The following is a 43,678-nucleotide window of genomic DNA, read 5'->3' on the forward strand; positions in this document are numbered from 1 at the left end:
GCCGTAAAATCATCAATTTTGAAATAGCCAGTACGATAAAGGTAATCACAAACAGGATCAGGCCCAGTTCCATCAGAGCCGCGACGTGCACACCTGACTCCGCTTCTGCGAACTCATTAGCCAGCGCTGACGTGATACTGTTGCCCGGCATATAAAGGGATACGCTGTCGAGCTGGTAGGTATTACCGATGATAAAGGTTACCGCCATGGTTTCCCCCAGTGCACGTCCCAGCCCCAGCATAATCCCGCCAATCACCCCGTTTTTGGTAAACGGCAGCACGATACGCCAGATCACTTCCCAGGTTGTACACCCAATGCCGTAAGCTGACTCTTTCATCAAAACCGGCGTCTGCTCAAATACATCACGCATTACTGAAGCGATATAAGGAATGATCATGATGGCAAGGATCACGCCAGCGGCCAGAATACCGATGCCAAAGGCTGGCCCTTCGAACAGCGCGCCAACAAACGGAATGGTGGAGAGGACATTACCAACTGGCGTCTGGAAGTATTCAGCAAACAGCGGCGCGAATACAAACAATCCCCACATGCCGTAAACGATACTGGGGATTGCAGCCAGCAGTTCAATGGCCACGCCCAGCGGACGACGCAGCCAGCCGGGCGCCAGCTCGGTCAAAAACAGCGCAATACCGAAACTCACCGGCACCGCGATCAGCAGCGCAATCAGCGAGGTGACAACCGTGCCATAAATCGGCACCAGTGCGCCAAAATTCTCTGCAGGGGCATCCCACTCTTTATTCCACAGGAAAGAGAAACCAAATTTCTCAATGCTGGGCCAGGAAGAGATAATCAGGGAGATAATGATGCCGCCCAATAACAAAAGCACAACCAGCGCTGCCAGCTTTACCAGCGCGCCGAACAGAATGTCGCCTTGTTTTCCTGGGGCCTTGAATGACGGCCTGGATTCAGCCATAGATTTCTCGACAGATAAAATTCACAGGGGCGGCATTCAGCCGCCCGGATACTGCAGGTCGGCTTTCAGCCGACCCCTGCGACAGTGCAGAGCACTGTTGGAACATGTTACTGGTACAGCGCTTTGCCAGAACTATCTTTGATTTCTGCTTTCCAGGCGGCGCGGATCTGCTCGACCACCGAGTCAGGCAGCGTTGCGTAATCCAGGCTGTTTGCTGTTTTATCGCCGTCTTTATAAGCCCAGTCGAAGAATTTCAGCACTTCAGCGCCTTTTTCTGCATTAGCCTGATTTTTATACATCAGAATGAATGTTGTGGAAGTAATAGGCCAGGCGTCTTTACCTTTCTGGAAAGTCAGATCCTGAGCGAAGGTTTTACTCCAGTCTGCCCCTTTAGCGGCATTACTGAAACTCTCTTCGGTCGGGCTAACGGGCTGACCATCGGCATCTACCAGCTTAGTGTAGGCCAGCTTGTTCTGTTTGGCATAGGCGTACTCAACGTAGCCAATAGAGCCAGGCAGACGCTGAACAAATGCCGCGATGCCATCGTTGCCCTTACCGCCAAGACCTGTTGGCCAGTTAACGGTGTTGCCTTTACCTACCTTCTCACTCCACTCCTGATTTACTTTAGCGAGGTAGCTGGTGAATACGAAGGTTGTACCGGAGCCGTCAGCGCGACGTACCACGGCGATATTGGTTTCAGGCAGTTTCACGCCCGGGTTCAGCTTAGCGATAGCCGGGTCGTTCCATTTTTTGATTTTGCCGAGGTAAATATCACCCACGGTCTGACCATCCAGCGTCAGCTGACCAGACTGGATACCCGGCAGGTTTACCGCCAGTACCACGCCGCCAATCACGGTAGGAAACTGGAACAGGCCATGTTTTTGCAGATCTTCATCTTTCATTGGCGCATCGGACGCACCAAAATCAACTGTTTTCGCGATTATCTGTTTAACGCCGCCAGAGGAGCCAATGCCCTGGTAGTTAATTTTACTGCCGGTCGCTTGTTGATAATCCGCTGCCCACTTGGCATAAACCGGAGCCGGGAAGGTACCGCCTGCGCCAGTAAGATCGGTCGCTGCAAAAGCAGAAACCGCGCTCAGCGAGAGGGTGGCGGCAACAAGTTTGGCTACGGTGCTACGCATCAGTGTCATATTCCCTCCAGGGGAGTAAAGGTCAGGGTGTATGCCGTTGTAGTAAGGATTAGTATTGCTGCAGGAGGGAAAATAGGACAGTTTAGTGACAGCGAGATGTACGTAATATGACAGTTTTGTGACGAAGGCAAAACGTACAGCGTGGATTTGTTCACAACTTTGCTCAGGGCTGCGAAAGAAAACAGGCAGGCAAGCAAAATAACGAAGCGGATGCCGATCGGATGGATGAAAGTCGCTCAGATAAAAAAGCGAGCTTTAACAATCACTGAAAAATGTACGGCAGGAAATAGTTGCTATTCATTTATCAATCACTGGAAACAAAAAAACCCGCTCAGGGCGGGTTTTTATCACTAACGCTTAACTGCTCAGGCTGTTGCCGTCATCGCTATCGTAAGGGTTAGCGAGGTCATCAACGCTTACAGCGCGACAACGTTGGTCGCTGAAGGGCCTTTAGCGCCGTTCTCGATAGAGAACTCTACTTTCTGGCCTTCATCTAAGGTTTTGAAATCATTGCTCTGGATAGCAGAGAAGTGTACGAATACATCTTTGCTGCCGTCCTGAGGAGTGATAAAGCCAAAACCTTTCTCAGCGTTGAACCATTTTACTAAACCAGTCATTTTATTAGACATTGATATTTCCTTACTTGTTTTTTGAGCCACTCTTGGTGACGAATATGGTCTGCTTTGCAGATTTTTACTTATGGGGCACTTAGGAGGAGCTCACGAGGAAGGATATCAATAGATAACGCTTGAACTGAGGACTGCTTTACTAAAACTGCTTACATAAGGTCTGTGTTTCAAACCGATGACGCTATACTAGCCTGGGTCCGATCCACATTGCAAGCTTTAACTTCACTAATATTAAACAGGCACAGAGTAACGGCCTTATCAGCCTGCCATCGCTCAAAAGTAAAAGAGTGGCTTAACAAAAGTAACAACGTTTAACCGCAGCCGTGATTGATGTTGCGCCTGTAAAACCATGCGCGCTGAACGCGGCGGCACTGGCTGGCTCATCCGCCAGGCAACCTGATTCTTTAAAGGCATGGTTCCTTTCATAAACGCCGATCGTCGCGCGTCGGTACATCCAGGAAATTAGAAATGATCTCAGAACCAGGTACCCCCACGCTGGATCAGCTGCGGGTTTTTCTTACGGTAGTCGAAACGGGCAGTTTTGCTGGCGCGGCCCGCAAGCTGTATCGCGCCACATCCGTAGTGAGTTATTCAATCGCTAATCTGGAAATGCAGCTGGGGGTTACTCTGTTCGATCGCAAAAGTACCCGTAAACCACAGCTAACTGAGGCGGGTCATGCGGTACTGGCTGAAGCCAGAACGATTTATAACGGTGTCGACGGGCTACGCGCCAAAGTTCGCGGCCTGTTGCAAGGTTTGGAAGCTGAGGTTCATCTGGTATTAGATGTAATGTTGCCTGGCGAACGAGTGGTGGATGCGCTTAAGGCTTTCCGCGAGCGCTTCCCAACCGTCTCTTTGCATTTGCAAATTGAAGCGCTGGGCGGGGTAATGCAGCGGGTTCTTGAACGCAGCGCAACGCTGGGGGTTAGCGGCCAGCTCGCTAAGCATGTCGATGGTCTTGAGCGTATTAGCGCCGGAAAGGTGACGTTGATCCCGGTGGCGGCGCCTACTCATCCGTTGGCAGCAAAACATCCGCAGAGGCCTGGCGCAGGTCGGGAGCATGTGCAACTGGTCCTGACGGATCGATCCACGCTCACGCAGGGCCAGGAGTTCGCAGTAGTAGGTACACATACCTGGCGGCTGGCGGATTTAGGTGCCAAACATATTCTTCTGCGTGAAGGTATCGGCTGGGGCAATATGCCTGAACCTATGGTGCGTGACGATCTGGCCAATGGCCGCCTGGTTCCTCTAACGCTTCCTGACTGCCCGGGCGGCGATTACGGATTTGATGTCATTTACCGTAACGACTCGCCGCCAGGCCCGGCGGCAACCTGGCTGGTCTCCCGCTTCTGCGAACAGGTCGCAGAATGACCATGCTATTCACAGGCTGGCATCAAGCACCCGTTTGCCGCGAGTATGACCATCCATAACCCGACTCAATGCAACCTTAGCCTGGCTTAAAGGCACAACCTCAACATCAATGGTCAATGCGCCGTTAGCAAACAGGGCAGCAATCTGCGCCAGTTGGCTTCCGTCCGAACGCGTGGCGAAGTGTTTGCCCACTACGCCCGCCGCTTCCGCTATCGCCTGATCCGGTGGTGTGACGGTTGAGACCAGCACGCCGCCCGCTTTAATTAATGACCATGAGCGAGTCTGCGTCTCGTCCCCCACCAGATCCAGTACAACATCGACCTTCTCACTCACTTTTTCGAAAGAGGCCTGGGTATAGTCAATCACTTGTTCAACCCCAAGCGTTTTAAGGTAGTTTTCATTATGTGCCGATGCGGTAGCGATCACCCTGACACCAGCAATGCGTGCCATCTGCACTGCCATGCTTCCGACGCCACCAGCGGCACCATGGATAAGTAATGTCTGACCAGGCTTAATCTTTGCGTGCTCATGCAGCGCCTGCCAGGCCGTCAGGGCTGCGGCCGGTACACCGCTGGCCTGTAGCGCAGACAAACGTACCGGGCGATGCGCTAATCGATCGGCCATCGCGAGAGCCTGAGTGGCATAGCCGCCTGTGATACCGATAAACCCAAAGACCTCATCGCCTGCCTTAAATTGCTGCACCGCTTCACCGGTTGCAATAACGCGTCCGGCAACTTCTACGCCAGGCGTGTAGGGCGGCTCAAGCGGAACAAAGGCTTTCATGGCGCCAGAGAGAAGCTTCCCGTCAATGGGATTAACGCCGCTGCCCGCTACCTCAATCAGAACCTCGTTCTGGCCAGGAACCAGCGCCGGAAGCTCCTGTAAAAAAAGCTCATCGGTTTTACCGTAATGCATTGCGCGTATCGCTTTCATGATGTTCTGCCTTGTCGTTAGTCATAGACTTACCCCTTTGGTAAGCCGCGGTAAGATCATCATGCGCGCAATCTGCTTAACTAAAAACCCACCTAATTTCGATGTTTAGGTTCTACAAAATAGAACAATGAAAGATCAGAGCGTAGCGAAATGCAGTAGGTTATCCGGGTATAGTGAGCCGTTACTTGCTGGTCAGAGAAGAACACAGGTTCTTTTACGGAGAAGCATTATGTTTCCTGAGCGCTACCTTAAACAAACAGTGATGCATGCCCGGCAAGGCGACGTTCTTCTGCGCCAGGGAGAGCAGCAGGGAAATATTTTTTTCCTGCTGCAAGGGATCGTTCGCGCGGTGCATGTCTTGCCAGATGGCACCGAACGGGTAAAAGAGTTTTATTTTGCCGGAGAATACTGTTTTCTCTACCTTAGCTGGCTGGCCAGAGTGCCGTCCCGCTACAGCTTACAGGCGATCGCGCCCTGCTCGTACCAGCAACTGCCGCTGGCTTACCTTGATACCTCGGAAGGCGCAGAGCTGGCTGATGCTCTGTTACGCCAGCAGCTTATTTATAAAGAGCGTAAAGAAGAAATGATGCTTTTGCATGCGCCGGAAAAACGCTACGCCTATGTGCTTGAGCATTTCCCTGAATGGAGTAAGCGCCTGACTCAGCGTGAACTGGCCAACTATATTGGTATTACGCCTGTCAGCCTTTCGCGCATTCGACAACGCATTAACAAAGGTTAATGCGCCTTCCTGGCGCTTCTTTCATCCTCTTCTTTTGAATGAAGAAGAGGAAAACCCGTGTCTGTCTTTATGCTTTCGCAGCTTATCGCTGGCGGCTCATTTGTTTGCGATTTGGTGGCTTTTTTTCTGCCCGGACGCGTGGCGGTGCTGCGCCTGTTGGCGCTTTCTACCGCACTGCTTGCGGCGCATTTTGCTTTGCTGGAGCAGAAAAGCGCAGCCGCGATGATGCTGTTAGCCAGTTTCAGATATGTTATTGCGAGCAGGACGACAAACCCAGCCATCGCCGGGTCCTTCTGCCTGACCGCGATAATCTGCACGATTCTGACATGGCGTGATGCCATCGATCTGCTTCCGCTGGCGGGCAGCCTGTTAATGACGCTGGCCGCCTTTAAACAGGATCGGGTAAAGCTCAGGCTTTATACTCTGGCGGGCAGTCTGTTCTGGCTGACCAATAATCTGCTATGCCATTCTCCGGTAGCCGCAATGATGGAACTCACTTTTATCAGCAGTACTCTGGTTTCGCTTTACCGCATTTATCGTACGCGGCTCAGCATTCAGCAGCGGTAAGATTGATATCACCGGGAAGGGCGGTTTTGACTGGCGTCAGGGGCGTGGAATAAGAGTCAATGCGGAAAAGGCCGCCAGCGGCGGCCTGACAGGATTATCTGGCAATAATAAAACGTGCGTTATCATCCATATAAGTTTTCTCACCAGCTGGCGCGTTGATGGAACCAAAGTTCATATGCCCTCGCAGCAGCCAGCTCTCCGGGATATTCCAGGTGCGCTGCACATCAGCATCAACCAGGGGGTTATAGTGCTGTAGATTAGCGCCAATTCCTTTTTCCGTCAGCGCCAGCCAGACCGCATACTGGGCGATACCGGTGCTGTGTTCAGACCAGACTGGAAAGTTATCCGCATAGGAAGCAAACTGTTCCTGCAGGCCTTTTATAACTTGCTGATCCTCAAAGAACAGCACCGAGCCAGCCGCCGCCGCAAAGCCATCTATTTTATCTGAAGTGCCCTGAAAATTTTCTGGCGGAACAATTTTTCTTAATTGTTCGCGGGTTAATTCCCAGAACCGATGGTGTTCCTGCCCCAGCAGGATCAATATCCGGGAGCTTTGGGAATTAAATGCCGAAGGCGCCTGCCTTACTGCTTCTTTAATCGTCTCGATAATCTCATCTTCTGCCAGCGTCAATCTGTTACCGAGGGCGTAAACTGTCCGGCGGTTTTTAGCCAGCGCTAAAAAGCCCTCAGCATGCTCTTGCACACTCCCGGTCATCGGATTAGAACGCGCCTGCGGAGCTGAATGTTTCGTTTCGGTAAAAAAAGATGAAAAAGCACTCTTGATGATGTTCATGTTTACACCTGCTTTTTTATGCTCTTTTCGGCCGTGCTGACAATTCAGTAAATGGCGGCAGAAGAGAGAAAGACCGTCCGGCGCTGAAAAGGGTGCCCTTACAAGGCACTCTCTCTCCAGCTCATTTTTATTTGCTGAGTACTGCCGTTACGTAAGCGCCATTGTTAACGCGCGCGCCGGTAATTTTATAGGAGGCACCAGCCTGAACTGCCTGAGCGGCGATCTTTGCTTCAGCACTATCCAGGGTAGCGGCGGTGGCGCTAATACTTTGAGCAAAACCGCCAAAGGAGATAAGAGACAAAACTGAAACAGCAACGGCGTTTTTAACCAGTGATACCGCTGAATCTGCAACGAAATTCTTGATGGATTTCATGATAATTTCCTCAACATGTTTTATACGCTATGAGGCAATCAGCCTCGATAAGAGAAAGGATACTCATGTACAGAGGCGATTAAAAGCTGAGCTATTTGCTAAAATCAATCAAAAATTATGAAAGAGATCGCAGGGTATTTTATCTCCCGAACGCGGTCGCAGCTGGCGCTGCGTTTACGTAACGCATAAAAAAATCCGGCATGCTGTTAACAGCATTACCGGATTTTTCATTTTACCGTTTCAGGTCAACGTAACGTTAAAGCGGCCTCGTCCGTGGCTGCTTTATATAAGATACGCCTTATTCCACGGTAACCGATTTCGCCAGGTTACGCGGCTGGTCAACGTCGGTGCCTTTGATCAGCGCAACGTGATAGGAGAGCAGCTGTAGTGGCACGGTATAGAAGATCGGTGCGATAACCTCTTCTACATGCGGCAGGGAGATAATTTTCATGCCTTCACTGTCGTTAAAGCCCGCATCCCGATCGGCAAACACATACAGCAGGCCGCCGCGTGCGCGTACTTCTTCAATGTTGGACTTCAGCTTCTCCAGCAGTTCGTTGTTCGGCGCAACGACAATCACCGGCATATCGGCATCAATCAGCGCCAGCGGGCCATGTTTCAGCTCGCCAGCGGCGTAGGCTTCCGCATGAATATAAGAGATCTCTTTTAGCTTCAGTGCCCCTTCCATGGCGATGGGATACTGATCGCCACGGCCAAGGAACAGCGCATGATGTTTATCAGAGAAATCTTCCGCCAGCGCTTCAATCAGCTTATCCTGCGCCAGCATCTGCTCGATACGGCTCGGCAGCGCCTGCAAAGCATGGACAATATCATGCTCTACCTGTGCATCGACGCCTTTCAGGCGACCAATTTTCGCCACCAGCATCAGCAATACCGTCAACTGAGTGGTAAATGCCTTGGTAGAGGCCACGCCGATCTCCGTTCCGGCTTTGGTCATCAGCGCCAGGTCAGATTCACGTACCAGTGAAGAGCCGGCAACGTTGCAGATAGCCAGCGAGCCCAGATAACCCAGCTCTTTCGACAAACGCAGCGCCGCCAGCGTATCCGCCGTTTCGCCCGATTGCGACAGCGTAATCAACAGGCTGTTTTTACGAACGGCGGATTTGCGATAGCGAAACTCAGAGGCGATCTCCACATCGCAGGGCAGGCTAGCCAGTGACTCGAACCAGTAACGCGCCACCATGCCCGAGTTATAGGAGGTACCGCAGGCGATAATCTGGATATGCTCTACCTGACTCAATAGATCGTTGGCGTTGGCACCCAGCTCAGAAAGATCAACCTCGCCATGACTAAAGCGCCCACTCAGGGTGTTTTTGATCGCGTTAGGCTGTTCGTAAATTTCTTTCTGCATGTAATGACGGTAGCCGCCTTTGTCGCCAGCGTCATACTGCACGGTGGATTCAATCTCGCTACGCTTGACCGGCGCGCCTGCACGGTCGATGACGGTGATTTCACGACGCGTAACTTCGGCAATATCGCCCTCTTCAAGGTAGATAAAGCGACGGGTTACCGGCAGTAGCGCCAGCTGATCGGAGGCAATAAAGTTTTCGCCAACGCCGCAGCCGATGACCAGCGGGCTACCTGAACGAGCCGCTACCAGCAGTGAAGGATCGCGGCTGTCCATAATCACCATGCCATACGCACCGCGCAGTTGAGGAATAACGCGCTGTACTACTTCGCGCAGGCTGCCGCCCTGTTTCTGCTCCCAGTGCACTAAATGCGCCACCACTTCCGTATCAGTTTCCGAAGCGAAGTGATAGCCGCGTTCGATCATCAGCTCACGCAGCGGCTCATGGTTTTCAATGATGCCGTTATGCACAATCACGATATGTTCAGAAACGTGCGGGTGCGCATTTACCTCAGACGGCTCGCCGTGGGTTGCCCAACGGGTATGCGCGATCCCGGTGCCGCCAATCAGCGGATGCTGCTCAGCCGCCTCAGCCAGTTTCTGTACCTTACCAACGCGACGCAGGCGCGTAACGTGCCCTTGTCGATCCACCACCGCTAAACCTGCGGAGTCATAGCCGCGATACTCCAGGCGGCGCAAGCCTTCCAGCAGTATCTCTGCGATATCACGTTGCGCAACCGCGCCAACAATTCCACACATAGTTGTATTCCTGACTCATGGCGCTCATGCGCCCAACGTTGTCATCTGACCTGATATACCAGCTTTGCTGGTTCCCCCGAGCCTTGTAGAGAGTGGGGGTTATTGTTTTATATTTTCTTCTTAACCGGGCGCTGCCAGCCCGATTTCTGAATCTGTTCTTTGCGGTTGTAAACCAGCCCACCGGCGGTTACATCCTGCATAATGGTCGTGCCCGCTGCGATGGTAGCGCCGCTGGCGACCGTTACCGGTGCCACCAGCTGCGTATCTGACCCTACAAACACATCGTCGCCGATAAGGGTTTTTGATTTATTAGCGCCGTCGTAGTTGCAGGTAATGGTGCCGGCGCCAATGTTCACGCCAGATCCGATTTCAGCATCGCCCAGGTAGCTAAGATGGCCAGCCTTCGAGCCTTTACCCAGCCTCGCTTTTTTCATTTCAACAAAGTTGCCGACGTGTGCGGCTTCACCCAGTTGGCTGCCCGGCCGCAGGCGCGCAAACGGCCCAACGGTACAGGAGACATCCAGTTCAGCATCTTCAATAACGCTGTACGGGCTGATTTCACAACCGTCGCCGATCACGCTGTTTTTGATCACGCAGCCAGCACCGATTTTCACGTTATTGCCCAGCGTGACTTTACCTTTAAGGATAACGTTCGTGTCGATTTCCACATCGCGGCCATGCTGCAGCTCGCCACGCAGATCAAAGCGCGCCGGATCACGCAGCATCACGCCTGCCAGCAGCAGTTTTTCCGCCTGCTCAGCCTGATAAATCCGCTCCAGCGTCGCCAGCTGCAGACGATTATTAACGCCTTCGGTTTCGCTAATGCGAGACGGCTGAACGGTAGCGATATGACGTCCTTCCGCCGAAGCCAGCGCAATAATATCGGTAATGTAGTATTCGCCCTGAGCGTTGTTATTGGTGAGCTGGCTTAGCCAACGTTTCAGATCGCCGCCGTTAGCAACCAGAATGCCGGTGTTGATCTCAGAAATCGTCAGCTGCTCCGGCGAGGCATCTTTCTGCTCAACGATGCCGGTTACCTCACCGTTTTCACGCACAATGCGTCCATAGCCGGTGGGGTTATCCAGCGTCACGGTTAACAGGCCGATTCCGCCCGCAGGCTTTGCTGCACACAGGCGCGCCAGCGTATCCACGGTGATTAACGGTACGTCGCCGTACAGCATCAGGATATCTTCGTCATCGGCAAAGAAAGGGGCGGCCTGCTGCATCGCATGCCCGGTTCCTAATTGCTCAGCCTGCAGCACCCAATTCAGCGCATCATCACCCAGCGTGGCTTTCAGCCGATCGCCGCCATGACCGTAAACCAGATTAATTGCGCGCGCACCGACACCTTTTGCCGCATCGATAACGTGTTGAACCATGGGTTTTCCTGCCAGAGTATGCAGGACTTTAGGAAGATCGGAATACATGCGTGTTCCCTTGCCGGCAGCAAGGATCACCACACTCATTGCGCTGTTAGACATAGCCATCCTGATAGAATTTTTACAGAGGAAAGTTAAACGGTTTCGCCCTGAGATTACTACATTTTTCTCCTGGCGAAATTAACCGGCTTTCCGATTATTACCACGGCAAAGAATGCACCGCCGTTGATGATAAATACAACGAAAAAAGGCGATTTTTAGCCGCTTAATTTTAGCTGTGTAGCAAGAGAGGAAAGGGGCAGGGGGATGATAAAAAAATGCCAGCCCGTTTGGGCTGGCATGATTAGCTGCTGTTAAGCCTGATTACATCGCTTTTTTAGTGAGTTCGATGACGCGCAGCTTGGCAATGGCTTTCGCCAGCTCTGCCGAAGCCTGAGCATAATCCACGTCGCCATGTGCTTTGTGAATATGCTCTTCCGCTTTGCGTTTTGCTTCCAACGCACGCGCTTCATCAAGATCGGTGCCGCGAATCGCCGTATCAGCCAGCACGGTAACCGTACCTGCCTGTACTTCCAGCACGCCGCCGGAGAGATAGATATACTCTTCTTCACCGTGCTGTTTAACGATGCGCACCATGCCAGGCTTAATGGCGGTCAGCAGCGGCGTATGGCCAGGGAAAATACCCAACTCACCTTCGCTACCTGACACCTGAATTTTCTGTACCAGTCCGCTGAACATCTGCTGTTCTGCGCTGACAACATCCAGGTGATAAGTCATAGCCATTTTCAACCTCCCGGAAAACGACCCCGCGCCGTTTCAGGCTGAGCGGCTTTGCTTGATCCGGATCGCCGTCTTAAGCCAGCGATCCGGGATATCTGCTTGCCACCCTGCGCCTTAATCAGGCTGGGGAAGTTATTACAGTTTCTTCGCTTTTTCCACGGCTTCTTCGATGGCACCAACCATGTAGAAGGCCTGCTCTGGCAGGTGATCGAACTCACCGTCCATAATGCCTTTAAAGCCACGGATAGTGTCTTTCAGCGAAACGTATTTGCCCGGAGAACCGGTGAATACTTCTGCCACGAAGAACGGCTGAGACAGGAAGCGCTGAATTTTACGTGCGCGAGCCACCAGCAGTTTGTCTTCTTCAGACAGTTCGTCCATACCAAGGATGGCGATGATGTCTTTCAGTTCCTGGTAACGCTGCAGAATAGACTGCACGCCACGCGCCGTATCGTAGTGCTCCTGACCTACAACCAGCGGATCCAGCTGACGGCTGGTGGAATCCAGCGGGTCAACGGCCGGGTAGATACCCAGAGACGCGATCTGACGGCTCAGAGTAACGGTAGAGTCAAGGTGGGCGAAGGTGGTCGCCGGAGACGGGTCAGTCAAGTCATCCGCAGGTACGTAAACGGCCTGTACAGAGGTGATTGAACCCGTCTTGGTGGAGGTAATACGCTCCTGCAACACACCCATCTCTTCCGCCAGCGTCGGCTGATAACCTACTGCAGACGGCATACGACCCAGCAGCGCGGATACTTCAGTACCGGCCAGGGTGTAACGGTAGATGTTATCGATAAACAGCAGAACGTCACGGCCTTCATCACGGAATTTCTCCGCCATGGTCAGACCGGTCAGCGCAACGCGCAGACGGTTGCCCGGCGGCTCGTTCATCTGGCCATAAACCAGCGCAACTTTATCGATAACGTTAGAGTCGGTCATTTCGTGGTAGAAGTCGTTACCCTCACGAGTACGCTCACCCACACCGGCAAATACCGAGTAACCTGAGTGCTCAGCCGCGATGTTACGGATCAGCTCCATCATGTTTACGGTTTTACCTACGCCCGCACCACCGAACAGACCCACTTTACCGCCCTTAGCGAACGGACACATCAGGTCGATAACCTTGATGCCGGTTTCCAGCAGTTCCTGCGAGTTTGACTGATCTTCGTATGAAGGCGCTGCGCGGTGAATAGAGGCGATCTCTACGGCACCACCGTCTTCATCTTTCAGCTCGCCTTTCATATCGATCGGCTCACCAAGCACGTTCATGATACGGCCCAGGGTAGCTTTACCCACCGGTACCTGAATCGGCTTTTTAAGGTCAGTGACTTCCAGGCCACGTTTCAGGCCGTCAGAAGTACCCATAGCGATGGTACGAACCACGCCGCCGCCCAGCTGCTGTTGAACTTCCAGCACCAGACGCGCATCACCATTTTTAACCTCAAGGGCGTTGTACACCTGCGGTACAGCGTCCTGAGGGAACTCGACGTCAACTACGGCGCCGATGATCTGGACAATCTTTCCAGTTGCCATCTTGAATCCTCTACCTAATTCGTTTCTACCCATCGTCATGGTCGTCGCAGCGTCGATCGCGCGTTACGCTCAGCTGATCGGTCAACCTGTCGACAGCCGCGCCAGTGACGGGGTATACCTGGTTAAACCGCGGAGGCCCCCGAGACGATCTCGGTAAGTTCCTGGGTGATGCTGGCCTGACGAGCCTTGTTGTATACCAACTGCAGCTCTTTGATCAGGTTGCCGCCGTTGTCGGTCGCCGCTTTCATCGCCACCATACGTGCGGCCTGTTCGCTGGCCAGGTTTTCCACAACGCCCTGATAAACCTGAGATTCGACATAACGACGCAGCAGGGTGTCCAGCAGCGATTTCGGATCCGGTTCGTACAGGTAATCCCAGGTTTTTTTCTCTAACTCTTCTTCCCCTTCCGCTGGCGGTAACGGCAGCAGCTGGGTAACGGTTGGAGTCTGGGACATGGTGTTGTTAAATTTGTTGCTGACCACATACAGCTTGTCGAGGCGACCTTCGTCATAGGCCTGCAGCATGACTTTTACCGGGCCAATCAGTTCTGACAGGGAAGGGTTGTCACCCATGCCGGTCACCTGCGCCACGACATTGCCACCTACGGAACCAAAGAAAGCCAGCCCCTTAGAACCGATAATCGCCAGATCGCTCTGAACGCCTTTATCAGACCAGGCTTTCATCTCTGCCAGCAATTTTTTGAACAGGTTAATGTTCAAACCACCACAAAGCCCGCGGTCGGTAGAAACGACCAAATAGCCGACGCGCTTAACGTCGCGCTCTTCCAGGTAAGGGTGCTTGTATTCCAGATTACCTAACGCAATGTGACCAATCACTTTGCGCATGGTTTCTGCATACGGACGGCTGGCCGCCATGCGTTCCTGCGTTTTACGCATTTTGGAGGCGGCGACCATTTCCATCGCTTTGGTGATCTTCTGCGTGTTTTTCACGCTTCCGATCTTGGTACGTATCTCTTTTGCGCCGGCCATTAGCTTCTCCTCAAAGCCTTGCGGCCTGCCTTTTCAGACAAGCCGCCAGACATTACCAGGACTGGGTTGCTTTAAACGTTTCGAGGAGGCCTTTCAGCTTCTCTTCGATTTCGTTGTTGTAGTTACCAGTTTGGTTGATTTCCTGCATCAGCTCGGCATGTTCGCGATCGGCATACGCCAGCAGCGCAGCTTCAAAGCTACCGATTTTCGCCAGTTCGACGTCATTCAGGTAACCACGCTCAGCGGCGAACAGCACCAGACCCTGTTGGGCAACGGACATCGGCGCATACTGTTTCTGCTTCAGCAGCTCGGTCACTTTCTGACCGTGGCTCAGCTGTTTACGCGTCGCATCGTCCAAATCGGAAGCGAACTGGGAGAAAGCTGCCAGTTCACGATACTGTGCCAGCGCGGTACGAATACCACCGGACAGTTTCTTCACGATCTTGGTCTGTGCAGCACCACCAACACGGGATACGGAGATACCCGGGTTAACAGCCGGACGAATACCGGAGTTGAACAGGTTAGATTCCAGGAAGATCTGACCATCGGTAATAGAGATTACGTTGGTCGGAACGAACGCGGAAACGTCACCCGCCTGCGTTTCGATAATCGGCAGAGCGGTCAGTGAACCGGTTTTACCTTTAACTTCACCTTTGGTAAACGCTTCAACATATTCGGCGTTTACGCGGGAGGCACGCTCCAGCAGGCGAGAGTGGAGATAGAACACGTCACCAGGGAACGCTTCACGACCCGGCGGACGACGCAGCAGCAGAGAAATCTGACGGTAAGCAACGGCCTGTTTAGACAGGTCATCGTAAACGATCAGTGCATCTTCGCCACGGTCACGGAAGTATTCACCCATTGCGCAGCCTGCATACGGAGACAGGTATTGCAGCGCAGCGGATTCAGAAGCGGAGGCAACCACTACGATAGTGTTAGCCAGCGCACCGTGCTGTTCCAGTTTACGCACCACGTTAGCAATGGTGGACGCTTTCTGGCCGATAGCCACGTACACACATTTGATGCCGGAGTCGCGCTGGTTGATGATGGCGTCGATAGCCAGAGCGGTTTTACCGGTCTGACGGTCGCCGATGATCAGCTCACGCTGGCCACGACCGATTGGAATCATCGCATCCACAGATTTGTAGCCAGTCTGAACCGGCTGATCAACGGATTGACGATCGATAACGCCCGGCGCGATAACTTCAACCGGAGAGAAACCATCGTTTTCAATCGGGCCTTTGCCGTCGATAGGTTCGCCCAGGGTGTTAACCACACGGCCCAGCAGGCCACGGCCAACCGGAACTTCCAGGATACGGCCGGTGCATTTAACTTTCATGCCTTCGGCGAGGTCAGCATACGGACCCATAACCACTGCACCTACGGAGTCGCGCTCCAGGTTCAGGGCGATAGCGTAGCGGTTGCCCGGCAGCGCGATCATTTCACCCTGCATCACATCGGCCAGGCCGTGTACGCGGATGATGCCGTCGCTGACGGAAACAATAGTACCTTCGTTGTGAGCTTCACTCACGACATTGAACTGAGCAATGCGCTGCTTGATCAGTTCGCTGATTTCGGTGGAATTCAGTTGCATATGCTCCAGTCCCCTTAAGACTGCAAGACGTCTGCCAGACGCTCAAGACGGCCGCGTACGCTACCGTCAATGACCATATCACCCGCCTGGATGATAACGCCTGCCATTACAGACTTATCGATTTTGCAATTCAGCTTAACTTTGCGTGACAGACGCTTTTCCATTGCGGCGCTGATTTTAGTCAGCTGCTCGTCGCTCAGCGCACTGGCAGAGATGACATCCACTTCCGCGGTCGCCTCCCAGGCGTCACGCAGGTGGATGTACTGCTCCAGTACTGCTGGCAGCGCGGACAAACGTCCGTTCTCTGCCATAACCTTGATAAGGTTCTGACCTGCTTCGTCGAGTTGGTCACCACAGACTGCGATGAACGAGGCAGATAAGGTTTCCGGTGCCAAAGCACCGGAAAGCAATTCGGCCATCTGTTCGTTGCGAGCGACTTCTGCAGTGAACGTCAGCATTTGCTGCCAACGTTCAATGCTTTGATGCTCAACGGCAAAGTCAAAAGCTGCTTTGGCGTAGGGGCGAGCTACAGTAATTAGTTCAGACATCAGCCCCTCCCTCCTTACAGTTCAGCGACCAGTTTATCTACGATGTCGCTGTTAGCAGCTTCATCCACGGAACGTTCGATGATTTTCTCGGCGCCGGCCACAGCCAGCATCGCGACTTGCTTACGCAACTCTTCACGAGCACGTTTACGCTCGGCGTCAATTTCCGCCTGCGCCTGTGCCACGATCCTGTTACGTTCCTGCTCAGCTTCAGCTTTCACTTCGTCCAGGATCTGAGCGCGGCGTTTGTTCGCCTGCTCGATGATAACCTGAGCTTCTTCTTTGGCTTTTTTCAGCTGGTCGGTCGCAGTTGCCTGTGCGAGATCCAAATCTTTTTTGGCGCGTTCTGCAGAAGCAAGGCCTTCAGCGACTTCTTTCTGGCGCTTTTCGATGGCAGCCATAATCGGCGGCCATACGTACTTCATGCAGAACAGGACAAACAGGACGAACGCGATGGCCTGGCCGAGGATTGTTGCGTTAAGGTTCACAGCACAATGCCTCTTGTTAAGTTAACTTACTCTGCCGTTATCAAAGACAACCTGCAGAATCTGCTCATCGTCTGAGGCTTATCGCTCCAGGCCGATGAACTCTCGTTTGGCCCTGTCGCTTAACCCGCGACAGCAAACATCACGTACAGACCCAGACCTACAGCGATCATCGGGATTGCATCCACCAGACCCATAACAACAAAGAACTGCGTACGCAGCAGAGGGATCAGATCCGGTTGACGCGCAGCGCCTTCCAGGAATTTACCTCCGAGGATGCCGATACCGATCGCAGCACCGATTGCCGCCAGGCCCATCATCACAGCGGCAGCCATGTACAGCAGATCCATATTCAGGTTTTCCATGACAGTCTCCAGTTTGTTTCAGTTAAAACGCAGTAGTGTTAATAAAAAATCAATGTTCTTCGGATGCCATCGACAGATAGACAATCGTCAAGACCATGAAAATGAAAGCCTGCAGCGAAATGATCAGGATGTGGAAAATGGCCCAAGGCACACTCAGAACCCACTGTGACCACCACGGCAACAGACCCGCAATCAGGATAAAGATCAGTTCACCCGCATACATGTTGCCGAACAGTCGCAGACCGAGAGAGACCGGTTTAGACAGCAGGCTTACCCCTTCCAGAATCAGGTTGATGGGAATGAAAAGCGGATGATTAAAGGGTTGCAAGGTCAGCTCTTTAGCAAAACCACCAACACCTTTCATTTTGACGCTGTAGAACAGGATCAAAATAAAGACGCCCAGTGCCATAGAGAGCGTGACGTTTACGTCAGCGGACGGCACCACGCGTAGCGCAGGCAGACCAAATACATGCTCACCAATATATGGCAGGAAATCGATGGGTAGCAGATCCATAAAGTTCATCAGGAAAACCCAGACGAAAATGGTCAGCGCCAGCGGGGCGATAAGTTTGCTTTTACCGTGGTACATATCGCGGACGTTACCGTCAACGAAACCCACCACCAGCTCAATAGCCGCCTGTAATTTCCCCGGAACGCCGCTGGTGACACTATTGGCCACTTTGCGGAACAGTACCAGGAAAATCAGACCCAGCACCACGGAGAAAAACATGGAATCAATATTTAATACCCAAAACGTCGCCGGAGCGTCGTGCGGATTCACCAGCTCGAAAGTACGCAGGTCCAACTGAAGGTTATTCAGATGGTGACCTATGTATTCTTGCGGAGTAGAGATTTCTCCTGCAGCCATGATGCCTCTTACCCTTTGTTGTTAATTACAGCCGGTGCCACAATCTGAACCACCAGCACCGATAACCAGGTTAACCCAACCGGCACAAATACCGCGTCAAGCACGCCCAGCGCCAGAATGAGCAATAAAATGGTGACAAACACTTTCACCGCTTCACCGAGCGCGAAGCTCCAGGCTATACGCCCTTTTGCAGGGGCTTGCGCGCCCAGGCGCCAGGCCAAAATCACAAACAACACGTTTGGCAGCCAGGCTGCCAGTCCACCTGCGATGGCAGATGCGCCCCACGTGAAATCTTTAAGGGCAAAACAGAGCGCGCCGATAACGAGCAAAGTCGCCAGCTGCCATAGCAGCACGGTCCGGGCTAATTTCACACTGTAAAGAGACACTGACATGACGCTGAAATTCTCCTGCCCCGATCGGGGTATGTCGCGTGTCGTATAAAACTGCCTTTGCTCTTTTGAGTCAAGCAGCAAAAAACGAGCAAATTATACGGGCCGCACCTGCGATTTCAATCGATAAGTAGCGAAAAGGTGAACAATTATTTAAATTTCTTTCCACAGCCCTATTTTTGAAAAGTCGCTTTCTGCGAAAACCAACTGTGTATTACAACAATTCCGTCAAATTTCCGCTCACAAAGCGTGCGTTAGATCACAATTCATTAATATATTGCTGACGAAATATGCAGGATTAATCTTAGAAAACCTGCATAACTAAATATTAAAAACGTTATCATTCAACAACATAATAAAAGCAAAATGATATTATGCCCTGAAGAACAATAAAACGCCTAATTTGACATCGCGATTAAAAATTTCGACAACAATATATCGTTACTTTGGTTGAGTGATAAAGTCGATATATTTTCAACAGTGACTATTTATCGCGGTTTTGCTCAAAGATAAGGTGATCACCTTGATAAACATTTGTAAATTTAACGTTAAATATTACAAAAAGTTTCAGATAATGACTACTGGGTCATTTAACGTGAATGCAACAAAAGTGGCCGGGGAATCGTAAAAATAAACAGAATCAAACGGCCATTTTTTAATCAGGGCAACCGCGATAAAAGCGCCATCAGGTGACCACCGGATGGCACGAAGAGCTAAAGCGTCTCAATAATGACCAGATGACGCTCACCTTCCAGCTGTGGAACCTTCAGCGCCACCACATCCATAACCTTAAACTGAGGCGGCAAAGCTGCGATTTCTTCCGCTGGATGCTGCCCTTTTAGCGCATAGAAGCGCCCTTCCCTGCCAGGGAGGTGGTGACACCAGTTCACCATGTCGCTCAGTGAAGCAAATGCCCGGCTGATGACGCCGTCAAAAGCGGGCTCGCCGCTGAAGTCTTCCACACGACTCTGTACTGGCTCGATGTTCTGTAAGCCGAGCGAGAATTGAACCTGGCGCAAAAACCTTATGCGCTTGCCAAGGCTATCCAGCAGCGTGAAATGAGCATCGGGACGTACAATCGCCAGGGGAACGCCGGGTAATCCCGGACCGGTGCCAACATCGATAAAGCGGTTCCCGATAAGAGAAGGGTTAACCACAATGCTGTCGAGAATATGGCGCACCAGCATCTCTTGCGGATCGCGAACCGAAGTGAGGTTATAGGCCTTATTCCACTTATGCAGCAGTTCAACATAGCCAATCAGCTGCTGTTTTTGCTGATCGGACAGAGAAATGTTGGCTGCGCTGAGCAGCTGAGTCAGTTTATTAATCACAAGATATTCCAGTTGCTAAAAGCGGGCAGGCGGAGAAGTCACCGCGATCTTGCTCTGCCAGCCGCGAGCGGTCGCCGATGAAAAAATAAGGCGGTTTCCCGCCTTATTATCAGGCGCTTTTACGCAGCAAGCCCTGTTTTTTCAGATAAATAAGCAAAATAGAGATGGCTGCCGGGGTGATACCGGAGATACGTGACGCCTGTCCAATCGAGCCGGGTTTATGATCGTTTAGTTTGGCGATCACTTCATTCGACAGTCCGTTGACGTTGCGATAATCCAGATCCACCGGCAACAGCGTGTTTTCATTGCGCTGCTGGCGATCTATCTCTTCCTGCTGGCGGGCAATATAACCTTCATACTTAACCTGGATCTCAACCTGTTCGGCCGCCTGCGGATCGGCCAGCGCCGGGCCAAAGCCTTCCAGCTCCATCAGGCGCTGATAGGTCATCTCAGGGCGACGCAGCAGATCTTCTCCGCTCGCCTCTTTGGTCAGCGGCGTATTCAGTGCTGCATTTACCTGCTCAACATCAGCAGATTTAGGATGAACATGAATATCACGCAGACGCTGGCGTTCCAGTTCAATGCTTTCCAGCTTTTGATTGAAGCGTGCCCAGCGGGCGTCATCAACCAGTCCCAATTCACGAGCGGTTTCCGTGAGACGCAGATCGGCGTTGTCTTCGCGCAGCATCAAACGATACTCGGCACGTGACGTAAACATACGGTACGGCTCTTTGGTGCCCAGGGTGCACAGATCGTCAACCAGTACGCCAAGGTAGGCCTGATCGCGACGCGGAGCCCAGGTCTCTTTCTCGGCAGAAAGGCGACCGGCGTTCAAACCTGCCAGCATGCCCTGTGCAGCAGCTTCTTCGTAACCGGTGGTGCCGTTGATCTGACCGGCAAAAAACAGGCCCTGAATGAATTTGCTTTCCAGCGTCGGTTTTAAGTCGCGCGGATCGAAGAAGTCGTACTCAATCGCATAGCCCGGACGCACAATCTTCGCATTTTCCATGCCCTTCATTGAGCGCACGATTTGCATCTGTACGTCAAACGGCAGGCTGGTGGAAATTCCGTTCGGATAAATTTCGTTGCTGGTCAATCCTTCCGGCTCAAGGAAGATCTGATGAGCGTTGCGATCGGCAAAGCGCATCACTTTATCTTCGATCGACGGGCAGTATCGCGGACCGATCCCTTCGATTACGCCAGCATACATTGGGCTACGATCGAGGTTATTGCGGATCACCTCATGCGTTTGCTCATTGGTATGGGTGATGTAGCAGGGAACCTGCTGCGGATGCTGCGAAGCATCGCCCATAAACGAGAAAACCGGCATTGGATCGTCGCCATACTGCGGAGCCAGTACGCTGAAATCGATAGTGCGGGCATCAATGCGCGGCGGCGTACCGGTTTTCAGACGACTGACGCGTAGCGGCAATTCACGCAGGCGTCGCGCCAGCGGAATAGACGGTGGATCGCCTGCACGACCGCCGCTGTAGTTATCAAGGCCGATATGAATTTTTCCGTCGAGAAAAGTTCCGACCGTCAATACAACGGCACGAGCGCGGAATTTAAGTCCCATCTGGGTAACGGCGCCAACCACCCGATCGTTTTCTACGATCAGATCCTCTACCGCCTGCTGGAAGATCATCAGATTGGGCTGATTCTCCAGCGCAGTGCGTACTGCCTGACGATAAAGTACCCGGTCAGCCTGAGCGCGAGTGGCGCGGACAGCGGGTCCTTTGCTGGCGTTTAGTATCCTAAACTGGATGCCGGCACGATCGATCGCGCTGGCCATCAGGCCGCCCATCGCATCCACTTCTTTCACCAGATGTCCCTTTCCGATGCCGCCGATCGCCGGATTACAGGACATTTGCCCCAGCGTATCGATGTTATGGGTTAACAGCAGCGTTTGTTGACCCATCCGGGCCGCAGCCATAGCGGCTTCAGTGCCTGCATGACCACCGCCAATGACGATGACGTCAAAAGGATCGGGATAAAACATGGGAAATACCTCGTTAGTGTTCGATCAGGGATCATTGCCCTGGGCCGTGGATTCTACTCAAATTCATAGCGTGACGAAAGCGTCGGGATCGCAGGGTATTTAATAGAAGATCTTTATTCTTTAAAGGATCTCTTTGTTAGATCTCTTATTAGGATCGCCGTTTTCTGTGGATAAGGTCTGCTTTGAGAGTCAGATCAATGAGTTGATAAGGATCGTTTGCTGTGAATGATCGGTGATCCTGATCCGTATAAGCTGGGATCTAAATGGCGAGTTATACACAGAGCAAAAAAGCAACACTGGTTATACCTTGGATAACTACCGGTTATCAGACCCTTTCAAGCCTAGTTATCCACAGTTTGCTGAAGGATCCTGGGATAAAAAGAGTGGAAAAAACTGGGGATCGACCGAAAAAAGGGCGGAGATCCCAGCTTTGATCGTGCCTTTTACAGGAGTGAGCGCCAGTTCTCTAACCAAACCTCTGCCGGATCTTCCGGGATCTCATGTTCCAGGACATTAATTTCCAGTCGTTCGCCGATGCGTTTTGCCCCCAGGCTAACGATCAACTGCTCAAACTGCTTGATCGCACCGCAAAAAAGATCGTATTCGCGGTTGCCAATGCCCACTGCGCCAAAGCGCAAGCCGGAGAGATCCGGGCGCTGCTGTTCCAGCGCTTCATATAAAGGCTGCAAATTATCGGGTAATTCGCCTGCGCCATGAGTGGAACTGACAATCAGCCACAGCCCCTGCAATGAAAGTTCGTCCAGCGCCGGGCCGTGCAGCGTCTCGGTTGAAAAGCCCGCTTCTTCCAGCTTGTCAGCCAGATGTTCAGCAACATATTCCGCACTGCCAAGAGTGCTGCCGCTAATAAGAGTGATATCTGCCATGGTGCGATCCTGCAACGCGCTGTCATCGAGAGCGAGCATTGTACGCTGTGATCAGGTTGGGATCTACCTGTGGAAAACAGGAAGATTAATGTGGGTTAATGCGTGGATCCGCCTGTCCGGCGCGGTTCCACGATCGGGATAAGTTTATGCACAGATCAGGGCTTGATGGTGCGCATGATCGGGTTCTGTAAGGAGATCAGCGTCTCGGTAGACTGGATTTCGTCAATGGTCTGGATCTTGTTGATAAGCACTAACTGCAGGGCATCGATAGATCGGCACATCACTTTAATAAAGATGCTGTAGTGACCCGTGGTATACCAGGCCTCCACCACTTCATCCAGCGCTTCCAGTTTGGCCAGCGCCGCCGGATAATCGCGGGCGCTTTTTAAAATGATGCCGATAAAGCAGCAGACGTCATAGCCCAGCCGTTTGGGGTCGATCTCTACCCGTGTGCCTTTGATAATGCCGGCCTGACGCATTTTCTCCACCCGTACATGAATCGTGCCGGGACTGACATTGAACTGTTTGGCCAGTTCGGCATAAGCGGTACGGGCATTGTCCAGCAGCGCATTAAGGATACCGCGATCCAAATTGTCGAGTTGTAGCGTTTCTGCCACGGTTAGGCTCCACGGTTGGTTAAGTATTAAAGAGAAGAATAATTCGCTGAGCCGAACAAAAAGTTGCCCGACTGACATGAGGCATCCTACCGTTGCCGACGAGGAAAGCAAAGGCAATCTACCGGTGACGCTAACGCTTCCAGCGACGCAGCAGGCGCTGCTTCAGACCGGTATCGAAGCGCCAGATATAATCGAAAATACGCAGAATGCCTGGCTTACCGTGTGCCGACAGGGCGACGGCATGAAAGCGCTGCTGATGCTGCTGTTGGTGATGTTTGATCGTTTTGATCAGCCCATCCGGCAGCCGCTGGGCAATAAAATCAGACAGGATCACCGCATCCGCTTCTCGCCACGCTTCTCCCTGCAAACGTTGCAGCACCGCCTCCAGACAGGCGGCGAGATCGGTACCGCCGCGAAAGCGCTGGTTAAGGAAGCGAATCGCCTGAGCGATACCATCTTCCGCCGTTAGTTCATAGCCCACCACCTCATGCGCAAACAGCATGATATAGCAGCGACGTTTGTCAGCCAGCGCCACTTTGAGCAGGGCCAGACAGAACGCTTTTGCGCAGCGTTCATTAAAGCCGCCCATTGAGCCGGAGGTATCTACGCAGACAATAAAGGGACCGCGCGGACATATTTCCTGTTGCTGATGTTTAACCGGGCGCTGGGTTACTTTTTCATGCCAGCTTTCACCCTGCAGGCGATAGGTCAGCAGACGTTTCTCAACCAGGCGCCGGTAAAATTCCAGCTCCAGCTCGCTGATCCCCAGCGTTGCCAGTTCGGCAGGCAGCAGCCGCAGCACATCTTCGCTCTGATGCAGCCCGTTAACCTCCTCCGGCACGCTGGCAGGCTCGCGCATCTGCTGACGCAGCGCTTCCGGCGGTGCCTCTTGTGCCGGAACCGCTTTTGCGGCGCGACTGCGGCCCAGTTGCTGCGCCAGCTTCATCAGCTCTGGCTGCCCGGCCAGGAACTCGCCATATTCCACCAGCCGCTGATAATCGTGGTGCTGTAACGGCGCGGCGCTCATATCCCACAGACGGCCTGCGCAGGACTCCTGGTTTTCTGACAGTAACGGCGCCAGCTGCCCGCTAAGGGCCATACGTTGCTGCAGTTCAGCCAGCAGCGCTTCCCGCTGTTCCTCTAACAGCTGCTCATTCAGCGTCATGGTTTGCAGCGTCAGACTGAGTCGCCAGCGCTGAAGAAACAGCATGTGCTGCGCCGGGCTTAACCGCTGGCGATCGCTGTTGTCCGCCAGCATTCGGGCCTGTTCCGCAAAAGGCGAAGCCAGTTTTTCGAGGTCGTTGAGCAAAGTAGGCAATGCGGCATTAAAATGCGGTGGGTCAAGTGTTTGATAGTGCTGAAACAGTTTAAACTCCTGATTCAGTGTAGCAGGCACCGGCGCTGCCTTTAAATGCGCGATGATTTCCGCTCTGCGGCCTGGCATTTCACGCATCAGCGCCTGCTTCATGCCGGGAAAGCTTTCAAAAAACAGTACCAGCTGCGGCGAAGCCATTAGCACAATCACCAGATCTTCGATCAGGTCTCCTTCGCTAATCGACAGCAGCGCGTTGAGCGTATCCAGAGAGATCATCGTCTGGCTTGTTTTAGCTGTTCAGCCACATCCTGCAGGCTATTTTCAATACGGGCCAGCCAGTCGTCGCTGATAAACAGACAGCGCTGATGCTGAGTAAAGAGAGCGCGTTGGTTACGCAGCTGCTCTTCCAGCGCGTCCAGCGCCTCGCTGATTTCCGCCGGTAGCGCCGCATGATCGAGGTCTCCGGGCAACGCCAGCCGGGACGATTGCAGGCTGACGTCGCGCAGCACCAGGCAATCGCTGCTGTCTACCTGCAAATCCAGCGTCTGGGCGAAACCGATGCCGTTCAGTTTACCGCGCACCTCGCCCCCTTTTTGCAGCCACTGTTGCAGGGCATCGTGGGCAATGGTCACATGAGTAACCTGCATCTCATGCAGGACCAGCGGCTGCTGCAACATTAACGTCAGTATCTCTGCGGTAAGCGAAGCAGGGAGTTCATAGTGCGCTTTGCGGCTAAATCTCCCGCCATGCTTCTTGAGTTGAATTGCCCGATCAAGGCTTTGCTGCTGCGCCAGCGTCAGATGACGCGCTTTAATGCGCTGTAGCTGAATAAGCATCGACTGCTGCTGCCAGGCCTGCTGCGTCATTAACGTGTCGATTTCGCGATCCAATAGCGTCATTGAGGAGAGATCGTGCCACAGGCAATCTTTTAACAGGATCAGATCCACCGGCGCGATAGCCTGGCGGCCGCTGAAAAAGGCGCTGGCCTGCAGCAAATGGATCGCTTTTTTCCAGCGTCTGTCAGAGATATAAGGCGCATCCGGTAACGCTTCCAGCCGCTGACGCAGTTGATAAATCAGTTCGAATACCGGCTCCGGCAGTGCCATCTGCATGATACTGGCCTGCCACTGCTGATACTCTTCATCACTAATGCACAGCGTGCTGTCTACAGGATTCGCGTTTTCATCCTGCTGGTGGATTAACATATTCCGGAAATTTTGCTTTTCATGGACGTTATCCAGCCACAGACGTATCAGCATTCGGTCATAGAGCGCTTCCAGCCCGCTGTTTGCTTCAGGCAGTTCGTTGGAGGCGGTGACCAACAGCCGCATGGGTATCGTTTCTTCGCCATCGCCGTTACGGAAGCGTCGTTCATTGATAGCGGTCAGCAGCGTGTTAAGGATTGCAGGGCCCGCTTTCCAAATCTCATCCAGAAAAACGATTTCCGCATCGGGAAGGTAACCTTTGGTAAGCCGTTGATAACGGCCTTCATCTTTCAGCGCCTGAATGGAAAGCGGGCCGAACACCTCTTCCGGCGTGGAGAAACGCGTCATCAAATATTCAAACGCGCGCGCATGTTGGAAAGCGAATTTCAGGCGGCGGGCAATCAAACTTTTGGCAATGCCAGGCGGACCAAGTAAAAAAACGCTTTCTCCGCTAAGTGCCGCCAGCAAACAAAGGCGAATAGCATGATGACGTTCATATAAGCCTTTTTCTAACGCATTGCTGAGACGAGAAATTCTTTCGGCCAGTAAATGTGGTTGAGCCATAATCAGTCAATTATCCTGTTACTACTGCACACGCAATACCCGATTAGCGAGCGCAAACACTACTGACTATCATGCTTGAATGCGTTGATAGTCGTCAGCTTTTTTATCGTGAAACGGTGAAGCGGCGCTTTTAGTGCTTAAAGATGTCAAAAGCTGCCCAGACTCAGGGGTGGGTTTTTGCAGAAAATTAGGCATACTGTGCGCTTTTTGATGGCTTGAGCCGTGCGCAGAGATGCGTTACTTCGCTCCAACAAAAGATGACATTATGAGCTCTGATAAGAAGCAGCCTCTCGCCGCAGTAACGCTGGCGGCAATAGGTGTGGTTTACGGGGATATTGGCACCAGTCCGCTTTACACCCTACGCGAGTGCCTGTCCGGGCAGTTTGGCTTTGGCGTAGAGCGAGGAGCCGTATTTGGCTTTTTATCGCTGATTTTCTGGTTGCTGATTCTGGTGGTGTCGCTGAAATATATTAGCTATGTCATGCGTGCCGACAATGCCGGAGAGGGGGGAATACTCACGCTGATGTCGCTGGCAGGCCGCAATACCGGCGGACGCGCGACCGCCGTGCTGGTCATTATGGGGCTGATTGGCGGCAGTTTTTTTTATGGCGAAGTCGTAATTACGCCTGCTATTTCAGTGATGTCGGCCATTGAGGGTCTTGAAATCGCAGCGCCTTCGCTGGATGCCTATATTGTGCCGCTGTCGATTACCGTGCTGACGCTGCTGTTTATTATTCAGAAGCATGGCACCGGCATGGTCGGCAAGCTGTTTGCTCCGGTAATGCTGCTGTGGTTTGGCGTACTGGCGGTGCTGGGCGCGCGCAGCATTTTTCATAACCCGGAAGTGCTGCAGGCGCTGAACCCCAGCTGGGCGGTGCATTTCTTTCTTGAATATAAACAGGTCTCTTTCTTTGCGCTGGGCGCGGTGGTGCTGTCGATAACCGGCGTGGAAGCTCTGTATGCGGATATGGGACACTTCGGTAAAATACCGATTCGTCTGGCCTGGTTTAGCGTTGTTCTTCCTTCACTGGTGCTGAACTATTTTGGTCAGGGCGCGCTGCTGCTGGAGCATCCGGAAGCGATTAAAAACCCCTTTTTCCTGCTGGCGCCGGACTGGGCGCTGATTCCCATGTTGATTCTCGCTACATTAGCCACGGTTATCGCCTCACAGGCGGTGATCTCTGGCGTGTTTTCTCTGACGCGTCAGGCGGTACGTCTGGGTTATCTGCCGCCGATGCGCATTATTCATACTTCAGAAGAGGAGTCCGGCCAGATCTATATCCCGGTGATTAACTGGCTGCTCTACTATGCGGTGCTGATTGTGATTATCAGCTTCGAACACTCCAGCAATCTGGCGGCGGCTTACGGTATCGCCGTGACCGGAACCATGATCCTGACGTCGATTCTGGTCTGTACGGTGGCGGTTAAAAACTGGCACTGGAACCGTCTGTTGGTGGGAGCAATCCTGTTAGGGCTGTTGTGTATTGATATTCCGCTTTTCTCGGCCAACCTGATTAAAGTTTTTTCCGGCGGCTGGCTGCCGCTCTGTCTGGGGCTGGCGATGTTTGTCATCATGACCACCTGGAAAAGCGAACGTTTCCGGTTGCTGCGCCGCATGCATGAGCACGGCAACTCCCTTGAAGCGATGATTGCCTCGCTGGAGAAATCGCCGCCAGTGCGTGTGCCGGGCACTGCGGTTTATATGTCGCGCGCGCTGAATGTTATTCCCTTTGCACTGCTGCATAACCTGAAACATAACAAGGTGCTGCATGAACGCGTGGTGCTGCTGACGCTGCGTACCGAAGATGCGCCTTACGTACATAATATTCGCCGTGTGACCATTGAGCAGCTTTCGCCGACCTTCTGGCGCGTCGTAGGCAGCTATGGCTGGCGGGAAACGCCCAATATGGAAGAGATTTTCCATCGCTGTGGTCTGGAAGGACTTAACTGTCGTATGACAGAAACCTCCTTCTTTATGTCACACGAATCGCTGATCATCGGCAAACGTCCCTGGTATCTGCATCTGCGCGGCAAGCTGTTCCTGGCGCTGCAGCGTAACGCGCTGCGCGCGCCCGATCAGTTTGAGATCCCGCCGAATCGGGTGATTGAGCTGGGCACGCAGGTAGAAATCTAGCGCGATAATCTGAGGGCGGTTACGACGGCTTTTGGGTAAATAAATAGGTGAAAAACGTGCCTGCGCGAAGGAGTTCAGGCCGATCGTAAAGACGTAAAAAGCGTCATCCCTGACAGCTCGGCCCGCGCCGTCCATGGCGCGGGACGCTTTACTCTTCTGCCTGAACTCCCCGCGCTTTGCATTTCCGCGTGGTCTGAAAATGTGGTACATCGATTTTTTATGGCTATTTAATATCATCCATAAAGACATCCATATTTTTCTTACGGCAGATCGAACGTCACGCTGAAGCCGCCTTGTGGTCGACTCGCCAGCCGCATCTGCATGCCATGTATCGCGGCGATATGCTGCACGATCGATAACCCCAGCCCGCTGCCTGATTTCTCCTGCCCTGGCGGACGGTAAAAACGTTCGCCGATGCGCTGTAGCGCCTCTTCACTGACGCCAGGCCCGTCGTCGCTAATCTCCAGCTGTTGTTGACGCAGCGTCAGCGTCACCGTGCCGCCGCGACGTCCGTAACGGATGGCATTATCCAGTAGATTACGCAGCAGCAGCGAGAGCAGCAGCGCATGACCCTGACAATGGATCGCGTCGCCCGCCTGGTTTTCCAGCCGCAGGGTAATGCCGGCTCGCTGCGCGACGGCATCCTGCTCTACAATCGCTCGCTGCATTAGCTGCGCCAGATCAACGGTTTCACTTTCCACCAGCGACCGCTGCGCATCCAGGCGAGAGAGCGTTAGCAGCTGATCCACCAGCCGCGTTGCGCGATCGATCCCGGCATCCAGATTAATCAGCGCATGTTGACGCATTTCAGCATCGTCATGCGCCAGCTGTACCACTTCGCTTTGTACCTTCAGCGCCGCCAGCGGGCTGCGTAGCTCATGGGCAGCATCAGAGGTAAAACGCCGTTCGCGTTGCAGCATCTGATGAATCCGTGAAAACAGATCGTTCAGCGCATCGACCATGGGCTTCACTTCAGACGGCAGCCTGGTTGCGCTAAGGGCGGCGGCATCATCCGGTGAGCGGCGCTGAAGCTGGTGGGCAATCTGTTTTAACGGTGCCAGCTCGCGTTGCAGCAGCCATAGCAGCAGGATAAGCATCAGCGGCAACGCAAACAGCCATGGCAGCAGCGTGCTGCGTACCACCGCGCCGGCCATTTCATCACGATATTCCCACTCCTGACCCACCACCACCACATACTGCCCATCGGGCGTATTCAGCCACACCATGCGCCAGAGGTCGTTATCGTCGCGCAGCTTACCGTCGCGAAAACCGCGATAATTGGGCTCAAAAAGAAAATATTTACCCTTGTCGCCGTCGTCAAACACCCGCTTTCCCACACGATTAAAAATGGCGAAAGCCAATGCATCGTCCTCCTGTTGGCCACGATGATCGGACAAGACCTTTTTTGTATCCGGCAGGGCGGAACGGCTCAGATCTGTGGGATGAAGCGTAATTAGCCGCTTAGCAAACAGCATCTGTTGCGTATCAAACAGCTCGTTAATGGTATGACGTGCCTGCAACCAGGCGCTGACGCTCGCCGCTCCCCAGCAGATCGCTGTTAGCAGCAAAAAGCCGCTCATCAGCCGGGCACGCAGGCTCATCTGTTTCATGGCGTTGCCCCCAGCGTATAGCCCACGCCATGCACCGTACGAATAGCAGCGCTGCCCAGCTTTTTACGCAGATGGTGAATATGTACTTCTACCGCGTTACTGGAAACATCCTGATCCCAACTGTAAAGCTTCTCCTCCAGCTGCGCCCGCGTCAGCACCCGTCCCGCATTGAGCATAAACAGCTCCAGCAGCGCCAGCTCGCGCGGTTTCAGTTCGATCAGCACATTATCCAGCGTGACGGTACGCGCAGCGGGATCCAGCGTCAGCGCGCCGTGGGTTAAGGTAGGCTGTAGCTGGCCGTGGCGTCGACGGATCAGCGCCTGCAGGCGTGCCGCCACCTCACTCAGCGCAAAAGGCTTGCAGAGATAATCATCCGCGCCCTGCTGCAATCCTTCTACTCGCTGCGCCACCGCATCGCGCGCGGTTAAAATCAGTACCGGAATATCTTCGCCGCGGCTACGCCAGCTGCGCAAAATATCCATACCGTCGCGCTGTGGCAGGCTGAGATCCAGCACAACGGCATCATAGGTGGCTGACTTCAGCGCCGCCATTCCCTGCTCGCCATCTATTATCCAGTCAACGCTAAAACCCAGCTTGCCCAGCCCGGCTTTGATGCCATCACCAATTAAACGATCGTCTTCAATTAACAGAATACGCATGGGGTTTCCCCGATCTCTCTCACTGTCGCCGTTATACGGAAAAAACGCTTCGCTTGTACAGAAGAAGGGGGCAAATGTTGCGACCAGATAACAAACGCATAAAAAAATGGTGCCACTTAAGATCCTGTTAAGAACCCTGTGCTGTACTTAGAAGCATCTATCCGAGCCATTAACAAACGAGGGAAATTCAATGAAGCAGCATGTTGCAATGGTTGCGATTGTCGCTCTGTTCACAATGCCGGCACTGGCGGCGCAGACCGGTGGTTTTGTCGATCCGAACGCACCGAAAACTCAGACTCAGACTCAGAAAGGCGGCTTTAAAGGTCCACAAAATGTGGTCACGGTAAAAGAAGCCAAAGAGATGAAGGATGACAGCTGGATTACCGTACGCGGCAATATTGTTAAGCGCCTCAGCGACGATGACTATCTGTTCCAGGATGCAACCGGCACACTTTCAGTGGAGATCGATGAAGCAGACTGGAAAGGCCAGAGCGTAAGTCCTGGAGATAAAGTTGAGCTACAGGGCGAACTGGATAAAGCCTTTAACGATGCGCAGCTGGAAGTTAAACAGGTACGTAAAATCCAGGGTTAAGCATTAGCGTTCAGCTGCTGCGTTAGCGTATCCAACAAATGCTGCAACGTTGGCGAACGATCCCAGCGTCGCCAGGCCAGCGCAATATCGGTGGTCAGCGACGCTTCCTGACAGGGATGGAAGCTGATATCAGGCATTGCGACGCAGCTGAGCGATTGCGGCACCAGCGCAAAGCCAAACCCGGCTGAAACCATGCCGATAATCGAGGAGAGCTGCGGCGCATACGGCCCGGTTTGCGGCTGAAAGCCCGCCCGTACACAGGCGCTGATAATCGACTCATACAGACTGGGCGCTATCTCCCGTGGAAACATTACTATTGGCGTATCGCTGAGCTGACTTAGCGAAATTTCCTGCTTTGTGCTGAGCGGATGAGCGTTATGCAGGACAATTTGCATCTTTTCGCTGGCGATCAGCTTGAGGTTAAAGGCCTTGCTGGTTTCACAGGGCAGGCGAACAAAAGCGGCATCCAGTAATCCCTCCTGAAGATCCTGCATCAGTGAAGACATACTGGCCTCACGTGGCAACAGCGTTACCGAGGGAAACTGTTGTTGAAAAGTCTGTAGCAGGCGGAAAATATCCTGATGAAAGGCCACCGAGCTGGCAAAACCCAGCGACAGCTTACCCGTAACGCCCCGCGCAATGCCTTTCGCTTTTTCCAGCGCATGTCCGGTTAAATCAAGGATCTGACAGGCATCCTGATAAAACGCCTCCCCGGCCTCGGTGAGTTCCACGCCTCGCGTCAGCCGCTTTAGCAGCGGCGTCCCTATCTCTCGCTCCAGACGCAATATTTGCTGGCTTAACGGCGGCTGAGAAATCCCCAGCATCTCAGCCGCGCGAGTGAAGTTACGCGTCTGCGCAACGGCGACGAAATAACGAAGATACCGTAGTTCCATATCTAAAACGTCTCAAAGTGAAGGGCTTTCTGTATTGGATTCTCCCACTGAATCGCGCGAACATATAGTTAAACAGTGTTAACCTTTTGTGCAGAGGGGAAAATCATGTCACATTCTGTAACTGATTGTTCATGCGAGAAACAGCTTGCTGAAACCATCAGTGCGCTGCGCGAAGAACAACCAGAAAGCGTAATCTATCAGACCTCGCTGATGAGCGCTCTGCTGAGCGGCGTTTATGAAGGTTCGAAAACCATTGCCGATCTGCTGAAGAAAGGAGATTTCGGCCTGGGAACCTTTAATCACCTTGATGGTGAGATGATCGCTTTTAACAGCAACGTATATCAACTCCGCGCCGACGGCAGCGCCAATGCGGCCCAGCCCGATCAACGTACGCCGTTTGCCGTAATGACCTTTTTCCGTCCGCAGTATCAGCATCGTTTTAGTGGCGTTGCCGATCGCGATGCGGTGCATGAAATCATTAATCAGCAGATCGCATCCGATAACCAGTTTTGTGCGTTGCGCATTGATGGCCGTTTTCACCAGGTTCAGACGCGTACCGTGCCCTGCCAGCATCGTCCTTATAAACCGATGATGGAGGCTATTGAACAACAGCCAACCTTCCATTTTAACCAGCGCGATGGCGTATTGATCGGCTTCCGCACGCCGCAGTATATGCAGGGCATTAACGTAGCAGGCTATCACGAACACTTCATTACTGATGACCGTCAGGGCGGCGGCCATGTGCTCGATTATAGCCTGGAGTCTGGCGTACTGACCTTCGGTGCCATTAGCAAGCTGGTAGTGGATCTGCCGGACGATCGTGATTTCTTACAGGCCAATCTCAACCCGGACGATCTCGACAGCGCCATTCGCGCCGTAGAAAGCTAAATCCCGCCACAGGAGAAAAAATGAAAAGCGATATGCAGAAAGAATGGGCGCACGGCGCCGATTTGGTTGTCGCCCAGCTGGAGGCGCAGAGTGTTAAACAGGTGTTTGGTATTCCCGGCGCTAAGGTTGATAAAGTTTTCGACTCGCTGGTGGACTCCTCTATTCAAACCATTCCGGTTCGCCATGAAGCCAACGCCGCTTTTATGGCCGCAGCGGTAGGACGTTTAACTGGTAAAGCGGGCGTGGCGCTGGTTACTTCCGGCCCCGGCTGCTCTAACCTGATCACCGGCATGGCGACGGCAACCTCTGAAGGCGATCCGGTGGTGGCGCTGGGCGGCGCGGTAAAACGTGCGGATAGCGCCAAGCTGGTGCATCAAAGCATGGATACCGTTGGTATGTTCCGTCCGATCACCAAATATGCGGTAGAAGTGGGCGCGCCGGATGCGCTGGGTGAAATCCTTGCCAACGCCTTTCGCTATGCGGAGCTGGGTCGCCCTGGCGGCGCGTTTATCAGCCTGCCGCAGGATATCGTGGATGGACCGGTACGCGGTAACGTGCTGACGCCAGCAGGCGAGCTGCTGCTTGGCTCTGCGCCAGACTGCGCCATTAACCACGTCGCTGATAAAATCGCGAAAGCGAAAAACCCGATTATCCTGCTCGGCCTGATGGCCAGCCAGCCGAAAAATGCCAAAGCGCTGCATCGTCTGCTGGAACGCAGCCATATTCCGGTCACCAGCACCTATCAGGCAGCCGGTGCCGTATCGCAATCGCACTTCTCACGCTTTGCCGGTCGTGTGGGACTGTTTAATAACCAGGCAGGCGATCGCCTGCTGCTGCAGGCAGATCTGATTATCACTATCGGCTACAGCCCGGTGGAGTATGAACCTGCGAAATGGAACAGCGGTAACGCCGAGCTGGTGCATATAGATGTACTGCCTGCGGAAACCGACAACTGTTATCAGCCAGATGCCGAACTGATTGGTGATATCGCCGCCACGCTGGATAAGCTGGCCGCACGTATTGAGGCGCCGCTGCATCTTAGCCCTGAATCCGCAGATATCCTGAAAGATCGTCAGCAGCAGCGTGAGCTGCTGGCGATGCGCGGTCACCAGCTGAACCAGTTTGCCCTGCATCCGCTGCGTATTGTGCGCGCGATGCAGGACATCATTAACAGCGACGTGACGTTGACTGTGGATATGGGCAGCTTCCATATCTGGATTGCCCGTTACCTTTACAGCTTCCGTGCCCGCCAGATCATGATCTCCAACGGTCAGCAGACCATGGGCGTTGCGCTGCCGTGGGCGATTGGCGCGTGGCTGGTGGATCCGAGCCGTAAAGTGGTATCGGTCTCCGGCGATGGCGGTTTTATGCAGTCGAGCATGGAACTGGAAACGGCGGTGCGCCTTGGCGCCAACGTGTTGCACATCATCTGGGTCGATAACGGTTACAACATGGTGGCGATTCAGGAAGAGCAAAAATACCAGCGTCTTTCCGGCGTAACGTTCGGCCCGATCGATTTCAAAACCTACGCAGAAGCCTTTGGCGCAGCAGGATTCGCGGTGGAAAGCGCCGATCAGCTGGAGCCAATATTGCGCCAGGCGATGGATGTACAGGGACCTGCTGTGGTTGCGGTGCCGGTAGATTATGCCGACAACCCCAAACTGATGGGGCAGCTGCATCTGAGCCAGATCCTGTAATACCCCTTTATCAACTCAGCAAGGAGCAGTTATGGAAAGCAAAGTTGCATTAGTGACCGGTTCCGGTCAGGGCATCGGTAAAGCCATTGCCCTGCGGCTGGCGAAAGATGGATTTGCCGTCGCGGTAGTGGATTACAATGCGGAAACCGCACGTCAGGCTGCCGAGGAGATTACGCGGCAGGGCGGTAAAGCCATTGCGCTGCAGGCGGATGTCTCCGATCGCGATCAGGTATTTGCGGCAGTTGAGCAGGCCCGGCAGCAGCTGGGTGGATTTGATGTAATCGTCAATAACGCGGGCGTTGCGCCTACCACGCTGATTGAAGATATTACGCCGGAAATCGTCGATAAGGTTTACAACATCAACGTGAAAGGGGTGATTTGGGGCATTCAGGCGGCGGTCAAAGCCTTTAAAGCGCTGGGGCACGGCGGCAAAATTATCAACGCCTCTTCGCAGGCGGGCCACGTAGGGAACCCGGAGCTGGCCGTTTACAGCTCCAGCAAGTTTGCCGTACGCGGTCTGACCCAGACAGCCGCACGCGATCTTGCGCCGCTGGGCATTACCGTAAACGCCTATTGTCCCGGCATTGTAAAAACGCCGATGTGGGATGAAATTGACCGTCAGGTTTCAGCTGCTGCAGGCCAGGCTCCGGGATACGGCACCGCTGAGTTTGCTAAACGCATCACGCTGGGCCGTCTTTCCGAACCGGAAGATGTTGCTGCCTGCGTCGCGTTCCTGGCAGGCCCGGATTCCGATTATATGACCGGCCAGGCGTTGCTTATTGATGGTGGTATGGTCTTCAGTTAATCCGCTGAAACGGGCCTTAACCGGCCCGTTTCTTTACCTAAATCAAATTTCCTCACCCGCCAGCGAAACGTTTCGATAGCGATCACAATTCTGTTACCTTTCTGTTGTCAACACCCCCGATTTTTCTGAAACTCCGGTTTGGCGAAACGTTTCGCTCAGGAGCGCATCATGAAAAAAGGCACCTTACTTAACGCGGAAATTTCTACGGTTATCGCTCGTCTTGGGCACACCGACAGCCTGACAATTGGCGATGCCGGACTGCCCATTCCCGCTGGCCCGCAACGGATCGATCTCGCGGTAACGCATGGCATTCCCAGCTTTTTACAGGTCGCGCAGGCTGTTACGCACGAAATGCAGGTGGAAAGCGCCATTATTGCTGAAGAGATCCGTACGCATAACGCCAGGCTGCACGACGAACTGATCGCGCTGCTGGAAGTGCTGCAACGTCAGCAGGGCAATGACATCACTATCGCCTATGTTCCTCATGAACAATTCAAAACTTTAACGCAACGGAGCCAGGCGGTCATTCGCAGTGGGGAATGTACGCCCTACGCGAATATTATCCTGACCGCCGGCGTGACCTTCTGAGGCTGCTATGCAACCGCTACTGCAACTAAAAGGCATCGAAAAATCATTCCCGGGCGTAAAGGCGTTAAATGGCGCTGCGCTTTCCGTTTATCCAGGCCGGGTGATGGCGCTGGTAGGCGAAAACGGCGCGGGCAAATCCACCATGATGAAAGTGCTGACCGGTATCTATAAACGTGATGCCGGATCGTTGCAGTGGCTGGGTGAAGAGACGCACTTCAGCGGGCCGAAAGCGTCACAGGAAGCAGGCATCGGCATTATCCATCAGGAGCTGAACCTGATCCCACAGCTCTCTATCGCCGAGAACATTTTCCTGGGCCGCGAGTTTGTTAATGGTTTTGGCCGTATCGACTGGAAAAAGATGCACGCCGAAGCGGATGCGTTGCTTAAACGCCTTAATCTGCGCTTTAACAGTCATCGCCTGGTGGGCGACCTCTCTATCGGCGACCAGCAAATGGTTGAGATTGCTAAAGTTCTCAGCTTCGAGTCAAAAGTGATCGTGATGGATGAACCCACCGATGCGCTAACCGATACCGAAACAGTATCGCTGTTTCGGGTAATCAACGAACTCAAAGCGCAGGGCTGCGGCATTGTTTATATCTCTCATCGCATGAAAGAAATTTTTGAAATTTGCGATGACGTCACGGTTTTCCGCGACGGTCAGTTTATTGCCGAGCGCAGCGTCGATACGCTAACAGAAGCCTCACTGATTGAAATGATGGTGGGACGCAAGCTGGAAGATCAATATCCACGGCTGGATAAAGCGCCAGGTGAAATTCGCCTGCAGGTAGAAAACCTCAGCGGGCCGGGTATTGATAATGTCAGCTTTACGCTGCGCAAAGGCGAAATCTTAGGGGTGTCCGGACTCATGGGCGCTGGCCGTACCGAGCTGATGAAAATGCTGTACGGCGCGCTGCCGCGTAGCGCCGGCAAAGTAGTGTTAAACGGGCGCGAAATTAACGTTCGTACGCCGCAGGACGGCCTGGCTAACGGCATCGTTTATATTTCGGAAGATCGTAAACGCGACGGCCTGGTGCTGGGTATGTCGGTGAAAGAGAACATGTCACTGACCGCGCTGAGCTATTTCAGTAACGGCGCCGGCGCGCTAAAGCACAGCGCCGAACAGCTGGCAGTCAGCGATTTTATTCGTCTGTTTAATATCAAAACGCCGGGTATGGATCAGACCATCGGCCTGCTTTCCGGCGGTAATCAGCAGAAAGTCGCCATTGCCCGCGGTTTGATGACGCGGCCCAACGTACTGATCCTTGATGAGCCCACGCGCGGCGTGGATGTTGGTGCCAAGAAAGAGATTTATCAGCTGATCAACCAGTTTAAAGAGGAAGGGCTGAGCATCATTCTCATCTCTTCTGAAATGCCGGAAGTGCTGGGGATGAGCGATCGCATTCTGGTTATGCATGAAGGCCGCCTGAGCGGCGAGTTTTCCACTGAACAGGCCACGCAGGAAGTCCTGATGGCTGCCGCCGTAGGCAAGCAACACAGCGAGGAGTTAGCACATTTATGAGTACCCAAACCTTACCAGCCCGCCGCCGCTGGTTCAGCAAGGCCTGGCTGCTGGAACAAAAGTCGCTGATTGCCCTGATCGTGCTGATTGCCGTCGTTGCCAGCCAGAGCCCGAACTTTTTTACCGTTAATAACCTGTTCAATATTCTGCAGCAGACCTCGGTAAACGCCATTATGGCGGTGGGTATGACGCTGGTTATTCTGACCTCCGGCATCGATCTTTCTGTTGGCTCGCTGCTGGCGCTAACCGGCGCGGTAGCGGCATCACTTGTCGGGCTGGAAGTTAATGCGCTGCTGGCCGTGGCCGCTGCGCTGGGGCTGGGGGCAGCGATTGGCGCAGTTACCGGCACCATAGTGGCGAAGGGGAAAGTGCAGGCCTTTATCGCCACGCTGGTAATGATGTTGCTGCTGCGCGGCGTGACCATGGTTTATACCGACGGCAGCCCGGTGAATACCGGCTTTAATGAGAATGCCGATCTGTTTGGCTGGTTCGGTATTGGTCGTCCGCTGGGGATCCCGACGCCGGTATGGCTGATGGCGGTGGTGTTTTTGGCAGCCTGGTACATGCTGCACCATACGCGTCTGGGGCGTTACATCTATGCATTGGGCGGCAATGAAGCGGCAACCCGTCTCTCCGGGATCAATGTTAATCGCGTAAAAGTGATCGTCTATGCGCTAAGCGGTATGCTGGCAGCGCTGGCGGGCACCATTGAAGTGGCTCGCCTCTCCTCGGCGCAGCCAACCGCAGGCACCGGCTATGAGCTGGACGCCATCGCAGCGGTTGTGCTGGGTGGAACCAGTCTGGCTGGCGGCAAAGGACGCATTATGGGCACGCTGATCGGTGCGCTGATCCTTGGCTTCCTGAATAATGGTCTTAACCTGTTGGGCGTCTCTTCCTACTATCAGATGATCGTCAAAGCGGCGGTGATTTTGCTGGCGGTGCTGGTGGATAACAAAAGCAGTAAATAGCGCTTACCTCTAAGGATATAAAGATGAAAATGAAAAAACTCACGGCAATTGCAGTACTGCTTGGCGCTACGCTTAGCGCCAATGCACTGGCTAAAGATACCATCGCGCTGGTGGTTTCAACCCTGAATAACCCCTTCTTTGTCTCGCTGAAAGATGGCGCGCAGAAAGAAGCCGATAAGCTGGGTTACAATCTGGTGGTTCTGGATTCACAAAATAACCCGGCGAAAGAGCTGGCAAACGTTCAGGATCTGACCGTTCGCGGCACCAGGTTGCTGCTGATCAACCCAACCGACTCAGATGCGGTGGGAAATGCAGTTAAAATGGCAAACCAGGCCAATATTCCGGTGATTACCCTGGACCGCGTAGCGGCGCAGGGCAAAGTGATTAGTCACGTGGCGTCAGATAACCGCTTCGGTGGGAAAATGGCCGGTGACTTTATCGCGAAGAAACTGGGTGAGGGCGCAAAAATTATCGAGCTGCAGGGTATTGCCGGGACTTCCGCCGCGCGTGAACGTGGTGAAGGTTTCAAACAGGCTGCCGATGCGCATAAATTCCAGATCCTGGCCAGCCAGCCTGCCGACTTCGATCGTACCAAGGGCCTGAACGTTATGCAGAACCTGCTGACGGCGCATCCGCAAGTGCAGGCAGTGTTCGCGCAAAACGATGAAATGGCGCTGGGTGCGTTACGAGCATTGCAAACTGCCGGTAAATCTGATGTGGTGGTCGTGGGCTTCGACGGCACCGATGATGGGGTTAAAGCCGTAGAAGGCGGCAAACTGGCCGCGACCGTGGCGCAGATGCCGGAGAAAATTGGTCAGGTAGGCGTACAGATCGCTGATAAAGCGTTAAAAGGCGAGAAAGTACAGGCTATCAATCCGGTCGATCTGAAGCTGGTCACCAAATAACAAAGAAAAGCATGGCAACGCGCCACCGTTCAGGTGGCGCACTTTTCTGGATGAACCCCGAATGACGCAATCCGCTAAACTCGCTGTACTTGGCAGTATTAATGCCGATCATATTCTTAATTTGTCACAGTTTCCGCGGCCCGGTGAAACGGTGATCGGGAAACAGTACCAGGTTGCTTTTGGCGGTAAAGGCGCAAATCAGGCGGTGGCCGCTGGCCGCAGCGGCGCAGATATCGCTTTTATCGCCTGCGTGGGTGCTGATGATATTGGCGAACGTATTCGTCAACAGTTAGCTGCTGACCGCATCGATACCTCTCCTGTTTCTGTGATTGACGCCGCCACGACTGGCGTAGCGCTTATCTTTGTTAACAGCGAGGGCGAAAACAGCATTGCTATTCATGCCGGGGCGAACGCTGCGTTGACGCCAGAGGTTGTGGCGCAACATCAGCAGGTCATTGCCGATGCTGCCGCATTACTGATGCAGCTGGAGTCACCGTTGGAAAGCGTGCTGGCGGCGGCGAAAATTGCCCGGCAGCATGGGACGCGCGTGATCCTTAATCCTGCGCCGGCGACTGTTTTGCCGGATGAGCTGTTGGGGCTGGTGGATATGATCACCCCAAATGAAACCGAAGCGGAAATGCTGACCGGCATTGCGATAAAAAGCGATGAGGATGCGGCCCGCGCCGCCGCCGTGCTGCATGAAAAAGGCATCGCACAAGTGCTGATCACGCTTGGTAGTCGTGGCGTCTGGCTTAGCGAAAAAGGTGCAGAGCAGCGCATTCCAGGCTTTCGCGTTCAGGCTGTGGATACCATTGCCGCCGGAGATACCTTTAACGGCGCGTTGATTACCGCACTGCTGGAACAGCAGCCGATGCCGCAAGCGGTGCGCTTTGCCCATGCGGCGGCGGCGATTGCCGTAACGCGTTCCGGCGCGCAGCCATCCGTGCCCTGGCGTGAAGAGATTGACCGCTTTTTACAGCAGCAGGGGTAAGCGGATTGGCTACCATGAAAGATGTCGCCCGTTTAGCGGGCGTCTCGACCTCAACGGTCTCGCACGTTATCAATAACAGCCGCTTTGTAAGTGAAGCGATCAAAGAAAAAATTGAAGCGGCCATTCTCGAGCTAAACTATGCGCCCTCGGCCCTGGCGCGCAGCCTGAAGATCAACCAAACCCACACCATTGGTATGCTGCTTACCGCCAGCAGTAACCCTTTTTATGCTGAAGTGGTGCGTGGCGTGGAAAACAGCTGCTATGAACGCGGCTACAGTTTGGTGTTATGTAATACCGAAGGTGATGAAGAACGCATGAATCGCAGCCTTGAAACGTTGCTGCAAAAGCGTGTTGATGGTTTGCTCATCATGTGTACCGAAAGTCATCTGCCTTCTGCCGATATCCTGACGCGTTACCCTGGCATTCCTTCGGTAATGATGGACTGGGCGCCCTTCGACGGCGGCAGCGATATTATTCAGGATAATTCACTGCTCGGCGGTGAGCTGGCGGCCAACTATCTTATTGCGCGCGGCTATACGCGTATCGCCTGTATTGCCGGGCCGCTGGATAAAACCCCGGCGCGGCTGCGGCTGGAAGGGTTTAAACAGGCGATGACAGCAGCCGGCCTGCCTTTACCGCCAGAGTATGTCATTAATGGTGATTTTGAATTCCAGGGCGGTTTCAACGGCATGAACGCATTGCTGGCGTGTAAATCACGCCCGCAGGCGGTATTCACCAGCAATGATGCGATGGCCGTTGGCGCGTATCATGCGCTCTATCAGGCGGGGTTACGCGTCCCTGAAGATATGGCGGTGATGGGATATGACGATATTGAACTGGCGCGCTATATGACGCCGCCGTTAACGACAATTCATCAGCCAAAGGATGAACTGGGCGAGCTGGCCATCGATACGTTAATTCATCGGCTCAAATCGCCCGGCGGCAGTCAGCAAAGGCTGGTGCTGACGCCGGAGTTGATTGAACGTCAGTCAGTCGCGCAACGTTAAGCCTTTTTACGGCGCTTTTCACGATCGCTAATCAGGTGACGGCCATCACCTGGTTTTAACAGCATAAATACCAGCGCCGACAGAACGGTGACCACGCCCATGGTCAGAAACGTCGAGTGGAACTGCTCAACCGTAGTGCCGCCAAAGTTCTCATAGAAGCGCAGTACCGCAGCGCTCACCGCGACGCCGAAACCGATCGCCAGCTGCTGCGTTACCGCTAACATACTGTTGCCGCTGCTGGCATTCTCATCGGTAAGATCGGCCAGCGTAATGGTGTTCATGGCGGTAAACTGCGTTGACATCGCCATCCCCAACAGAAACAGCGGCAACAGCAACACGTAAATCTGTTCGCCCGGTGACTGCAATGCAAAGCTGGCAATAAACAGGCCGATAATTGCGGTAATGGCAACCAGCGTAGTGCGATAGCCCAGCCTGCGTAACACGCTGGTTACCGTCGATTTCGCCAGCATAGAGCCAATCGCCGTCGGTGCCATCATACAGCCTGCGATAATCGCTGAGTAACCAAAGCCCACCTGCAGCATTAGCGGCATAAGAAAAGGAACGCATCCGGTGCCCAGTCGGGAAGCGACATTTCCCAGGATGCCGATTGAAAACGTGCGGGTCTTAAACATTGGCAGACTAATTAGCGGGGTGGGATGACGTCGCGCGTGCGCTATATAAAGCAGCAGTAAAAGGATACCACTCAGCAGAACGGCAACAGCAATGGTACTGGCGACAATTTTCTCTCCGAATAACTCAATGCCGCATGAAAGCAGCACCAGGCCGAAACCGAACAGGATAAAGCCCAGCGAATCGAAGCGACGACGCGGCGTTGTAAAGTCCGGCATATATTTGCGTGCGTAGACAATACCAAGAATGCCGATAGGGATGTTTATCAGGAAGATCCAGTGCCAGGAGGCATAGGTAACTAAAATGCCGCCAAGCATAGGGCCGACCACGGGACCGACCAGACCGGGCAAGGTAACAAAGTTCAGCACCGGCAATAGCTCGCTGCGCGGATAGGCCCGTAATAAAGCAAGGCGTGCCACTGGCATCATCATTGCTCCGCCAACGCCCTGGATAATACGCGAGATGACCAGCACCATGAGCGAGCCGGAAAGCGCGCAGATCAAAGAGCCAAAGGTAAAAAGAGAGACAGCAACGATAAAAACCTTACGGGTACCGTAGCGATCGGCCAGCCAGCCGCTGACTGGAATCAACATCGCCACCGTCAGGGTATAGCTGATAACCGCAGACTGCATAGCAAGTGGAGAACGCTGGAGACTGTTGGCGATAGCCGGGAGAGCGGTATTCAATATTGTTGCGTCCAGTGACTGCATGAAAAAAGCCATCGCAGCAATCCAGGGAAGCCCGGCCATACTGCGCGCAGATTTGATCATTAAGCATCCTTCTTCTTTATTGTTTACGTGGCCAACAACAAAATCGGCAGAGAAATAGAGAATAGCATCAGCCGAAGCTGGGCACTTCGCCAAAAACGGGCAAAACAACGCGGAGTTCTGGTTGCGAGATATACAATTAGCGGTGTTTATTCAGGCTATTGGCTAAAAAAGAGACGCTTGGCTGTTTTTTTTAAATTAGCACTTGCGAGCTTCAGAGAACTCCCTATAATGCGCCTCCACTGACACGGCACAACGGCTTACGCAGCGTCGGGTCAGGCGGTTCAGTAAGATGAATCGCCGGAGAAAAACTTCTGAAAAAGAAGTTGACTCTGAAAGAGGAAAGCGTAATATACGCCACCTCGCGACAACGGTATCAGGTACCGGTCGCACTGCTCTTTAACAATTTATCAGACAATCTGTGTGGGCACTCACGGACGGGATATCGCAAAAACTATTGCAGTATCAAGTCTCAGAGTGAACACGTAATTCATTACGACGTTTTTCTTTGAGCATCAGACTTTTAAATTGAAGAGTTTGATCATGGCTCAGATTGAACGCTGGC

The 43,678-nt window shown here is 53.4% G+C and carries 41 protein-coding genes (1 of these 41 cut by a window edge); 14 read left to right on the forward strand and 27 right to left on the reverse strand.

From position 1 onward, the window contains the following. The 3 genes from pstC to cspG form a co-directional block, all read right to left on the reverse strand. Positions 1-934, reverse strand: the 5' portion of a protein-coding gene (gene pstC / locus ACQE3Y_RS08860; RefSeq protein WP_085069155.1) for a phosphate ABC transporter permease PstC. It extends 29 nt beyond the left edge of the window; 934 of the gene's 963 nt are visible here — the first part of the coding sequence; the start codon lies at positions 932-934; its stop codon lies beyond the left edge, outside the window. A gap of 107 nt (positions 935-1,041) precedes the next feature. Continuing rightward, entirely contained in the window at positions 1,042-2,085 is a 1,044-nt protein-coding gene (gene pstS, locus ACQE3Y_RS08865; RefSeq protein ID WP_426973775.1) for a phosphate ABC transporter substrate-binding protein PstS, read from the reverse strand. Between the two features lie 416 nt (positions 2,086-2,501). Next, entirely contained in the window at positions 2,502-2,714 is a 213-nt protein-coding gene (cspG, locus tag ACQE3Y_RS08870) for a cold shock protein CspG (protein ID WP_085069158.1), read from the reverse strand. Between the two features lie 468 nt (positions 2,715-3,182). Between cspG and ACQE3Y_RS08875 the strand changes: the two genes are divergently transcribed. Then, positions 3,183-4,085 (forward strand): LysR family transcriptional regulator, encoded by a 903-nt coding sequence (locus tag ACQE3Y_RS08875; protein ID WP_426981456.1) that lies wholly within the window; start codon positions 3,183-3,185, stop codon positions 4,083-4,085. A gap of 9 nt (positions 4,086-4,094) precedes the next feature. Here the strand turns inward: ACQE3Y_RS08875 and ACQE3Y_RS08880 are convergent, their stop codons facing one another. After that, positions 4,095-5,018: an NADP-dependent oxidoreductase gene (locus tag ACQE3Y_RS08880; protein ID WP_426981457.1), complete on the reverse strand. Its 924-nt coding sequence runs from the start codon at positions 5,016-5,018 to the stop codon at positions 4,095-4,097. Between the two features lie 229 nt (positions 5,019-5,247). On the opposite strand from ACQE3Y_RS08880, the gene ACQE3Y_RS08885 reads away from it, so the two are divergent. Together ACQE3Y_RS08885 and ACQE3Y_RS08890 are read left to right on the forward strand one after the other, a co-directional pair. After that, on the forward strand, positions 5,248-5,757 hold the full coding sequence (locus tag ACQE3Y_RS08885; protein WP_426981458.1) for a Crp/Fnr family transcriptional regulator: 510 nt from the start codon (positions 5,248-5,250) through the stop codon (positions 5,755-5,757). Between the two features lie 57 nt (positions 5,758-5,814). Beyond that, complete coding sequence (locus tag ACQE3Y_RS08890) at positions 5,815-6,324, forward strand: YgjV family protein (protein WP_426973771.1); 510 nt, start codon at positions 5,815-5,817, stop codon at positions 6,322-6,324. 94 nt (positions 6,325-6,418) lie between these two features. On the opposite strand, the gene ACQE3Y_RS08895 is transcribed toward ACQE3Y_RS08890, so the two are convergent. The 19 genes from ACQE3Y_RS08895 to ravA all read right to left on the reverse strand — a co-directional run bounded on the left by ACQE3Y_RS08895 (position 6,419) and on the right by ravA (position 26,460). Next, positions 6,419-7,039, reverse strand: coding sequence for a nitroreductase family protein (locus ACQE3Y_RS08895; protein ID WP_250652792.1), 621 nt, complete (start codon positions 7,037-7,039; stop codon positions 6,419-6,421). A 205-nt stretch (positions 7,040-7,244) separates the two neighbouring features. Continuing rightward, positions 7,245-7,490: a DUF1471 domain-containing protein gene (locus tag ACQE3Y_RS08900; RefSeq protein WP_426973770.1), complete on the reverse strand. Its 246-nt coding sequence runs from the start codon at positions 7,488-7,490 to the stop codon at positions 7,245-7,247. A gap of 298 nt (positions 7,491-7,788) precedes the next feature. Next, a complete protein-coding gene (glmS, locus tag ACQE3Y_RS08905) occupies positions 7,789-9,618 on the reverse strand; it encodes a glutamine--fructose-6-phosphate transaminase (isomerizing) (protein WP_426973769.1) in 1,830 nt (609 codons plus the stop codon). Positions 9,619-9,725: 107 nt separating this feature from the next. Beyond that, entirely contained in the window at positions 9,726-11,099 is a 1,374-nt protein-coding gene (glmU, locus tag ACQE3Y_RS08910; RefSeq protein ID WP_426981459.1) for a bifunctional UDP-N-acetylglucosamine diphosphorylase/glucosamine-1-phosphate N-acetyltransferase GlmU, read from the reverse strand. 261 nt (positions 11,100-11,360) lie between these two features. Beyond that, positions 11,361-11,780: a F0F1 ATP synthase subunit epsilon gene (locus ACQE3Y_RS08915; protein WP_085069175.1), complete on the reverse strand. Its 420-nt coding sequence runs from the start codon at positions 11,778-11,780 to the stop codon at positions 11,361-11,363. Between the two features lie 132 nt (positions 11,781-11,912). Next, positions 11,913-13,310 (reverse strand): F0F1 ATP synthase subunit beta, encoded by a 1,398-nt coding sequence (gene atpD / locus ACQE3Y_RS08920; protein WP_426973767.1) that lies wholly within the window; start codon positions 13,308-13,310, stop codon positions 11,913-11,915. A gap of 122 nt (positions 13,311-13,432) precedes the next feature. Continuing rightward, entirely contained in the window at positions 13,433-14,299 is an 867-nt protein-coding gene (atpG, locus tag ACQE3Y_RS08925; protein WP_085069179.1) for a F0F1 ATP synthase subunit gamma, read from the reverse strand. 52 nt (positions 14,300-14,351) lie between these two features. Beyond that, complete coding sequence (gene atpA / locus ACQE3Y_RS08930) at positions 14,352-15,893, reverse strand: F0F1 ATP synthase subunit alpha (protein WP_085069180.1); 1,542 nt, start codon at positions 15,891-15,893, stop codon at positions 14,352-14,354. Positions 15,894-15,907: 14 nt separating this feature from the next. Beyond that, entirely contained in the window at positions 15,908-16,441 is a 534-nt protein-coding gene (atpH, locus tag ACQE3Y_RS08935; protein WP_085069181.1) for a F0F1 ATP synthase subunit delta, read from the reverse strand. A 14-nt stretch (positions 16,442-16,455) separates the two neighbouring features. Next, a complete protein-coding gene (gene atpF, locus ACQE3Y_RS08940) occupies positions 16,456-16,926 on the reverse strand; it encodes a F0F1 ATP synthase subunit B (RefSeq protein ID WP_085069183.1) in 471 nt (156 codons plus the stop codon). Between the two features lie 119 nt (positions 16,927-17,045). Further along, complete coding sequence (gene atpE, locus ACQE3Y_RS08945; protein ID WP_038629267.1) at positions 17,046-17,288, reverse strand: F0F1 ATP synthase subunit C; 243 nt, start codon at positions 17,286-17,288, stop codon at positions 17,046-17,048. Between the two features lie 49 nt (positions 17,289-17,337). Beyond that, a complete protein-coding gene (gene atpB, locus ACQE3Y_RS08950; RefSeq protein ID WP_085069185.1) occupies positions 17,338-18,156 on the reverse strand; it encodes a F0F1 ATP synthase subunit A in 819 nt (272 codons plus the stop codon). An 8-nt stretch (positions 18,157-18,164) separates the two neighbouring features. After that, the gene (atpI, locus tag ACQE3Y_RS08955; RefSeq protein ID WP_085069186.1) at positions 18,165-18,548 is read right to left on the reverse strand and encodes a F0F1 ATP synthase subunit I; all 384 of its coding nucleotides are present in this window, start codon (positions 18,546-18,548) and stop codon (positions 18,165-18,167) included. A gap of 710 nt (positions 18,549-19,258) precedes the next feature. Then, positions 19,259-19,876 carry a 16S rRNA (guanine(527)-N(7))-methyltransferase RsmG gene (gene rsmG / locus ACQE3Y_RS08960; RefSeq protein ID WP_426973766.1) on the reverse strand — a complete coding sequence of 206 codons (618 nt, stop codon included), beginning with the start codon at positions 19,874-19,876 and terminating at the stop codon, positions 19,259-19,261. 109 nt (positions 19,877-19,985) lie between these two features. After that, positions 19,986-21,875, reverse strand: a complete 1,890-nt coding sequence (mnmG, locus tag ACQE3Y_RS08965; RefSeq protein ID WP_250651262.1) for a tRNA uridine-5-carboxymethylaminomethyl(34) synthesis enzyme MnmG — start codon at positions 21,873-21,875, stop codon at positions 19,986-19,988. A 443-nt stretch (positions 21,876-22,318) separates the two neighbouring features. Continuing rightward, positions 22,319-22,759: an FMN-binding protein MioC gene (gene mioC / locus ACQE3Y_RS08970; protein ID WP_426973765.1), complete on the reverse strand. Its 441-nt coding sequence runs from the start codon at positions 22,757-22,759 to the stop codon at positions 22,319-22,321. Positions 22,760-22,914: 155 nt separating this feature from the next. Beyond that, complete coding sequence (gene asnC, locus ACQE3Y_RS08975) at positions 22,915-23,376, reverse strand: transcriptional regulator AsnC (RefSeq protein ID WP_085069191.1); 462 nt, start codon at positions 23,374-23,376, stop codon at positions 22,915-22,917. 130 nt (positions 23,377-23,506) lie between these two features. Next, positions 23,507-24,967 carry an ATPase RavA stimulator ViaA gene (gene viaA / locus ACQE3Y_RS08980; RefSeq protein WP_426981460.1) on the reverse strand — a complete coding sequence of 487 codons (1,461 nt, stop codon included), beginning with the start codon at positions 24,965-24,967 and terminating at the stop codon, positions 23,507-23,509. Then, positions 24,964-26,460, reverse strand: a complete 1,497-nt coding sequence (gene ravA / locus ACQE3Y_RS08985; protein ID WP_426973763.1) for an ATPase RavA — start codon at positions 26,458-26,460, stop codon at positions 24,964-24,966. Before ravA ends, viaA begins: the two co-directional genes overlap by 4 nt. A 265-nt stretch (positions 26,461-26,725) precedes the next feature. On the opposite strand from ravA, the gene kup reads away from it, so the two are divergent. Next, positions 26,726-28,594, forward strand: coding sequence for a low affinity potassium transporter Kup (gene kup, locus ACQE3Y_RS08990; protein ID WP_250651258.1), 1,869 nt, complete (start codon positions 26,726-26,728; stop codon positions 28,592-28,594). Between the two features lie 260 nt (positions 28,595-28,854). Here the strand turns inward: kup and qseC are convergent, their stop codons facing one another. Both qseC and qseB read right to left on the reverse strand, forming a co-directional pair. Further along, positions 28,855-30,204 carry a quorum sensing histidine kinase QseC gene (qseC, locus tag ACQE3Y_RS08995; protein WP_426981461.1) on the reverse strand — a complete coding sequence of 450 codons (1,350 nt, stop codon included), beginning with the start codon at positions 30,202-30,204 and terminating at the stop codon, positions 28,855-28,857. Continuing rightward, a complete protein-coding gene (qseB, locus tag ACQE3Y_RS09000; protein ID WP_426973761.1) occupies positions 30,201-30,863 on the reverse strand; it encodes a quorum sensing response regulator transcription factor QseB in 663 nt (220 codons plus the stop codon). Before qseB ends, qseC begins: the two co-directional genes overlap by 4 nt. Positions 30,864-31,053: 190 nt before the next feature. On the opposite strand from qseB, the gene ACQE3Y_RS09005 reads away from it, so the two are divergent. Continuing rightward, a complete protein-coding gene (locus ACQE3Y_RS09005; protein WP_426981462.1) occupies positions 31,054-31,455 on the forward strand; it encodes a YgiW/YdeI family stress tolerance OB fold protein in 402 nt (133 codons plus the stop codon). Here ACQE3Y_RS09005 and ACQE3Y_RS09010 read toward each other — a convergent pair. Beyond that, on the reverse strand, positions 31,452-32,348 hold the full coding sequence (locus ACQE3Y_RS09010; RefSeq protein WP_426973759.1) for a LysR family transcriptional regulator: 897 nt from the start codon (positions 32,346-32,348) through the stop codon (positions 31,452-31,454). The two genes, ACQE3Y_RS09005 and ACQE3Y_RS09010, sit on opposite strands and share 4 nt — an antisense overlap. A gap of 105 nt (positions 32,349-32,453) precedes the next feature. On the opposite strand from ACQE3Y_RS09010, the gene budA reads away from it, so the two are divergent. From budA to rbsR, 9 genes are all read left to right on the forward strand, one after another. Beyond that, positions 32,454-33,236 (forward strand): acetolactate decarboxylase, encoded by a 783-nt coding sequence (gene budA / locus ACQE3Y_RS09015; protein ID WP_426981463.1) that lies wholly within the window; start codon positions 32,454-32,456, stop codon positions 33,234-33,236. Between the two features lie 20 nt (positions 33,237-33,256). Continuing rightward, positions 33,257-34,933 (forward strand): acetolactate synthase AlsS, encoded by a 1,677-nt coding sequence (gene alsS, locus ACQE3Y_RS09020; RefSeq protein ID WP_426973757.1) that lies wholly within the window; start codon positions 33,257-33,259, stop codon positions 34,931-34,933. 31 nt (positions 34,934-34,964) lie between these two features. Beyond that, positions 34,965-35,738 carry a (S)-acetoin forming diacetyl reductase gene (locus ACQE3Y_RS09025; RefSeq protein ID WP_085069206.1) on the forward strand — a complete coding sequence of 258 codons (774 nt, stop codon included), beginning with the start codon at positions 34,965-34,967 and terminating at the stop codon, positions 35,736-35,738. Positions 35,739-35,906: 168 nt separating this feature from the next. Beyond that, on the forward strand, positions 35,907-36,326 hold the full coding sequence (rbsD, locus tag ACQE3Y_RS09030) for a D-ribose pyranase (protein WP_426973756.1): 420 nt from the start codon (positions 35,907-35,909) through the stop codon (positions 36,324-36,326). Positions 36,327-36,333: 7 nt separating this feature from the next. Beyond that, entirely contained in the window at positions 36,334-37,845 is a 1,512-nt protein-coding gene (gene rbsA, locus ACQE3Y_RS09035) for a ribose ABC transporter ATP-binding protein RbsA (protein WP_426981464.1), read from the forward strand. Next, the gene (gene rbsC, locus ACQE3Y_RS09040; protein ID WP_085069212.1) at positions 37,842-38,813 is read left to right on the forward strand and encodes a ribose ABC transporter permease; all 972 of its coding nucleotides are present in this window, start codon (positions 37,842-37,844) and stop codon (positions 38,811-38,813) included. The genes rbsA and rbsC overlap by 4 nt, the downstream gene beginning before the upstream one ends. Before the next feature lie 23 nt (positions 38,814-38,836). Next, the gene (rbsB, locus tag ACQE3Y_RS09045) at positions 38,837-39,718 is read left to right on the forward strand and encodes a ribose ABC transporter substrate-binding protein RbsB (protein WP_426973754.1); all 882 of its coding nucleotides are present in this window, start codon (positions 38,837-38,839) and stop codon (positions 39,716-39,718) included. A 61-nt stretch (positions 39,719-39,779) separates the two neighbouring features. Further along, entirely contained in the window at positions 39,780-40,709 is a 930-nt protein-coding gene (rbsK, locus tag ACQE3Y_RS09050; RefSeq protein WP_426981465.1) for a ribokinase, read from the forward strand. A gap of 5 nt (positions 40,710-40,714) precedes the next feature. Further along, positions 40,715-41,716 carry a ribose operon transcriptional repressor RbsR gene (gene rbsR, locus ACQE3Y_RS09055; RefSeq protein WP_237172462.1) on the forward strand — a complete coding sequence of 334 codons (1,002 nt, stop codon included), beginning with the start codon at positions 40,715-40,717 and terminating at the stop codon, positions 41,714-41,716. Here rbsR and mdtD read toward each other — a convergent pair. Beyond that, on the reverse strand, positions 41,713-43,116 hold the full coding sequence (gene mdtD / locus ACQE3Y_RS09060) for a multidrug transporter subunit MdtD (RefSeq protein ID WP_426973752.1): 1,404 nt from the start codon (positions 43,114-43,116) through the stop codon (positions 41,713-41,715). The two genes, rbsR and mdtD, sit on opposite strands and share 4 nt — an antisense overlap. Positions 43,117-43,678 lie beyond the last annotated feature (562 nt).

The organism is Pantoea sp. FN0305 (assembly GCF_050113845.1).
In the GTDB taxonomy this organism is placed as follows: Bacteria; Pseudomonadota; Gammaproteobacteria; order Enterobacterales; family Enterobacteriaceae; genus Mixta; species Mixta alhagi.

What these genes read in the sequence shown, in the direction of transcription:
- pstS (WP_426973775.1), bottom strand. Translation starts at nt 2,085, where the DNA reads ATGACACTGATGCGTAGCACCGTAGCCAAACTTGTTGCCGCCACCCTC.
- cspG (WP_085069158.1), bottom strand. Translation starts at nt 2,714, where the DNA reads ATGTCTAATAAAATGACTGGTTTAGTAAAATGGTTCAACGCTGAGAAA.
- ACQE3Y_RS08875 (WP_426981456.1), top strand. Translation starts at nt 3,183, where the DNA reads ATGATCTCAGAACCAGGTACCCCCACGCTGGATCAGCTGCGGGTTTTT.
- ACQE3Y_RS08880 (WP_426981457.1), bottom strand. Translation starts at nt 5,018, where the DNA reads ATGAAAGCGATACGCGCAATGCATTACGGTAAAACCGATGAGCTTTTT.
- ACQE3Y_RS08885 (WP_426981458.1), top strand. Translation starts at nt 5,248, where the DNA reads ATGTTTCCTGAGCGCTACCTTAAACAAACAGTGATGCATGCCCGGCAA.
- ACQE3Y_RS08895 (WP_250652792.1), bottom strand. Translation starts at nt 7,039, where the DNA reads ATGACCGGGAGTGTGCAAGAGCATGCTGAGGGCTTTTTAGCGCTGGCT.
- ACQE3Y_RS08900 (WP_426973770.1), bottom strand. Translation starts at nt 7,490, where the DNA reads ATGAAATCCATCAAGAATTTCGTTGCAGATTCAGCGGTATCACTGGTT.
- glmS (WP_426973769.1), bottom strand. Translation starts at nt 9,618, where the DNA reads ATGTGTGGAATTGTTGGCGCGGTTGCGCAACGTGATATCGCAGAGATA.
- glmU (WP_426981459.1), bottom strand. Translation starts at nt 11,099, where the DNA reads ATGTCTAACAGCGCAATGAGTGTGGTGATCCTTGCTGCCGGCAAGGGA.
- ACQE3Y_RS08915 (WP_085069175.1), bottom strand. Translation starts at nt 11,780, where the DNA reads ATGGCTATGACTTATCACCTGGATGTTGTCAGCGCAGAACAGCAGATG.
- atpD (WP_426973767.1), bottom strand. Translation starts at nt 13,310, where the DNA reads ATGGCAACTGGAAAGATTGTCCAGATCATCGGCGCCGTAGTTGACGTC.
- atpG (WP_085069179.1), bottom strand. Translation starts at nt 14,299, where the DNA reads ATGGCCGGCGCAAAAGAGATACGTACCAAGATCGGAAGCGTGAAAAAC.
- atpA (WP_085069180.1), bottom strand. Translation starts at nt 15,893, where the DNA reads ATGCAACTGAATTCCACCGAAATCAGCGAACTGATCAAGCAGCGCATT.
- atpH (WP_085069181.1), bottom strand. Translation starts at nt 16,441, where the DNA reads ATGTCTGAACTAATTACTGTAGCTCGCCCCTACGCCAAAGCAGCTTTT.
- atpE (WP_038629267.1), bottom strand. Translation starts at nt 17,288, where the DNA reads ATGGAAAACCTGAATATGGATCTGCTGTACATGGCTGCCGCTGTGATG.
- atpB (WP_085069185.1), bottom strand. Translation starts at nt 18,156, where the DNA reads ATGGCTGCAGGAGAAATCTCTACTCCGCAAGAATACATAGGTCACCAT.
- atpI (WP_085069186.1), bottom strand. Translation starts at nt 18,548, where the DNA reads ATGTCAGTGTCTCTTTACAGTGTGAAATTAGCCCGGACCGTGCTGCTA.
- mnmG (WP_250651262.1), bottom strand. Translation starts at nt 21,875, where the DNA reads ATGTTTTATCCCGATCCTTTTGACGTCATCGTCATTGGCGGTGGTCAT.
- mioC (WP_426973765.1), bottom strand. Translation starts at nt 22,759, where the DNA reads ATGGCAGATATCACTCTTATTAGCGGCAGCACTCTTGGCAGTGCGGAA.
- viaA (WP_426981460.1), bottom strand. Translation starts at nt 24,967, where the DNA reads ATGATCTCTCTGGATACGCTCAACGCGCTGCTGTCGATTAGCGAAGGA.
- ravA (WP_426973763.1), bottom strand. Translation starts at nt 26,460, where the DNA reads ATGGCTCAACCACATTTACTGGCCGAAAGAATTTCTCGTCTCAGCAAT.
- kup (WP_250651258.1), top strand. Translation starts at nt 26,726, where the DNA reads ATGAGCTCTGATAAGAAGCAGCCTCTCGCCGCAGTAACGCTGGCGGCA.
- qseC (WP_426981461.1), bottom strand. Translation starts at nt 30,204, where the DNA reads ATGAAACAGATGAGCCTGCGTGCCCGGCTGATGAGCGGCTTTTTGCTG.
- qseB (WP_426973761.1), bottom strand. Translation starts at nt 30,863, where the DNA reads ATGCGTATTCTGTTAATTGAAGACGATCGTTTAATTGGTGATGGCATC.
- ACQE3Y_RS09005 (WP_426981462.1), top strand. Translation starts at nt 31,054, where the DNA reads ATGAAGCAGCATGTTGCAATGGTTGCGATTGTCGCTCTGTTCACAATG.
- ACQE3Y_RS09010 (WP_426973759.1), bottom strand. Translation starts at nt 32,348, where the DNA reads ATGGAACTACGGTATCTTCGTTATTTCGTCGCCGTTGCGCAGACGCGT.
- budA (WP_426981463.1), top strand. Translation starts at nt 32,454, where the DNA reads ATGTCACATTCTGTAACTGATTGTTCATGCGAGAAACAGCTTGCTGAA.
- alsS (WP_426973757.1), top strand. Translation starts at nt 33,257, where the DNA reads ATGAAAAGCGATATGCAGAAAGAATGGGCGCACGGCGCCGATTTGGTT.
- ACQE3Y_RS09025 (WP_085069206.1), top strand. Translation starts at nt 34,965, where the DNA reads ATGGAAAGCAAAGTTGCATTAGTGACCGGTTCCGGTCAGGGCATCGGT.
- rbsD (WP_426973756.1), top strand. Translation starts at nt 35,907, where the DNA reads ATGAAAAAAGGCACCTTACTTAACGCGGAAATTTCTACGGTTATCGCT.
- rbsA (WP_426981464.1), top strand. Translation starts at nt 36,334, where the DNA reads ATGCAACCGCTACTGCAACTAAAAGGCATCGAAAAATCATTCCCGGGC.
- rbsC (WP_085069212.1), top strand. Translation starts at nt 37,842, where the DNA reads ATGAGTACCCAAACCTTACCAGCCCGCCGCCGCTGGTTCAGCAAGGCC.
- rbsB (WP_426973754.1), top strand. Translation starts at nt 38,837, where the DNA reads ATGAAAATGAAAAAACTCACGGCAATTGCAGTACTGCTTGGCGCTACG.
- rbsK (WP_426981465.1), top strand. Translation starts at nt 39,780, where the DNA reads ATGACGCAATCCGCTAAACTCGCTGTACTTGGCAGTATTAATGCCGAT.
- mdtD (WP_426973752.1), bottom strand. Translation starts at nt 43,116, where the DNA reads ATGATCAAATCTGCGCGCAGTATGGCCGGGCTTCCCTGGATTGCTGCG.